At 47.6% G+C, this 57,671-nt stretch carries 53 protein-coding genes and 9 tRNA genes (2 of these 62 cut by a window edge); 30 read left to right on the forward strand and 32 right to left on the reverse strand.

From position 1 onward, the window contains the following. The 6 genes from dnaE to LG219_RS06530 form a co-directional block, all read left to right on the forward strand. Window positions 1–2,106, forward strand: the 3' portion of a protein-coding gene (dnaE, locus tag LG219_RS06505) for a DNA polymerase III subunit alpha (protein ID WP_226763723.1). 1,338 nt of this gene lie to the left of the window's left edge; the window shows 2,106 of its 3,444 coding nt (coding positions 1,339–3,444); its start codon lies off the left edge, out of view; the stop codon is at window positions 2,104–2,106. 628 nt (window positions 2,107–2,734) lie between these two features. Further along, a complete protein-coding gene (gene pflB, locus LG219_RS06510) occupies window positions 2,735–5,047 on the forward strand; it encodes a formate C-acetyltransferase (RefSeq protein WP_226763724.1) in 2,313 nt (770 codons plus the stop codon). Window positions 5,048–5,226: 179 nt separating this feature from the next. After that, window positions 5,227–5,412, forward strand: a complete 186-nt coding sequence (locus tag LG219_RS06515) for a glycine radical domain-containing protein (RefSeq protein ID WP_250647228.1) — start codon at window positions 5,227–5,229, stop codon at window positions 5,410–5,412. Between the two features lie 102 nt (window positions 5,413–5,514). Then, window positions 5,515–6,315 carry a pyruvate formate-lyase-activating protein gene (gene pflA / locus LG219_RS06520; protein ID WP_226763725.1) on the forward strand — a complete coding sequence of 267 codons (801 nt, stop codon included), beginning with the start codon at window positions 5,515–5,517 and terminating at the stop codon, window positions 6,313–6,315. 122 nt (window positions 6,316–6,437) lie between these two features. After that, entirely contained in the window at window positions 6,438–7,406 is a 969-nt protein-coding gene (locus tag LG219_RS06525) for a DUF808 domain-containing protein (protein WP_226763726.1), read from the forward strand. A gap of 110 nt (window positions 7,407–7,516) precedes the next feature. After that, window positions 7,517–8,014 (forward strand): GNAT family N-acetyltransferase, encoded by a 498-nt coding sequence (locus LG219_RS06530; protein WP_226763727.1) that lies wholly within the window; start codon window positions 7,517–7,519, stop codon window positions 8,012–8,014. Between the two features lie 329 nt (window positions 8,015–8,343). Here LG219_RS06530 and LG219_RS06535 read toward each other — a convergent pair whose 3' ends face one another. From LG219_RS06535 to gyrA, 10 genes are all read right to left on the reverse strand, one after another. Beyond that, window positions 8,344–8,520, reverse strand: a complete 177-nt coding sequence (locus LG219_RS06535; protein ID WP_173531898.1) for a DUF3460 family protein — start codon at window positions 8,518–8,520, stop codon at window positions 8,344–8,346. Window positions 8,521–8,712: 192 nt separating this feature from the next. Next, window positions 8,713–9,807 carry a histidinol-phosphate transaminase gene (hisC, locus tag LG219_RS06540; RefSeq protein ID WP_226763728.1) on the reverse strand — a complete coding sequence of 365 codons (1,095 nt, stop codon included), beginning with the start codon at window positions 9,805–9,807 and terminating at the stop codon, window positions 8,713–8,715. A gap of 8 nt (window positions 9,808–9,815) precedes the next feature. Then, the gene (locus LG219_RS06545) at window positions 9,816–10,466 is read right to left on the reverse strand and encodes a GNAT family N-acetyltransferase (RefSeq protein WP_226763729.1); all 651 of its coding nucleotides are present in this window, start codon (window positions 10,464–10,466) and stop codon (window positions 9,816–9,818) included. Continuing rightward, on the reverse strand, window positions 10,454–11,026 hold the full coding sequence (locus LG219_RS06550; protein WP_226763730.1) for an LOG family protein: 573 nt from the start codon (window positions 11,024–11,026) through the stop codon (window positions 10,454–10,456). Before LG219_RS06550 ends, LG219_RS06545 begins: the two co-directional genes overlap by 13 nt. 59 nt (window positions 11,027–11,085) lie before the next feature. Next, window positions 11,086–12,159 carry a prephenate dehydratase gene (gene pheA, locus LG219_RS06555; protein WP_226763731.1) on the reverse strand — a complete coding sequence of 358 codons (1,074 nt, stop codon included), beginning with the start codon at window positions 12,157–12,159 and terminating at the stop codon, window positions 11,086–11,088. Window positions 12,160–12,167: 8 nt separating this feature from the next. After that, the gene (locus LG219_RS06560; protein ID WP_226763732.1) at window positions 12,168–12,371 is read right to left on the reverse strand and encodes a DUF6677 family protein; all 204 of its coding nucleotides are present in this window, start codon (window positions 12,369–12,371) and stop codon (window positions 12,168–12,170) included. A 3-nt stretch (window positions 12,372–12,374) separates the two neighbouring features. Continuing rightward, on the reverse strand, window positions 12,375–13,460 hold the full coding sequence (serC, locus tag LG219_RS06565; protein ID WP_226763733.1) for a 3-phosphoserine/phosphohydroxythreonine transaminase: 1,086 nt from the start codon (window positions 13,458–13,460) through the stop codon (window positions 12,375–12,377). A gap of 175 nt (window positions 13,461–13,635) precedes the next feature. After that, window positions 13,636–14,052 (reverse strand): PaaI family thioesterase, encoded by a 417-nt coding sequence (locus tag LG219_RS06570; RefSeq protein WP_226763734.1) that lies wholly within the window; start codon window positions 14,050–14,052, stop codon window positions 13,636–13,638. Next, window positions 14,052–14,513: a PaaI family thioesterase gene (locus LG219_RS06575; RefSeq protein ID WP_226763735.1), complete on the reverse strand. Its 462-nt coding sequence runs from the start codon at window positions 14,511–14,513 to the stop codon at window positions 14,052–14,054. The genes LG219_RS06570 and LG219_RS06575 overlap by 1 nt, the downstream gene beginning before the upstream one ends. Before the next feature lie 9 nt (window positions 14,514–14,522). Continuing rightward, complete coding sequence (gene gyrA, locus LG219_RS06580) at window positions 14,523–17,180, reverse strand: DNA gyrase subunit A (protein ID WP_226763736.1); 2,658 nt, start codon at window positions 17,178–17,180, stop codon at window positions 14,523–14,525. Window positions 17,181–17,546: 366 nt separating this feature from the next. Here gyrA and LG219_RS15400 point away from each other — a divergent pair, with 366 nt between their 5' ends. The 8 genes from LG219_RS15400 to LG219_RS06620 all read left to right on the forward strand — a co-directional run bounded on the left by LG219_RS15400 (window position 17,547) and on the right by LG219_RS06620 (window position 25,046). Beyond that, window positions 17,547–18,218: an OmpA family protein gene (locus LG219_RS15400; protein ID WP_284691617.1), complete on the forward strand. Its 672-nt coding sequence runs from the start codon at window positions 17,547–17,549 to the stop codon at window positions 18,216–18,218. 72 nt (window positions 18,219–18,290) lie between these two features. Next, the gene (gene lolA / locus LG219_RS06590) at window positions 18,291–18,914 is read left to right on the forward strand and encodes an outer membrane lipoprotein periplasmic chaperone LolA (RefSeq protein WP_226763737.1); all 624 of its coding nucleotides are present in this window, start codon (window positions 18,291–18,293) and stop codon (window positions 18,912–18,914) included. Beyond that, window positions 18,907–20,235 carry a replication-associated recombination protein A gene (locus tag LG219_RS06595; protein WP_226763738.1) on the forward strand — a complete coding sequence of 443 codons (1,329 nt, stop codon included), beginning with the start codon at window positions 18,907–18,909 and terminating at the stop codon, window positions 20,233–20,235. Before lolA ends, LG219_RS06595 begins: the two co-directional genes overlap by 8 nt. A gap of 319 nt (window positions 20,236–20,554) precedes the next feature. Next, window positions 20,555–21,076, forward strand: coding sequence for a Dps family protein (locus LG219_RS06600; protein WP_226763739.1), 522 nt, complete (start codon window positions 20,555–20,557; stop codon window positions 21,074–21,076). Window positions 21,077–21,287: 211 nt separating this feature from the next. Continuing rightward, window positions 21,288–22,577 (forward strand): serine--tRNA ligase, encoded by a 1,290-nt coding sequence (gene serS, locus LG219_RS06605; protein ID WP_226763740.1) that lies wholly within the window; start codon window positions 21,288–21,290, stop codon window positions 22,575–22,577. A 103-nt stretch (window positions 22,578–22,680) separates the two neighbouring features. Continuing rightward, window positions 22,681–23,106, forward strand: a complete 426-nt coding sequence (locus tag LG219_RS06610; protein WP_226763741.1) for an NfeD family protein — start codon at window positions 22,681–22,683, stop codon at window positions 23,104–23,106. 18 nt (window positions 23,107–23,124) lie between these two features. Next, on the forward strand, window positions 23,125–24,084 hold the full coding sequence (locus LG219_RS06615) for an SPFH domain-containing protein (protein ID WP_226763742.1): 960 nt from the start codon (window positions 23,125–23,127) through the stop codon (window positions 24,082–24,084). Window positions 24,085–24,113: 29 nt separating this feature from the next. After that, window positions 24,114–25,046, forward strand: a complete 933-nt coding sequence (locus tag LG219_RS06620; protein ID WP_226763743.1) for an exopolyphosphatase — start codon at window positions 24,114–24,116, stop codon at window positions 25,044–25,046. Window positions 25,047–25,121: 75 nt separating this feature from the next. Here LG219_RS06620 and LG219_RS06625 read toward each other — a convergent pair whose 3' ends face one another. Both LG219_RS06625 and LG219_RS06630 read right to left on the reverse strand, forming a co-directional pair. Next, window positions 25,122–26,009 (reverse strand): polysaccharide deacetylase family protein, encoded by an 888-nt coding sequence (locus LG219_RS06625; protein WP_226763744.1) that lies wholly within the window; start codon window positions 26,007–26,009, stop codon window positions 25,122–25,124. Window positions 26,010–26,154: 145 nt separating this feature from the next. Further along, window positions 26,155–26,472 (reverse strand): PilZ domain-containing protein, encoded by a 318-nt coding sequence (locus LG219_RS06630; RefSeq protein ID WP_226763745.1) that lies wholly within the window; start codon window positions 26,470–26,472, stop codon window positions 26,155–26,157. A 382-nt stretch (window positions 26,473–26,854) separates the two neighbouring features. On the opposite strand from LG219_RS06630, the gene LG219_RS06635 reads away from it, so the two are divergent. The 10 genes from LG219_RS06635 to hrpA all read left to right on the forward strand — a co-directional run bounded on the left by LG219_RS06635 (window position 26,855) and on the right by hrpA (window position 33,317). Further along, window positions 26,855–26,930 (forward strand) — tRNA-Val (locus tag LG219_RS06635). A 67-nt stretch (window positions 26,931–26,997) separates the two neighbouring features. After that, a tRNA-Asp gene (locus tag LG219_RS06640) sits at window positions 26,998–27,074 on the forward strand. A gap of 20 nt (window positions 27,075–27,094) precedes the next feature. Then, window positions 27,095–27,170 (forward strand) — tRNA-Val (locus LG219_RS06645). A 128-nt stretch (window positions 27,171–27,298) separates the two neighbouring features. Next, a tRNA-Asp gene (locus LG219_RS06650) sits at window positions 27,299–27,375 on the forward strand. A 13-nt stretch (window positions 27,376–27,388) separates the two neighbouring features. Next, window positions 27,389–27,464: transfer RNA gene (locus LG219_RS06655), tRNA-Val, on the forward strand. 129 nt (window positions 27,465–27,593) lie between these two features. Further along, a tRNA-Asp gene (locus LG219_RS06660) sits at window positions 27,594–27,670 on the forward strand. Window positions 27,671–27,683: 13 nt separating this feature from the next. After that, a tRNA-Val gene (locus tag LG219_RS06665) sits at window positions 27,684–27,759 on the forward strand. A 102-nt stretch (window positions 27,760–27,861) separates the two neighbouring features. Next, window positions 27,862–27,938: transfer RNA gene (locus LG219_RS06670), tRNA-Asp, on the forward strand. 204 nt (window positions 27,939–28,142) lie between these two features. Beyond that, window positions 28,143–29,300 (forward strand): PAS domain-containing protein, encoded by a 1,158-nt coding sequence (locus LG219_RS06675; RefSeq protein ID WP_226763746.1) that lies wholly within the window; start codon window positions 28,143–28,145, stop codon window positions 29,298–29,300. 69 nt (window positions 29,301–29,369) lie between these two features. Then, window positions 29,370–33,317, forward strand: a complete 3,948-nt coding sequence (hrpA, locus tag LG219_RS06680) for an ATP-dependent RNA helicase HrpA (RefSeq protein ID WP_226763747.1) — start codon at window positions 29,370–29,372, stop codon at window positions 33,315–33,317. A gap of 92 nt (window positions 33,318–33,409) precedes the next feature. Here the strand turns inward: hrpA and LG219_RS06685 are convergent, their stop codons facing one another. Beyond that, a complete protein-coding gene (locus tag LG219_RS06685) occupies window positions 33,410–33,553 on the reverse strand; it encodes a hypothetical protein (RefSeq protein WP_226763748.1) in 144 nt (47 codons plus the stop codon). Window positions 33,554–33,856: 303 nt separating this feature from the next. On the opposite strand from LG219_RS06685, the gene LG219_RS06690 reads away from it, so the two are divergent. Beyond that, a complete protein-coding gene (locus tag LG219_RS06690; protein WP_226763749.1) occupies window positions 33,857–35,170 on the forward strand; it encodes an anaerobic C4-dicarboxylate transporter family protein in 1,314 nt (437 codons plus the stop codon). A gap of 293 nt (window positions 35,171–35,463) precedes the next feature. On the opposite strand, the gene LG219_RS06695 is transcribed toward LG219_RS06690, so the two are convergent. Together LG219_RS06695 and LG219_RS06700 are read right to left on the reverse strand one after the other, a co-directional pair. Then, the gene (locus tag LG219_RS06695) at window positions 35,464–35,670 is read right to left on the reverse strand and encodes a YbdD/YjiX family protein (RefSeq protein ID WP_226763750.1); all 207 of its coding nucleotides are present in this window, start codon (window positions 35,668–35,670) and stop codon (window positions 35,464–35,466) included. Beyond that, a complete protein-coding gene (locus LG219_RS06700; protein WP_226763751.1) occupies window positions 35,663–37,735 on the reverse strand; it encodes a carbon starvation CstA family protein in 2,073 nt (690 codons plus the stop codon). The genes LG219_RS06695 and LG219_RS06700 overlap by 8 nt, the downstream gene beginning before the upstream one ends. Window positions 37,736–38,089: 354 nt before the next feature. Between LG219_RS06700 and LG219_RS06705 the strand changes: the two genes are divergently transcribed. Next, window positions 38,090–39,439, forward strand: coding sequence for a lytic polysaccharide monooxygenase (locus LG219_RS06705; protein WP_226763752.1), 1,350 nt, complete (start codon window positions 38,090–38,092; stop codon window positions 39,437–39,439). 53 nt (window positions 39,440–39,492) lie between these two features. On the opposite strand, the gene hisN is transcribed toward LG219_RS06705, so the two are convergent. Continuing rightward, complete coding sequence (gene hisN, locus LG219_RS06710; protein WP_226763753.1) at window positions 39,493–40,275, reverse strand: histidinol-phosphatase; 783 nt, start codon at window positions 40,273–40,275, stop codon at window positions 39,493–39,495. 350 nt (window positions 40,276–40,625) lie between these two features. Here hisN and bfr (LG219_RS06715) point away from each other — a divergent pair, with 350 nt between their 5' ends. Together bfr (LG219_RS06715) and bfr (LG219_RS06720) are read left to right on the forward strand one after the other, a co-directional pair. Beyond that, window positions 40,626–41,099 (forward strand): bacterioferritin, encoded by a 474-nt coding sequence (bfr, locus tag LG219_RS06715; protein ID WP_226763754.1) that lies wholly within the window; start codon window positions 40,626–40,628, stop codon window positions 41,097–41,099. 11 nt (window positions 41,100–41,110) lie between these two features. Beyond that, on the forward strand, window positions 41,111–41,578 hold the full coding sequence (gene bfr / locus LG219_RS06720; RefSeq protein WP_226763755.1) for a bacterioferritin: 468 nt from the start codon (window positions 41,111–41,113) through the stop codon (window positions 41,576–41,578). A gap of 75 nt (window positions 41,579–41,653) precedes the next feature. On the opposite strand, the gene LG219_RS15405 is transcribed toward bfr (LG219_RS06720), so the two are convergent. After that, the gene (locus LG219_RS15405; RefSeq protein ID WP_284691618.1) at window positions 41,654–41,776 is read right to left on the reverse strand and encodes a hypothetical protein; all 123 of its coding nucleotides are present in this window, start codon (window positions 41,774–41,776) and stop codon (window positions 41,654–41,656) included. Window positions 41,777–41,806: 30 nt separating this feature from the next. Between LG219_RS15405 and LG219_RS06725 the strand changes: the two genes are divergently transcribed. Further along, a complete protein-coding gene (locus LG219_RS06725; protein ID WP_226763756.1) occupies window positions 41,807–42,556 on the forward strand; it encodes a YdcF family protein in 750 nt (249 codons plus the stop codon). A gap of 192 nt (window positions 42,557–42,748) precedes the next feature. Here the strand turns inward: LG219_RS06725 and LG219_RS06730 are convergent, their stop codons facing one another. From LG219_RS06730 to LG219_RS15570, 7 genes are all read right to left on the reverse strand, one after another. Further along, window positions 42,749–43,147 (reverse strand): VOC family protein, encoded by a 399-nt coding sequence (locus LG219_RS06730; protein ID WP_226763757.1) that lies wholly within the window; start codon window positions 43,145–43,147, stop codon window positions 42,749–42,751. After that, entirely contained in the window at window positions 43,148–43,981 is an 834-nt protein-coding gene (locus LG219_RS06735) for a CheR family methyltransferase (protein WP_226763758.1), read from the reverse strand. A 49-nt stretch (window positions 43,982–44,030) separates the two neighbouring features. Further along, window positions 44,031–45,557 (reverse strand): 4-hydroxy-3-polyprenylbenzoate decarboxylase, encoded by a 1,527-nt coding sequence (ubiD, locus tag LG219_RS06740; RefSeq protein WP_226763759.1) that lies wholly within the window; start codon window positions 45,555–45,557, stop codon window positions 44,031–44,033. 62 nt (window positions 45,558–45,619) lie between these two features. After that, window positions 45,620–46,510: a D-hexose-6-phosphate mutarotase gene (locus tag LG219_RS06745; RefSeq protein ID WP_226763760.1), complete on the reverse strand. Its 891-nt coding sequence runs from the start codon at window positions 46,508–46,510 to the stop codon at window positions 45,620–45,622. A gap of 58 nt (window positions 46,511–46,568) precedes the next feature. Then, complete coding sequence (locus tag LG219_RS06750) at window positions 46,569–46,985, reverse strand: MaoC family dehydratase (RefSeq protein ID WP_226763761.1); 417 nt, start codon at window positions 46,983–46,985, stop codon at window positions 46,569–46,571. 94 nt (window positions 46,986–47,079) lie between these two features. Then, window positions 47,080–47,904: a dienelactone hydrolase family protein gene (locus LG219_RS06755; RefSeq protein WP_226763762.1), complete on the reverse strand. Its 825-nt coding sequence runs from the start codon at window positions 47,902–47,904 to the stop codon at window positions 47,080–47,082. Further along, entirely contained in the window at window positions 47,905–48,108 is a 204-nt protein-coding gene (locus LG219_RS15570; protein WP_226763995.1) for a magnetosome magnetite crystal formation protein family, read from the reverse strand. 347 nt (window positions 48,109–48,455) lie between these two features. On the opposite strand from LG219_RS15570, the gene LG219_RS06765 reads away from it, so the two are divergent. Then, the gene (locus tag LG219_RS06765; protein ID WP_226763763.1) at window positions 48,456–49,259 is read left to right on the forward strand and encodes an enoyl-CoA hydratase-related protein; all 804 of its coding nucleotides are present in this window, start codon (window positions 48,456–48,458) and stop codon (window positions 49,257–49,259) included. Here LG219_RS06765 and LG219_RS06770 read toward each other — a convergent pair. The 8 genes from LG219_RS06770 to tig all read right to left on the reverse strand — a co-directional run. Continuing rightward, entirely contained in the window at window positions 49,246–49,428 is a 183-nt protein-coding gene (locus LG219_RS06770) for a hypothetical protein (RefSeq protein WP_226763764.1), read from the reverse strand. The genes LG219_RS06765 and LG219_RS06770 overlap by 14 nt on opposite strands. A 151-nt stretch (window positions 49,429–49,579) precedes the next feature. Then, window positions 49,580–51,415 carry a peptidylprolyl isomerase gene (locus LG219_RS06775; RefSeq protein WP_226763765.1) on the reverse strand — a complete coding sequence of 612 codons (1,836 nt, stop codon included), beginning with the start codon at window positions 51,413–51,415 and terminating at the stop codon, window positions 49,580–49,582. Between the two features lie 127 nt (window positions 51,416–51,542). Continuing rightward, window positions 51,543–51,619: transfer RNA gene (locus tag LG219_RS06780), tRNA-Asp, on the reverse strand. A gap of 70 nt (window positions 51,620–51,689) precedes the next feature. Further along, window positions 51,690–51,962, reverse strand: coding sequence for an HU family DNA-binding protein (locus tag LG219_RS06785; protein WP_173531936.1), 273 nt, complete (start codon window positions 51,960–51,962; stop codon window positions 51,690–51,692). A 152-nt stretch (window positions 51,963–52,114) separates the two neighbouring features. Further along, window positions 52,115–54,523, reverse strand: coding sequence for an endopeptidase La (gene lon, locus LG219_RS06790; RefSeq protein WP_226763766.1), 2,409 nt, complete (start codon window positions 54,521–54,523; stop codon window positions 52,115–52,117). A 134-nt stretch (window positions 54,524–54,657) separates the two neighbouring features. Continuing rightward, entirely contained in the window at window positions 54,658–55,926 is a 1,269-nt protein-coding gene (clpX, locus tag LG219_RS06795) for an ATP-dependent Clp protease ATP-binding subunit ClpX (protein WP_226763767.1), read from the reverse strand. An 81-nt stretch (window positions 55,927–56,007) separates the two neighbouring features. Continuing rightward, window positions 56,008–56,637, reverse strand: coding sequence for an ATP-dependent Clp endopeptidase proteolytic subunit ClpP (gene clpP, locus LG219_RS06800; protein ID WP_373314847.1), 630 nt, complete (start codon window positions 56,635–56,637; stop codon window positions 56,008–56,010). Between the two features lie 19 nt (window positions 56,638–56,656). Then, a protein-coding gene (gene tig, locus LG219_RS06805; RefSeq protein WP_226763769.1) for a trigger factor crosses the window boundary here: on the reverse strand, window positions 56,657–57,671 show its 3' portion. The gene runs 296 nt beyond the window's last position; the window shows 1,015 of its 1,311 coding nt (coding positions 297–1,311); its start codon lies beyond the right edge, outside the window; its stop codon occupies window positions 56,657–56,659.

A 57,671-nucleotide genomic window follows, 5' to 3' on the forward strand; every position in this document is an offset into this window, starting at 1 on the left:
GTCGGCCGTGTGCTCGATTTGCCGTATATGTTTTGTGACGGCATCTCCAAACTCATCCCTGCTGCGCCCGGTAAACAATATAGCCTGGACGATGCACTAGAAATGGTGCCAGAGCTGGCTGAGCGCGTTGAGCGCGAAGAAGAACTCAAAGAACTCTGGGTGCTGGCCAAAAAACTCGAAGGCTTAACGCGCAATATCGGCATGCATGCCGGTGGCGTATTGATTGCACCGAATAAAATCACTGATTTTTGCCCGGTGTATCAAGCCTCTGGCGACGATGCGTCGCCGGTGTCGATGCTGGATAAAGACGACGTTGAAGCCGTTGGCTTGGTGAAGTTTGACTTTTTGGGTTTGCGAAATCTAACGATTATCGAACTCGCGCTGCAATACATCAAAACGCAAACCGGCGAATATCTGGACTTAATGAGTCTGGGCTTTAACGATCAAGCCGCGTATCAAGTGTTCCGCGATGCCAATACCACCGGCGTGTTTCAGGTCGAGTCGGACGGTATGAAACGCTTGCTCGAAAAGCTCGCGCCCGATCGTTTTGAGGACATTATTGCGGTATTGGCGCTGTATCGTCCGGGGCCACTTGGCTCAGGGATGGTCGACACCTTTATTAATCGTAAAAAAGGGCTTGAAGCGCCCGATTACTTCCATCCTGATCTTGAAAAATGCTTGGAGCCGACTTACGGCGTTATCGTGTATCAAGAGCAGGTGATGCAGATTTCGCAAATTATCGGCGGCTACACCCTCGGTGGCGCCGATATGCTGCGCCGGGCGATGGGGAAGAAAAAGCCCGAAGAAATGGCCAAGCATAGGGAAACCATTGCCGAAGGGGCCGCCAAGCAAGGCTACGATCCAAAGCTCGCCGAAACCTTGTTTGACTTGATGACCAAGTTTGCCGAGTACGGCTTTAATAAATCGCATACCGCAGCGTACGCGGTGGTGTCGTACCACACCGCTTGGCTAAAAGCGCATCACTCTGCGGCCTTTATGGCGGCAACGATGTCGTCCGAGTTGGACAATACTGACCAGCTCAAAGTGTTTTACGATGATTGCTTAAACAAAAAAAACAAGCTTGAAATCTTGCCGCCCGATATCAACGAAAGTTTTTATCGCTTTGTGCCGGTAGGTAAAAAACAAATTCGTTATGCCTTAGGGGCGATTAAAGGCGTTGGCGAAAGTGCGGTGAATATGATTGTCGCTGAGCGCACTGCCAACGGGCCATTTAAAGATATTTACGATTTATGCAGCCGAACCGACAAAAAAGAAGTCAATAAACGCGTGCTCGATGCCTTAATTCGTGGCGGCGCGTTTGATGCGCTTGAGCCAAATCGCGCGCGCATTATGGCCAATGTCGAGCAAGCGATGGCCGTGGCCGAAGCAGAAATCGCCAACGCCAACCAAATTAGTTTGTTCGATATGCTGGAACCCGCTGCCGCGCCACAAATTGAGCATCTTGATGCGCCGCTATGGGATGACAAAATCAAACTGGCCGAAGAAAAATCCGCACTCGGATTTTATCTTTCTGGCCACCCATTTGACGCCCACGCCAGACAGATTAAAGGCTTGATTCGCACCCGACTTGATCGACTCAACAACCAACGCGAGCCGCAATTTATTGCCGGGATTGTGGCTGGCATGCGAATTAAAAATGGCGAGCGGGGTAGGATGTGCTTTTTACAGCTCGATGATGGCCATGCCAAAGTAGAGCTCACACTGTATTCCGAGTCGTTTGAAGCCAATCGCACCAAGCTCAAAGAAGACACTTTATTAGTCATCGAAGCGAAGGTCTCGGAAGATCGTTTTTCTGGCGGACAACGCATTATTGCCGATCGGGTATTTGATTTAGCGGAAGCACGCAGCCACTTTGCGCGGGCACTCAAAATCAATTTGGGTCAGCAAGGCGACGCAGAAAAGCTCAAGCAAATTTTGCAACCGCATGCAACCGAGCAAGGTTGTGCAGTCGAGGTTGACTACCAAAATAGCAACGCGCAATGCCAAATGACCTTAGGTCATGCTTGGCGAGTCATCTTGCGCGATGAACTGCTCTCAGACCTACGCAGCTGGCTAGGCCCGCAATCGGCAGAGCCTCGCTTTTAAGGTCTGAAAACGCAGGATTTCCCGCCGTATGGCGCGATTGTCGCGGTCAACCAAAACGTAGTCGTGTAGCATCGTCCTGCGCTGTGAATTGACTACAAAGCGAAGTTGCAGCGAACAGCACCAACCCGCAGGTTTGCGGTAGATGATAGCGCAAAAATCAACAGGCCTAGGTATAGGGCGCCAAACCATAATACGTAAGGGGCAATTTCATATACCCCACAAGCAATATCAGGCGGATCGCATATCAAATGCATCCGCCTTTTTCTTTGCGTCCAATTTTTGATCTTTATCAATTTTTTACAGCGCCCATCAGGCCATTTTGCCAATTTTTACATTCCATTCACCGATGCAAAGGCATAAGATATTGTCATGAAAACGCGAATTAAATCGCTGATTGATTTGCACTGCAGCAATCATGCAGATGTGATATGTAGTTGAAATTATTCAATAACATATTTTCAAAACTGATCTAAATCAACTTTTGAAATCGCATTATTGTTACGATGCCTTAATAAAAACTTGCTGCTGTTTGCCCTACCTGGCAACGGCAACATCCTTTTCAGTTAGCAACTGAAAATCCGGCTTAAAGATGGTCCAACAGACATCGCCACAAAGGAGTCTCACCCAAATGAATGCACCTCAAGACAACTTGCAATTGACAGCTTGGCGCGGTTTTAGCGCTGGCGAATGGCAGAATAAAGTATTGGTTCGTGAATTTATCCAAGCGAACTACACACCATACGTGGGTGATGATTCTTTCCTAGCCGGCCCGACTGAACGCACCACGCAATTGTGGACTGAATTGTCAGTCTTGCTCAAAGAAGAACGCAAGCGCGGTGTGCTTGAAGTTTCTGCCCAATTTGGTTCAACCATCACCGCTCACGGCGCTGGCTACATCAATAAAGATTTAGAAACCATCGTTGGTTTGCAAACAGACGCGCCACTGCGCCGCGCCATCATGCCCAATGGCGGCTTGAAAATGGTTGAAAACGGCCTTAAGGCTTACCATTTTGAAATGAACCCAGAAATCAAAGAGATCTTTACTAAATACCGTAAAGACCACAACAACGCGGTATTTGACGTTTACACCCCAGAAATCATGGCTTGCCGTAGCTCAGGCGTCATCACTGGTTTGCCAGATGCCTATGGCCGTGGCCGTATTATTGGTGACTATCGCCGTGTGGCTTTGTACGGTGTTGATTTCTTGATCGCCGACAAAAAACGCGAAAAAACTGAACTCGATCACGTGCCTTTCACCGAAAGCGTGATTCGCCTACGTGAAGAACTATCAGAACAAATTAAAGCACTGACCGAACTCAAAATCATGGCCAAAAAATATGGCTTTGATATCGCTCGCCCTGCAAATACCGCACAAGAAGCCGTGCAATGGTTGTACTTCGGCTACTTGGCTGCAGTAAAAGAGCAAAATGGCGCAGCCATGTCGATCGGTCGGATCTCGACTTTCCTTGACGTTTACTTCGAGCGTGATATTGCCGAAGGCACTTTGAATGAAGCGCAAGCGCAAGAATTGATCGACCATCTGGTGATGAAATTGCGTATCGTGCGCTTCTTACGCACCCCAGAATACGATGATCTATTCTCAGGCGACCCAACTTGGGTAACTGAATCGATCGGTGGTACTGGTGAAGATGGCCGTACTTTGGTCAGCAAAACCAGCTTCCGTGTCTTGAATACCCTGTACAACCTTGGCCCAGCGCCAGAACCTAACTTGACCGTATTGTGGTCAACGGCCTTCCCACAAGGCTTTAAAGAATTCTGCGCCAAAGTATCGATCGACACCTCGGCGATTCAATACGAAAACGACGATTTGATGAAACCAAAATGGGGCGACGATTATGCGATTGCCTGCTGCGTTTCAGCGATGCGCGTTGGTAAGCAAATGCAATTCTTTGGCGCTCGTGTGAACTTGGCCAAAGCCATGTTGTACGCAATCAACGGCGGCGTGGACGAAAAAACCGGCAAAGTAGTGGCCAAAGGCTTCACCCCGATCATCGGCGACGTGCTTGAATACGACGAGTTGATGAGCAAATACGATGTGATGCTCGACTGGTTGGCAAGAACTTATGTGACTGCGCTCAATTCAATCCATTACATGCACGACAAATATGCTTACGAACGCATTGAAATGGCGCTGCACGATCGTGACATCTTGCGCACGATGGCTTGCGGTATCGCCGGTCTATCGGTAGCAGCAGACTCATTGTCAGCCGTGAAACACGCAAAAGTGCATATCAAACGCAATGAAGCGGGCTTAGCTGTGGATTATGTAATCGAAGGCGAATACCCAGCTTACGGTAACAACGATGATCGCGCTGATGATATCGCGGTTTGGTTGTCGACTGCGTTTATGGAAAAAATCAAAGCGCAACCGGTGTTCTACCGTGACTCAATGCCAACACAATCGGTATTGACCATCACCTCGAACGTGGTTTACGGCAAAAAAACCGGTAATACCCCTGACGGTCGTCGTTCAGGTGCGCCATTCTCTCCAGGTGCAAACCCGATGAATGGTCGTGATACCAATGGCTTTATCGCTGCTGGTTTCTCGGTATCGAAAATTCCATACGAATCAGCACTGGACGGTGTGTCTTGGACTGCCTCAATGACACCAGACGCTTTAGGCCACAACGCAGCAGACCGCGTTAAAACCTTGGCGGCATCGATTGACGGTTTGTTTGGCCCACACGGCGAGGAATGCTCAACGTGCATGACCACCGATGCGATTGATGAAAAAATGGATCAACTCTTCCATTTGAACATGAATGTATTGGATAAAGACACCTTGCTCGATGCGGTAGAACATCCAGAAAACTACCCGCAATTGACGATTCGTGTTTCAGGCTATGCGGTGAACTTTGTTAAATTGACTCGCGAACAGCAAATGGACGTGATCAACCGGACTTTCCACGCGAAGTGCTAAGAATGCGTAGCGCCACCCGCGATCCTGATTTTTGCGGTAGTTAAGATCAAGATCACGAAGCGGCGCTACGGTTCATTCACATTCTTGTAGTGATGAAACATGGCAGTATCCCTCTGGGGTATTACCATACAAGCATCAGCCAATCATAGCTACAAGCACATACCTAAGAGGACGGCACAATGGCACAATTATTTCATTTGAATATGAATATTTTGAACAAAGAAACACTCGAAGACGCAATGGCCAATCCTGATAATTACCCACAATTGACCGTGCGCGTATCAGGTTATGCCGTAAACTTTGTTAAACTGACTCGCGAACAGCAACTAGACGTGATCAATCGCACTTTCCACGAAAAATGTTGATTGGAATCTAGTTCAAACACGGATCGCAAGGCATCGCCTGCGGTCCGTTTTTACATGTAATCGATAAAAACCTTAAAACTAAAAAAATCACTGGAAATCATCATGGCACTCGACAAACCTGCAGGTGAAATCGTCCCTGCTGCCTTTGATGCCGATGGCAATCAATTTGGCTACATTCATTCCATTGAAACCGGCGCTGCTGTTGATGGCCCTGGCATGCGCTTTGCGTTATTTGTTAGCGGCTGCCAATTTCGCTGCTTGTACTGCCACAATCCTGACACTTGGAAGCTGCACAACGGTAAGCAATACACCGTCGACGCTATCGTTGCTGAGATTGCCAAATACGCCAGCTTTTTACGCATTGCGGGCGGGCTGACTATTTCTGGCGGCGAGCCTTTGATGCAAGCTCATTTTGTTGGCGAGATTTTTCGCCGAGTCAAACACGAGCTTAAAGTGCACACCGCACTCGATACCCAAGGCTTTTTGGCAGCGCACTTACCGGATGAATACTTCGACAATATCGACTTAGTGCTGCTCGACATCAAACAATTTGACCCGATTAAATACGAAGCGCTGACCAGCAAACCGCTGCAACCCACGCTAGATTTTGCCGAACGCATGATTCACCTCAAAAAGAAACTGTGGATTCGCTACGTTTTGGTACCCGGCATTAGCGACGACGAGCAAGATGTCGCCGGCCTCGCCAATTACCTCAGCGAGCTCAGTGCTCGAGCACCGAGTTTAATCGAACGCGTGGAAATTTTGCCCTTTCATAAAATGGGCGAAAACAAATGGGTTGATCTGGGGATGAAATACGAACTGACCGACACTCGCCCACCAAGCCAAGAAATGGTCGAGCGCGTTCGTGCTCAATTTAGCGCCAAAGGCTTATTCTGCTGTTAAGCCCATCGCGATCCCATCGCCAGCGTTCGCGCTGGCTTTTTTTTGGCCCAAACCCGCTCAGCAAATCGAGAATTACACCAACTTCGGGTATATTAACGCTCAAATTACAGCAGGATTAAACCATGGCCGGAACCAGCCTTTTAGTATTACTCGATGACATCGCCGCCGTGCTTGACGACGTAGCGCTAATGACCAAAGTTGCCGCAAAAAAAACCGCCGGCGTATTAGGCGATGATTTAGCACTCAATGCCGAGCAAGTCTCCGGTGTGCGCGCCGAGCGCGAACTGCCCGTCGTTTGGGCGGTGGCCAAAGGCTCATTTAAAAACAAACTGATTTTGGTGCCTGCTGCACTACTCATTAGCTTTATCGAAGACCAATTGCGCGCTAACGGCCTGAATGTGCCCTTGATTATGCCGCTGTTAATGTTGGGCGGATTGTATTTATGCTTTGAAGGCTTTGAAAAAATCGCCCATCCCTTTTTGCACTCGCACGCTGAAGACGTCGCCGATCATCAGGCATTGAGCGCTGCTGCCAATAACCCAGCCATCGATTTGGTGGCGTTTGAGAAAGAAAAAATCCAAGGCGCGATTCGCACCGACTTTGTGCTTTCAGCAGAAATCATCGTCATCACCCTTGGCACCGTGGCCGCCGTTAGCTTTAGCAGCAAAGTCGCGGTACTCACCGGCATCGCCATTATCATGACCGTCGGCGTGTACGGTTTGGTCGCCGCCATTGTGAAAATGGACGATGCCGGCCTTTACCTGAGCCAAAAACCCAACGCCAACGCCATTAGCCGCAGCGTCGGTCGCGTATTACTCGCTGGCGCACCAGTTTTAATGCGCGTGTTAGCCGTGGTCGGCACCTTGGCGATGTTTATGGTCGGCGGTGGCATCATCACCCACGGCATCCCCGTCATTCACCACGCTATCGAAGCCGCAGCCCACAGCGCAAATACCCTCCCCGCCATTGGCGGCATACTGGCCGCATTAGCACCGTCATTTTTAAACGCGATTGCCGGCGTCATCGCCGGTGCCGCGACATTACTCGTTGTGACCGTCATTGGGAAAATACTGGGCGCGTTTAAAAAATAAAATCTTTTGGCTATTTCTTATTTAGCGTTGCTTGATGACATTCATTACTGAACAAGGGATAGCCTGCAATTGGCCAGAAGCGGACACAATTTAATTCCAGGTAAATTCCAATGCTCGTTGAATTAATATCAGAAAATCAGTATGAATCTTTGATTGATTTATTGCTGGAGCTTCACTGCTACTACAGCGAAAGTTCCACACCTTATCGCAGTGTCGTCAGAGAGCATCTGCTAAAAAACATTTTGGCCCCCGTGTCACCCCTGCAATTAGTAGTTGCTATCAACGGTGACGGTGTTGTGGTCGGCTTCGCGGCTATTTCATTGACCTACTCACTTGTCGAACCGTCACCGGAAAAAAATCGACAGGTTCAACTAAAAGAAATCTATGTGCTGTCTGCTCAAAGAGGGCACGGTATTGGAAAAGCTATTTTTGCTTGGATTGCTCGATATGCCATGGACAATGGTTGTTGCCGGATTGATTGGCCAGTCAAGTCAACCAATGCCAAGGGCATCTCATTCTATGAAAGTCTTGGCGCTGAACTGGTTGTAGAAAGACTTAGCTATAGGCTTTCTGAAACAAGCTTGAGAGAACTGGCTTATAAACTGTAACTAAGAACGTGCCAACAGAAAGATTGATTGCTTCGGGTCGAGCGCAGCAGCGTAGGTTGGGCTAAATGCAATGCAGCCCAACGTTTACCGCGACAATGGGGCTTCGTAAACAGAGTCTAACCAAGCAATATTTTCTAGCACCGTAGCTCCGATTAGCGCAGCGTAATCGGAGGAATGGCATGCGTACGATTACGCTACGCTAATCGTACCTACCTTATCATTGAGCATCTGCTTCGGGTCGAAAATAGGCTATGACCAAGCTGCTAAGCCTGCCTTACCCAACAAAAAACCGCCTAAATTAGGCGGTTTTGTTATTGCGCTAGAACAATTTATTTATTCACTGTCGATGCATCAATTCGGCTGCGTTCGTCCAAATTGATGGGCTCTTTATCCCACAATAAAGCGCGGCCGTCGATTTGGCCTTGTTTAAGTTCTGGATTTTTTGCCAAAACATCTTCAATAAAATGGGTGTATTCAGAAACGTAGCAATTATCTTTGCCGAACATGGTGCTCTCCCGAGGTAATTTATTTTGCCGCCATTATAACCGAGGCGATGTTCGGTCGGCAGTTTGATTGCAGATCGTCAAACCCATTGCGGCAGTGCCGCGTCAGATAAGGAACTGACTGTGTTGCTTTATACGGACAGTAGGTATTGCCAGCTAGATCATATAAATTGTGCGCTAGCTAGCAATACCCCATCAATCATTCATTGCTTGCTGCAATACCTCAATAAACCGTGCATTTTCCGCCGGCAAACCAATCGACACTCGTAAACTATTCGGCATGCCGTAGCCCGCCAATGGCCGCACAATCACCCCACGCTCGAGCATAAATTGATTAAGCATTTTAGCATCGCCACAGTGGAAAGTCACAAAGTTACCCGCCGACTCAATAAAGCTAATGCCAAGCTGGCGAAATGCAGCGGTGATTTGCTGCATGCCTTCATTATTTATCCGCACTGACTCTTGCAAAAAATCCTCGTCGTCCAGTGCCGCAGTCGCTGCCGCTTGCGCCAAACTATTGACGTTAAACGCTTGGCGAACGCGATTGAGCATATCAATGATTTCAGGGCTGGCTAGCGCAAAACCAACGCGCAAACCCGCTAAACCAAAGGCTTTAGAGAAGGTTCTTACGACGATTAAATTCGGGAATTTTTTTAGCCATTCAATCGAATCGCTGCGTTTGGCGGCAGGTAAAAATTCAGTATACGCTTCGTCGAGCACCACCAGCACATGGCTTGGGCATAACTCTAAAAACTCGATCAAATCGCCCGGGCGCGCCAAGGTACCCGTCGGATTATTTGGATTGGCAATCCAAACGATTTTTGTGCTGGGCAAAATGGCCGCACGCATAGCGTCTAAATCATGGCCGTAATCGAGCGCCTTCACGCACAGCCCTGTCGCGCCCATGGCCTGCGTGGCCAAGGGATAAACGGCAAAGGCGTATTCGGCATACACCGCAGTATCACCCGCTTGCAAAAAAGCATGTGAGATCAGTTCCAGTACGTCGTTTGAGCCATTGCCCAATACGATTTGCTCGCTGGCGACTTGGTATTTTTCGGCAATTTTGGTTTTCAACTCAAAACCATTCCCATCGGGATAGCGCGCTAAGTCAGCAATTGCTTTTTCAACTGCCGCACGGGCTTTGGGGCCCATGCCCAGTGGGTTTTCGTTCGAAGCCAATTTAACGATTGTTGCTGGATCAAGCCCCATTTCACGCGCTAGTTCAGCGACCGGTTTACCGGGTTGATACGGCGCAATCGCGCGGATATATTCGGGGGCAAGCGTCAACATCGTTATCCTTAGTCGTTCAAGCTATCGGCCGTGGCAAGTTCATGGCCGAGGTTTAATTTTTTTGTCATGCGAAAGCTGGCTGGCAGCTTAAACATCGCCAAGCGCTGTACCGTTGATTCAACCAAGACTTCAAAGCCATAGCGCTGATAAAAGCGTACTGCCGCGGTGTTGGCGCTATCGACATCCAGATGCAGGCTAAAATAACCCGCTTGGCGCGCGGCCATGCAAACCTGCGCCAACATCCGCTCGCCTAAATGCTGGCGGCGACAATCCGGATGAACTGCGATGGTACGTAAATACCAAGCATTTTTAGGTACGTGCGGAAATAAAAAATCCAGCTGCGATTGGCGATCTTGCAAAATCTGCAAGTCGAGGGCTAAAGCGCCGATTTCAAATGCATCACTGACTTGCAATTGCGCGCCAAAGCCAGCGGAATAATGAAACACCAAGGCAATCAGCTCATCGTCGCTATTACGCAATACTTGCGCATTGCGATGGCTGTAACTGCCGGTTTCCGCCTGCCAAAGCTGCGCTAAGTTGAGCACCACCAATTCAGGCGGCAAGGCAAACCAATAGTCATAAAAAGGCGCGTCGGACTGATAAATCAGTGCTGCAGCCCGCTTGGCATCACCGGGTAAAGCATGCGTTAAGTTTTCCACCATTCACCTGCGCGACGAGAAGGTTTACTTTGCAATAACTCGATCAGCTCGATGGGATCATTGGCGCACAGCAATTGAGCCGCATCACTGCCACTCACAAAGCCCTCTTCCACCGCTTGCACCACCATCGCTTGCAATGGCGCAAAATAATTTGCGGTATTGAGTAAGCCAACTGGTTTTTCGTGCAGACCGATTTGCCCCCAAGTTAAAATCTCAAATAACTCATCAAACGTACCAAATCCACCCGGCATGGCAATAAAGCCATCAGCCAATTCGGCCATCCGTGCCTTGCGGGTATGCATCGAATCGACGATCTCTAATTGGCTGCACGCGCCATACCCCAGTTCTCGTTCAACCATAAACTGCGGAATCACGCCAATCACTTGGCCACCGGCATCTAAACACGCCTCAGCGACAGCACCCATTAAGCCAATATGACCACCGCCATACACTAAGGTTAAGCCACGTTCGGCCAAGCCGCGACCTAGATGTTGCGCTTGGTGACGATAGACTTCTTTTGTGCCAAAGCGTGCACCACAAAATACCACGACTGATTTCATTGCATGCCTACCTAGCTGATTGAAATTGACGACACTACACTACGACGCCAACATCACCATTAAATGACAGCTTGTGGGTATGAGCCCAAAACTTTCACAAAAGCGGCAACATCTTGCAAATCTTTTAATGCCGCTTGCAGTGGTACATCGTCAATAAAGCCATCTACATCGGCAAAAAACACATACTCCCACAGCCCCGTTCGACTTGGTCGCGATTCAAACTTACTCATCGACACGCCATTTCTGGCTAGTGGCTCCACTAAGGTATGCAAAGCACCAGGGCGATTCGGCGCTGAAATCACCAACGATGTTTTGTCTTTACCCGAACGCGCGGCTTGCTGATAACCCAGCACCAAGAATCGAGTGGTGTTATTCGGTTCGTCTTCAATATTGACCGCAAGTTTATTCAGCGCGAATTTCTCCGCCGCCGAATCACCGGCAATTGCGGCGCTGCTTGGGTCAAGACTGGCTAAACGCGCACCTTCGGCATTGCTGGCCACCGAAATACGCTCAACCTCATCACCCAGATGTTTATTAAGCCATTCATGGCATTGCGCCAAACTTTGGGCGTGCGAATACACCCGCTTAATGCCCGCCATATCGGTGGTTTGTCGCAAGAAATGATGATGAATCCGTAGCACCACTTCACCGCAGATTTGCAGTGGGGTAGTCACCATTAAATCCAACGTGCGGCCGACGGCGCCTTCGGTGGAGTTTTCCACTGGTGCTACCACATAATCCGCACCGCGCGCTTCAACCACGCGAAACGCTTCGTCAATCGAAGCGCATGCCAAAGTGGATGCCGCATGGCCAAAGTGCTTAATCGCCGCCGCTTGAGTAAATGTGCCTTCTGGCCCCAAAAAGGCGATGGTCAATGGGCGCTCAAGCGCCAAGCACGCCGACATGATTTCACGGAATAAGCGCGCGCAGGTTTCACCCGACAACGGCCCCGGATTAGTGTCTTTAATCCGCGTCAGCACTTGTGCTTCGCGCTCTGGGCGATACACCACGCCGCTGCCTTTAATTTCGCCGATCGTACGGGCGTGCTGGGCACGTTGATTAATCAAAGCAAGAATTTGCTGATCAATCGCATCAATTGCATCACGATGCTGTTTTAACAAGTCATCAGACATGAATAAGCTCAAGTATTGGGTTTAAATAAAGCGGCGTCGACAATCGACCACAAATGAATAATCCAGCCCAGCAAAATCCACCATAACACCGCCGCAGCAACAAACATCAGTGCGGCTTTGAGCACGCGCCCTTGGAGTAATTGCCCCAAGCCGGGAATGAAAAAACTCGCCAATGCGGCAATCACATTACCGCCAGAACCTTGACCCGCCATCGTTTAGCCCTTCATCTTGGCAAATTCATGCATATATTCAGCCAACGCTTGGCAACCGGCCAATGGCATCGCGTTATAAATCGAAGCGCGCATCCCGCCCACCGAGCGATGCCCTTTGAGCTGCAATAAATGCCGCGCTTCGGCCCCCGCGAGGAAGGCTTGATCGAGCTGTTGATCGGCCAAAGTAAACGGGATATTCATTCGCGAGCGATCAGCCTGCGCCGTAGGGCAATGGTAAAAACCATTTGAGCCATCAATTGCGGCGTAAATCACATTGGCTTTTTCGATGTTTTTTGCTTCCATCGCTGCCACACCACCCTGCTGCAACACGTGCTTGTAGACCAAGCCCGCCACGTAAATACCAAACGACGGTGGCGTGTTGTACATCGAGCCGTTATCGGCATACGATTTGTAATTGAGCATGGTGGGTGTATCGCTGCGCGCCTTACCCAGTAAGTCGGTCCGAACGATACTCACCGCCACACCCGATGGCCCCATGTTTTTTTGCGCCCCAGCATAAATCATACCGAACTGGCTCACATCGACCGGACGCGATAAAATATTGCTCGACATATCACACATCAGCGGCACGCCATTGGCTTGCGGAATGTGGTTGAACTCAACGCCGCCGATGGTTTCATTGCTGCAGTAATGCAAAAACGCCGCGTCTGGCGTGCGTTGCCAAGACGATTCATCGGGCACATAGCTGAAGTTTTTATCTTCACTGCTGGCGACAATATTCACGTTGGCGTAGCGGCTCACTTCTTTAATCGCCACTTTCGACCAATGCCCCGTATTCACAAAGTCCACCGTACTGCCGACGGGAGCGAAATTGAGTGGCAACATGGCAAATTGCAAATGCGCCCCGCCTTGTAAAAACAGCACTTTGTAGTTTTCAGGAATCGCCATCAGCGTGCGCAAATCGGCTTCAGCTTCAGCCAAAATTTGGCCAAATTCAGGCCCGCGATGGCTCATTTCCATCACGCTCATGCCTGAGCCATGCCAATCGAGCATTTCGGCTTGAACTTGCAGTAATACTTCGTGCGGCAAAACCGCCGGACCAGAGGAAAAATTAAACACTTGAGTCATGAGCATTCTCTTAAAACAGGTAATAAGGCAATGATTGGGGTCAGCAAAAACGCGGCAAAACCCTGTCACTATATTGGAGCTGCGCCGTGGTTTGGTGTTTTGCTGCCAGCCCAAATAAGCACACCGAGATATTTTGCGCTGAATATTGAACTAACGCGTGTGAGGTTTTAGCCGATTAGCTCAACAAGAAATGCGCCCGCGCTGTGGCGACGGGTTTGGATTCATCCTCTTGCCATGCGGTCATTAATACATTGGCCACCCGTTTGCCTTGGCGAACAATCTCGCAACGCGCGTGTAAATCCAAGGCTTTGGCCGAACGCAAATAATCAATCGAAAAGTCAATGACACGGGGAATGCCAGTGCTTTCTTGCGCCCACATTAAATGCAATACAGCGGCGTTTTCTAAAAAGCCACCAATCACACCGCCATGAATGGCAGGCAATAGCACATTGCCGATATTGTGCTCAGCAAAAGGCAGGTAAAACGCTGGTCGACCATTTTGCTCAATGGCTTGAATCCCTAGCAATTTGGCATAGGGTATTTGATCCAAGGCTTCATTCAGATTAGCAAAGCAAGCAATACCCTCAGCCATTATGCAGATTCCTTGGTTGTTGCCATACGCGCAAAAGTAGACACTGAATGCGCAATCGGCTTATCCGGATCGGCCTGATAAGCCGTGGCGCGCATAAATGCAATCGACTCAGTTAAGCGATAACACTCGGCAGTGCAATACAGTGGTAAGTCGGGTTTGGCCGGCCGCAAATAGTCGATCCGGAGATCGAGCGTAGCGGCGGCTTCTGGCTGGTCGAGCAAGGTATACAGCGAAATCCCGCTAGCCGTATCAATCAATGAGGTCACAACGCCACCATGCAAAACGCGAGTTTCGGGGTTGCCGATCAGCGCGTCTTTAAATGGCAATTTGAGCGTTACTTTACCGCGTCCTGCGGTAACCAATTCCAAGCCTAATGTTTTGCAATGCGGTAACGCCATAAACCACGGCGCAACTTGGGCAAAAAACTCAGGTGCTGCAACAGGTAACCACAGTCCGTTCATTGTTGGCCTTTATTCGCTAGGGGTTGCTGGATCAATATCGACCACATCTGATGGTGCCACTACAGCTTCTACAACGTCTGCACCCTCTTCGATCAACTCAGACTCATCGCCTTCAGGTTCGTCCACTTCAGCGACTTTTTCTAAACCGGACAAATGTTCGCCCTCATCCAAATTAATCAAGCGAACACCTTGCGCCGAGCGACCTGTTTCACGAATTTGATTAACCTTAGTGCGAATCAACACGCCACCGGTGGTAATCAACATCACGTCGTCCGATTCTTCGACCAGACTGGCGGCAACCAGTTTTAAACCGGTTTTGTCAGTCAAGTCCATTGCAATCACGCCTTGCGTACCTCGGCTGGTATGGCGGAAGTCGCCCACCGGAGTGCGTTTACCGTAACCACCATCGCTGGCCGTCAACACCATTTGCTCGTCTGAATTGGCGACCAATAGCGAAATCACTTTTTGCCCTTCGGCCAATCGCATCCCACGTACACCAGCGGCAGTTCGACCCATGGCGCGAACATCCCCTTCGGCAAAGCGCACCGATTTACCGGCATCAGAGAACAGCATCACTTGATCTTCGCCATGCGTCAGCGCCACACCAACCAAGTAGTTACCTTCATCCAAGTTGATGGCAATAATCCCATTGCGTTTCGGACGAGAGAAGTCAGCCAATGAGGTTTTCTTCACCGTACCGTCAGCCGTGGCCATAAAGATATATTGATCTTCTACGAATTCTTTAACTGGCAAGATGGCGTTGATTTTTTCGCCTTCTTCCAGCGGCAACAAGTTCACAATCGGCTTGCCACGACTGGTTCGGCCGCCTTGTGGCAATTCATAAACTTTGAGCCAATACACGCGACCGCGTGAGCTAAAGCACAAGATATAATCGTGCGTATTAGCCACAAACAGACTGTCAATAAAATCATCGTCTTTGGTTGCCGCCGCTTGCTTGCCACGACCACCGCGTTTTTGTGAGCGATATTCGTCCACCGCAGTGGCTTTCATATAGCCGCCATGCGTCAGCGTTACGACCATGTCTTGTGGCGTAATTAAGTCTTCGAGACAGATATCTTCGCCATGCGCGATAATTTCAGAGCGACGGGCATCGCCATAATTGGTTTTCACTTCCAGCATTTCATTGCGAATGATTTCAGTGACCCGTTCAGGACGCGCCAAAATATCAAGTAAATCGAGGATTTTTTCGACGACTTCTTTGTATTCAGCAATAATTTTGTCTTGTTCAAGCCCAGTTAAACGCTGCAAACGCAGTTCCAAAATCGCTTGAGCTTGCACGTCTGAAAGGCGGTAGCCTTCATCCGATAAACCGAAGCAATCGAGTAAGCCTTCTGGACGTGACGCATTGGCATCAGCGCGAGCGAGCATTTCACCGACTAAGCCTGATTTCCAAACGCGGCTCATTAAGCCGGTTTTGGCATCGCTTGGCGTTGGTGCCGCTTTAATCATCGCGATGATTTCGTCGACATTCGACAACGCAACCGCCAAACCTTCAAGCACATGACCACGATCACGCGCTTTACGCAGCTCATACACCGTACGACGGGTAACGACTTCACGGCGATGCTTTAGGAAGCACTCTAAAACTTGCTTTAAGTTCAATAAACGCGGTTGACCATCAACCAGCGCCACCATATTGATACCAAAGCTGTCTTGCAGCTGAGTGTGCTTGTAGAGATTATTGAGCACCACATCAGCCATTTCACCGCGTTTGAGCTCAATCGCTACTCGCATACCCGATTTGTCTGATTCGTCACGCAGATCAGAAATACCTTCGATGGTTTTTTCGCGAACCAATTCGGCGATGCGTTCTAATAGACGCGCTTTATTGACTTGGTACGGTAGCTCATCCACGATGATCGCTTGTCGATCACCATTTTTACCGCATTCTTCAAAATGGGTCCGCGCACGCATCACAACGCGGCCACGACCAGTGCGATAGCCTTCACGAACGCCGTGAATGCCGTAAATAATACCGGCGGTTGGAAAGTCTGGCGCAGGAATGTAATCAATCAACTCATCAATCGTAAGCTCGCTATTGTCGAGCAAGGCCAGACTGGCATCGATCACTTCATTGATATTGTGCGGCGGAATATTGGTCGCCATCCCCACGGCAATCCCTGAAGAGCCATTGACTAATAAATTAGGAATACGGGTAGGAAGGACGGTTGGTTCAAGTTCTTTTTCATCATAATTGGGCGTGAAATCGACGGTTTCTTTGTCGATATCGGCCAAAAGTTCACTCGATATTTTTTGCAAACGACACTCGGTATAACGATAGGCCGCCGCGCGGTCTCCATCAATCGAGCCGAAATTACCCTGACCATCAATCAAGGTGTAGCGCAAAGAGAAGCCTTGCGCCATCCGCACCAATGCCTCATAGGCAGCAAAATCGCCGTGTGGGTGATATTTACCCAACACATCACCAATCACGCGAGCACATTTGACGTAAGGACGATTCCATACATTACTACTTTCGTGCATCGCAAATAAAATACGACGGTGAACGGGTTTTAAACCATCGCGTACATCAGGCAACGCTCGTCCCACGATCACGCTCATGGCGTAATCGAGGTAGGAATGGCGCATTTCCTCTTCGAGGCTGACGGGGATCGTTTCTTTGGCAAAGCTGAATTGTTCGTGCATTGATAAGGCCGGTTAGTGAAAAACGTAGGGACTATCAAAGCCAACACTCAATTTAAATTCAGTGTGGCGAAATTTTTAACTGTCTTTTGGAAACTTTGTTACAAATAAACACTGACTAGTCTCGTTTAACTATTCTATAGTTAACATCAAGTTTACCACGTGGATGCCTCTGATCCAATTTTTGCGTAAATGGTGCTGTATTGCATTGTGCAATGTTACAAATTCTTTAAGGTTGCGCCAAGTGCAAGCTTTTTATTTGCGTCAAATTTACCTAAGACAGTAGAATGGGTACTGGTACAGTATTATCGTTTACTATAACGAATAGTAAGTTACATTCATTTATTGATTTATAAACGGGGAATCCACATGCTGACAATCAAGCAAACTCTGACATCATTCGCTATCGTTGCTGCATTTGCTGCCGCTGGCGCTCAAGCAGCGACTGAAATCTACGTAACAAACAGCACCAATGTTTCTGAAGCTAATCCAGAAGGCGCTGTAAAGATTTCTGACGGTACTTGTGTACAAACAGGTTCTTGGACTGCTGAAGCGGCAAAAAGTGTTAAAGGTTGCCAAGGTTATGTTGCGCCAGTTGCACCAGTAAAAGCCGCTGTTGCACCAGTTGTTCCGGCACCAGTTAAAACAACTAAAACATTCGAATTGAAAGCGGATTACTTGTTTGATTTCAACAAATCTACGTTGAAACCAGCGGGTAAAGATGCGTTGGATGCGTTGTTTACTGAAGTTCAAGCAATGGATCCTAAAGATGGTACTGCCGCTGTAGTTGGTTACACTGACCGCATCGGTTCAGACAAATACAATATGGTTCTATCTGAAAAACGTGCCAATACTGTACGTGACTATCTGTTGAGCAAAGGCGCTCCAGCAGACAAAGTAACTGCAGTCGGTAAAGGTAAAGCAGATCCAGTGACTGGCGATACTTGCCAACAAAAAAATCGCGCTAAATTGATCGAGTGCTTGGCACCAGATCGTCGCGTTGTTGTTGAAATCACCGGCACTCAAGTTGTTGTTAAGTAATTAGCATTCAATAATACGAAGCCCCGCCTCGGCGGGGCTTTTTTATTATTCAAATGGATAAGCGACTCGATAATGAACAAACTACTTCAGCTAGTTTTAGTGGGAACAACCACACTAATACTTACAATTAAGCCTGCGTTTGCTGATAACGTGTCAAAAATACAACAATACCTCAGTGGTACAATGTCACTAAATGCCCGCTTTACTCAAGACGTAACAGCTAAAAATAATAAAACTCAAACTTCAACCGGACAACTTAGCTTACTTCGTCCTGGCAAGTTTCGCTGGACCTACGAAAAACCCTACCCACAAGAAATCATCAGCGATGGCAAACAAGTTTGGCTTTACGACGCCGACTTGGCGCAGGTAACCATCAAACCGGTCGGCAAAGCGCTCGAGGCAAGTCCTGCAGCAATACTGGCAGGAGACAACAAACTGGAAACCAATTTCAACATCACAAATTTGCCTAGTCGTGCGGGGCGCGACTGGATTGAATTAATTCCCAAGCAAAATGACAGTAGTTTTGCTCGAATTCGGATCGGCTTTAGCGACAATAATTTAAATCTCTTAGAATTAGATGACCATTTTGGGCAAACGACTAAAATACAACTCAAACAGATCACTCGAAACCAAGCTATAGACAGCAAACAGTTTAATTTCATCCCCCCAAACGGGAGCGATATCATTCGTGAGTGATCTTTTTACCCGCAAACCCATACAACCGCTTGCTGAAGTATTGCGGCCCAAATCAATTGACGCCATTGTTGGGCAGCAGCACTTACTTGCATCGGGTAAACCCCTTGCGCTCGCGCTTGCGGGAGGGAAAGCGCACTCAATGATTTTCTGGGGGCCGCCTGGGGTCGGAAAAACAACACTCGCCCGCCTACTGGCCGACGCCTTCGATTGCGAACTGATTGCACTCTCGGCTGTTTTTTCAGGCGTAAAAGACATCCGATTGGCAATGGATGAAGCCGAGCGGAACCAGAAAATCAACCGTCAAACTATTTTGTTTGTTGATGAAGTCCATCGCTTTAATAAGTCGCAGCAAGATGCATTTTTACCCTTTGTAGAGTCAGGGCTAATTACTTTCATTGGTGCCACAACTGAAAACCCCTCATTTGAAGTCAATGCCGCATTACTTTCTCGTGCCCAAGTCTATGTTTTAAATCCGCTTAATGAACATGAACTCACACAACTGATAGAAAGAGCCCAAGCGTACATCACCCCCACACTCACACTCTGCGCAGATGCGATTCCGGTTTTAGTTGATCTTGCTGATGGCGATGGACGACGCCTACTCAATTTATTTGAACAAGCCAGCCAAGCAGCACAAACAAGCAATAGAACGGATATAAACGCAGCATTTTTAAGCGAAGCCCTCAGCATAGGCAGCCGTCGTTTCGATAAAAATGGTGATCATTTTTATGATCAGATCTCAGCCTTACATAAGTCAGTACGAGGCTCAAGCCCTGATGGTGCGCTCTACTGGCTAAGCCGAATGCTCGATGGCGGTGCCGATGCGCGATATTTAGCACGCCGAATTGTTCGTATGGCCTGGGAAGACATCGGGCTTGCCGATCCTCGTGCAATGCAAATTGCCAACGATGCAGCTACGACCTATGAAAGACTGGGTTCGCCAGAAGGCGACTTGGCTCTCGCTCAGGCGGTTATATATTTAGCTGTTGCACCAAAGTCCAATGCCGGTTATCTCGCTTACAAAGCAGCAAAATCACTCGTCAAGCAGGACAAATCTCGCGCAGTACCTTTGCATTTACGTAATGCACCAACCCCATTAATGGCCGAACTGGGGCACGGCCACGAATATCGCTACGCGCACGATGAAGATGAAGCCTATGCCGCCGGCGAAACCTACCTACCTGACGGTCTCGATAAAATTCAATTTTATCAAGCAAGTTCACGAGGACTAGAACAAAAAATAAGCACCAAAATGGCACACTTGGCTGAGCTTGATGCAATCTGGCTCGAAAAAAAACACCCCAAAAAAAAAGCCATTTAGTAAGTAGATTTATCCATTGATTCACTTATAACTTGCATAAATTGGATCCACTACTATATTTCTTAGCACATAACATTCTAGGAATAGCACGAAAGCAGAACATCAAACATGCAACAACAAAACAAAAAAATGCAAAAAATCAAGTTGACTACCTTGTTAATTATTACTTATAATTAACAAGGCATAACTATAAAATTAAAAAATCGGTAAGAAACATAATCCACTATCGATTATTTTGGCGTTTTATCTCCTTTGTGCAGGTCTAGTCCTCATTTTAGCGCCAGCACATTTCTACCCATGAAAGCGAAAGGTAAATATTATGACCACAGTTGAACGCAATGGTGAACGCGCACTGACAGCACCACTATCCACACCAACCGACCTTGGCGCAGATGCCACACGTGATATTACGGCCGCTATGAACTTAATTTTGGCTGATGTTTTTGCGCTTTATCTAAAAACCAAAAATTTTCACTGGCACGTGAGTGGCTCACACTTTCGTGACTATCATCTGATGCTCGATGAACAAGGTGACGAACTCTATGCAATGACCGATCCGATTGCTGAGCGCGTACGGAAAGTGGGCGGCCGAACTCTTACCTCGATTGGACATATTGCACGTACTCAGCGTGTTTTAGATAATGATGCGGAATATGTACAGCCCTTGGATATGCTGGCTGAGCTATGTGACGATAGCAAAAATCTTGTTGCTCGTTTGCGTGAAGCGCACAACGTTTGCGATGAATACCACGACACAGCTACAGCAAGCCTGCTGGAAGAATGGATTGACCAAGCAGAACGTCGTACTTGGTTTCTATTTGAATCAAGTCGCCGAGGCTAATGGGTCTCACGCTTCGTTTTATGCTATGCAATAAAAATGCGGTATCAGCAATAAACTGATACCGCATTTTTATTTCAACTAAAAAAACAATCATTTTTTACAAGGCACAAAAACAGCCCAGCGCCGTAATACTAGCAAAATCACGCAATAGGCTTCGAGCCAAGCATGCCTTGGTGTAAAATCAGCCAACCCTATTTCAGTGATGAATAAAATGCTCGACATCCAACTTTTACGTAACGACCTTGCTGTAGTAACTGCTCGTTTAGCCGAGCGAAAGTTTGTGCTTGATGCACTCACATTCCAAAAATTAGAAGATGAACGTAAAATTTTGCAAACGCAAATGCAAGACTTACAAGCCAAACGCAATACCTCATCCAAGCAAATTGGTGCAGCAAAAGCCAAAGGCGAAGACGTAAGTATCATCATGGCAGAAGTCGCTAGCCTTGGTGACGAGCTAAAAGCAGCAGAGCTGGCTTTCGCCCAACTCGCCGAACAACTCAATGCATTACTACAGTTGATGCCAAACTTGCCCGATGAGTCGGTTCCCACAGGCAAAGACGAAACCGACAATATTGAAGTCAGTCGCTGGGGAACACCACGCGCATTTAATTTCGAGATTAAAGACCACGTTGATTTAGGCGCTCCACTCGGTCTGGACTTTGAAACCGGCGCAAAACTTTCTGGCAGTCGCTTTAGTTTGCTTCGTGGCTCTGTTGCTAAATTGCATCGCGCCCTCGCACAATTTATGCTCAATACACACAGCAATGAGCATGGCTATGAAGAAATGTACACGCCCTACATCGTCAACGACTCGGCACTCTTTGGCACCGGCCAACTCCCCAAGTTTGCCGAAGACATGTTCAAAGTCACGCGAGGTGGTGACGAGGAAGGTCATGTAGATCAATATCTGATTTCAACTTCCGAAATCACCCTCACCAATACCGTCGCTGGCGATCTGCTTAAATCTGAGCAACTGCCAATTAGGCTGACCGCCCACTCACCTTGTTTTCGCTCTGAAGCCGGTTCTTACGGTCGTGACGTACGTGGCTTGATTCGTCAACACCAATTTGACAAAGTTGAAATGGTACAAATTGTTCATCCAGAGCAGTCCGATAACGCACTTGAAGAGCTTGTTGGTCACGCAGAAAAAATCTTGCAGCTATTAGAGCTACCTTACCGAAAAGTATTACTGTGCACCGGAGATATGGGGTTTAGCAGCCAAAAAACCTATGATTTAGAAGTGTGGTTACCCGCACAGAATACCTTTAGAGAAATTTCAAGCTGTTCAAACATGGGGGCATTTCAAGCACGTCGGATGCAAACACGCTTTAAAAACGAGCAAGGTAAAAATGAACTGGTGCATACATTAAATGGCTCGGGCCTTGCTGTTGGTCGTACTTTAGTCGCAGTACTTGAAAACTACCAAAATGCCGACGGCTCAATTACGGTGCCTGCTGTTCTGCGTCCCTATCTTGGTGGTAGAGAACGACTGAGCGCCTGATTTTAACCAATGCCACAAAAGCGCACGCCTACGTGCGCTTTTTTTGCACCACGCACCAAGGTCCGCTACTCTGTAGACTCAATCACCCTATCTGGCACTGTTTATGAACGCGACCAGCATATGGCTTACGCTCGCTGTTGTTCTGTGTATTCTTGAAATATTCTCAAGCACATTTTATATGATCGCCATTGCCATTGGTTTTCTGGCTGGCGCAGCAGCTGCTGCTTTCAAACTCAGTTTGTCATTTCAAATTGGCATGAGTGCACTCTTTGCACTAATTAGCGCTTTTATGATTCGACACTGGAAACTGACCCACTTACAAAACAAAGCCAGTGACATCGACAATGAAATTGGCCAGCGCGTCAGTATTGAAGTTTGGCAAGATGAGAATCATGCCCGTGTTCGCTACCGAGGCAGCCAATGGAATGCCGTTCTCGCCCATGATTGTCAGCGCAGTGATGAGGGTCATTGGCACATCAGCGCCCAACACGGCGCCACGCTAGAAATATCAAACAAACAGCCACTTTAATCACTCAAGGGAAACGTTATGCCATTTGAATTCACCTTAATACTTCTCATTGCAGTCATCATCTTTATCGCAAAAACATTCAAAATCGTCCCACAACAAAGCGCACTCATTATCGAACGATTAGGTCGATTTCATGCCGTGCTCGCACCTGGATTAAATTTTGTCATTCCTTTTGTAGATCGTGTGGCCTACAAACATTCGCTCAAAGAAATCCCACTCGACATTCCTAGCCAGGTTTGTATCACCCGGGACAATACACAACTACAAGTTGATGGTATTTTATACTTTCAAGTGGTTGACCCCAAAATGGCGTCCTACGGCACGTCAGACTTTGTAATGGCCATCAGCCAACTGGCACAAACCACTTTACGCTCGGTCATCGGTAAGCTTGAAATGGATAAAACCTTTGAAGAGCGTGATGATATTAATCGCACTGTTGTCGCGGCACTCGATGAAGCCGCCACCAGTTGGGGAGTCAAAGTACTACGGTACGAGATCAAAGACCTTACACCGCCACAAGCTATTTTGCACTCAATGCAACAGCAAATCACCGCAGAACGTGAGAAACGCGCCCGCATTGCCCAATCAGAGGGTGTTAAGCAAGAACAAATCAATTTAGCTACAGGACAAAGAGAAGCTGCAATTCAAAAATCACAAGGTGACATGCAAGCCGACATTAACCAATCAGAAGGTGAACGCCAAGCTCAAATCAATCGCGCGACAGGTGAAGCAGAGGCACTACGCTTAGTGGCACATGCAACCGCAGAAGCCGTTGCTGTCGTCGCGAAAGCCATCGAGTCACCCGGCGGACTCGAAGCGATTAATTTAAAAGTTGCTGAACAATACGTCTCTGCGTTTGGCAATATCGCCAAAACCAGTAATACGATGCTTCTCCCGAGTAATGCCGCCGATGTTGCAGGAATGGTTGCTACCGCGATGAGTATCGTGAAAGCAGCAAACAAAGAAAAAACAAACTAAAGTAAATGCACCAACGCAGGAGCTTACTCATGGCTGATGAAAAATTTCGTTTAGTAACCCGTAGTGACTTTGATGGTCTAGTTTGTGCTGTACTACTCAATGAACTTGAGATGATTGACGATATTTTGTTTGTTCATCCTAAAGACATGCAAGATGGCAAAGTCCCCATCACCAGTCGGGACATCACCACCAACCTGCCCTATGTGGCTGCGGCGCATTTAGCTTTTGATCATCATTTCTCAGAAACCATTCGCAATGATGCTCAGCTTAAAAATCACATTATTGATGCCAAAGCACCATCAGCAGCGCGAGTGGTATTTGATTATTACGGAGGTAACACTCGATTTGCTGGCATTAGTGATGAAATGATGCAAGCGGTTGATAAAGCCGATTCTGCTGAATTTAGTCGTGATGAAATTTTAAATCCAAAAAATTGGGTGCTGCTCAATTATTTAATGGACGCTCGAACGGGGTTGGGGCGTTTTAAAAGCTTTCGGATTTCCAACTACCAGCTCATGATGGATCTCATCAAGTACTGCCGTCATCATGGTATTTCAGACATTCTTACACTGCCCGATGTCGTCGAACGGGTTGAGTTGTATATGGAGCACGCCCCGCTGGCTAAAGAGCAAATTCAACGCTGTAGCCGAATTTATGACAATTTAGTGGTGCTTGATTTACGCGAAGAAGAGACGATTTATGCCACAAATCGCTTTATGATCTATGCGCTTTACCCGCAATGCAATGTTTCTATTCATGTCATGTGGGGCCTGCAAAAACAAAACACCGTTTTTGCCACCGGCAAGTCGATTATCAACCGTTCCTCACAAACCAATATTGGCGAACTGATGCTGGAATACGGCGGCGGCGGCCATGAAAATGCCGGCACCTGCCAAATAGAGAATAATAAAGTCGATGAAGCATTGCGTGAATTGGCGTTAAAAATCACTGCCGATGGCTAGGGTCTGTTGACGTTTGGTTTCCCATCGCTGCTTACGCGCTTCTCTCCACCCAATAATGCCGCTCTGCGGCATTATTTATTTTGGATATCTCACGCCTTGCGTCGCAAGTAACCCATAACGCCCCGTACAAGACTGGTAAACCACTTCATGATAAGGAATCAAGGCTCGATCAAGCTGCTGGTATAGTTCACCCAACGCCACCACTTGATAACCTTGTTCAATCCAACCCTTTAGCAAACGAATAAAATCATCCGCAGCCTGAATCCCATCAAAATCTGCCGCCGCGTTATACACATGCCCCCAAGGACTTTCTTTTTGGGTTTGTGCCAAAATCGACTCAACCCGCCCATGGCTTGGCAGTTCTTCTAACATCGGCAAAGTCACTGGCAACTGTACGCAGCGCGATGTTTCAGCATTAACAACAGGCCAAAATGGATGACTTCCACGGGTATCGCTCGCAAAGCGCCAGCCCATCATCTGTTCAAGGCGATACACCGCCTTATTGCCCTGCCAGCCCTTAGCTGAAAACGCGACCGGCTCACCCTTCATATTCTGAGTAAACGCTACATAGGCCCGCTTTAAACATTCGGCAGTCATTGTTGCAGAATATGAGCTGATGTCATTTTGCCAGGCATCATTACGCGCCGGTCGCAAAGCATGTTCAAACGAATCTAAGTCTTGTCGCGCCAACATCGCCGTTGTCATAAGCGTCGGCGCTGGCCATAAAGCGCCTCGACATAAAGCTTTAACACCAAAGCGTTTTTTTAACGTCAGCAAACTTGAGCCAGAGACTCGTCTTAGGCGACTACCAGGGAGTAAAAAACGACCATTTTTTTCTATCCCTAAAGACCAAAAAAAAGTCGCACCACACGCATGCTCAGTTAAAATTTGCTGCAGTCGCGGCAAACCTCGTTCCATGGCCGATAAATTATCGACATCAATCTTTAAGGCAATCAGTTTCATTTGAGATTCGAGAAAAAACAAGGGCAACAAAGCGTAAGTAGCACGCCTGACAGGCTGCTAGTGTACTACGAGAAACAGTAAGACTGCTGAAATTGAATCGCCATTCAAATCAAATGAGTTGCAACAAGATCAAGACAAAAGCACCCTATTGATAAACTTGAATAATCTCCAAGCCCAATTCATATAATTGCAACCCTGCAATACGATGGCTGCGCTTGACACGAACTCGAGCAGAAAATGGCTCATTGCGTAAATTAAAAGCCTGTACCGGCATAATAAAAATATCAAATTCCTCATCTGGCCGCGGCACATACATCGTTTGTATCGTCATCCCAGTCACACTCAAATCAATACACTCACCATAAAAAGGCAAACCCAGACCCAAAGGACGAATTTTAACTTTACAGCACACTTGCATTCGCAAAGCAACGCGCTGATCTTGCTCACGCAGGCCAATTCTCATATTTACGCTCTTATTATCAAACGGCAGCTAAAGTCACAATTGCAGCTTAAAGCCAGCACCATCAAATGCAAAGTACCGAGCATCAGGCAAAGACAAAAAGTCGACACTGACCTCTCCGTGCAAATCAACCGTCAATAAATCACGACAAACCCCGCTTGCGCCAGCATTCAAACGAGCAAACGGCCCATACCCGCGTCATTTTTCTAGATTAAAGACATTTATTTGATATTTTTTAAATTTTTGAAATGCTATTTAATTAACTGATTCATAAACACTTTCTAGCTAAACAGCCATTAAATCGCGTTAAGCTGTCGATTTTTAATTACAAAAGTGGTTGACGACCCAATCTGAAAATGATTTAATTCGGCCTCTCTCGAACGAGGGGTCGTTAGCTCAGTTGGTAGAGCGCCTGCCTTACAAGCAGGATGTCGGCGGTTCGACCCCGTCACGACCCACCACTTTTTAGTAAGTGCGTTGGAAAGAATGCTTGATGTTGACACATGAAGCAGGTAGCAAATGTTTGTTGGAGTGGTAGTTCAGTTGGTTAGAATACCGGCCTGTCACGCCGGGGGTCGCGGGTTCGAGTCCCGTCCACTCCGCCAACAAAACAATGTAATACAATGGGTCGTTAGCTCAGTTGGTAGAGCGCCTGCCTTACAAGCAGGATGTCGGCGGTTCGACCCCGTCACGACCCACCAGTTTTCTAGTTTTTGCTTTTAAAGCTAAAAACTTTTGTAGTGCAATACCACTGCAGATAGTCAGTTCAAGCAGCGTAGATTAGCTCATTGAATGATGTTGATGCAGCGTAGTTATTTAATACCACTGCGGAGTGGTAGTTCAGTTGGTTAGAATACCGGCCTGTCACGCCGGGGGTCGCGGGTTCGAGTCCCGTCCACTCCGCCATTAGTTTTAAAATGGGTCGTTAGCTCAGTTGGTAGAGCGCCTGCCTTACAAGCAGGATGTCGGCGGTTCGACCCCGTCACGACCCACCAATTTTATGATTTTTGCTTTTATTAGCAAAAATTATTGTAAGACAAATAGTATCGCAACGCCTGACTTCAAGTAGCGTAGTTTAGTCTCTGGCTTACTGGCAATGCGGCATTATTTATATATACCACTGCGGAGTGGTAGTTCAGTTGGTTAGAATACCGGCCTGTCACGCCGGGGGTCGCGGGTTCGAGTCCCGTCCACTCCGCCACTAGTTTCAAAATGGGTCGTTAGCTCAGTTGGTAGAGCGCCTGCCTTACAAGCAGGATGTCGGCGGTTCGACCCCGTCACGACCCACCATTTTCTTGAAGTAAATTTACACCACTGCAAATTAAATAGTTCACAGCGCTTAAGCCAGCAATTTGAAATTTTCATGTGATGTAAAGTTATCAATACCGCTGCGGAGTGGTAGTTCAGTTGGTTAGAATACCGGCCTGTCACGCCGGGGGTCGCGGGTTCGAGTCCCGTCCACTCCGCCACATCCCAAGCATATCTTGTTGTTTCTCTTTATATTTACTTAAAATTTCATATTCAAGACATAGCAATCACGTTAAGATTGCAGCCATTCTATCTATTCAAATGGCATGTACTCATTGCTTATGATCCCAAATCCGTCTACGTCAAAAATCAAAGCACGCAGTCAAATTGGGCCAGCTCGTTTGCTCATTTACATCGCCATTAGCATGAGTCTGTTTATTTTGATGATGACTTTTGCGGCCCAAAGCCAAATCACTTCATCAAGCCAAGTCTTAATTGGCATTAATCTAGTCTTGATTTTAGTTGCACTCATTGCTGCTCTAATTATTTCCAAACCTAAGCCAAAGCTCATTCCACAAGCCAGTCAACACAGCACGATTGTTCCTCCTGCCCAAGCCACCGATACACTCGCGGCTTTGCCTGACTTAATCTGGACCATTGACTATGCCAGTCGCCGCGTGACCGCACAAAATCAAGCCCTCAACGCCAATCATCCCGATGGGATTGCACAAAGCAAGCTCGCAACATTGTTTCCTGCGCGGGTATCACGGCAGTTTTTAGAATGCTTGATCAAAATCCAAAATACCCAAACCGCACAACGTTTTGAATATCAATTAGACAACACCGAAATCACGTTTGAAGCGCGTCTAGCCCCACTCACCTCGCGCAGCTGTGTGGTGATTATTCGCGATATTTCTAGTACCAAAGCCATTGAAGCCGCACTTTTTCAGCAACAACGTTTTACCCAGCAAATTTTAGACGCCAATCCCAGCCTCATTTTTGTCCGTGATAAACACCATCGTTTTCTACTGGTGAATCAAGCAACGCAATCATTACTGGGGCATGAGCTGCTAGTCCAATCCCATATGGGCCTAGATGAAGATACCTCGATTTTAACCGCTGGCGACGATGAGGTATTGCAATATGGCAATACCGTTCGCCTCGAAGATTGCTGCAGTCTACACAACGGCCGAACACACTGGTTTGACCTCACCAAAATCCCACTGGAGCGTGAAGGACAAATTTATATTTTGACCATTGCCATCGACATCACGCACCTTAAAGAATCCGAACAAGCCCAAGTCGGCACTAGCCATCTGGTTCGCGCCATGGCCGATGTGTTGCCACAGCCGTTCTTATTGGTTGAGAACGAAATCATTCAATTTGCCAATGTGGCCGCTTGCACGCGTCTTGGCCTAAGCGCAGACAAAATCATTGGTGAGTGCATTAGCCAGCTGGCCATGGGTGACAATAAATACGCCAATCTAACGCACCTAAAGACCCCGCAAGGCGAAGCCATCCATTGCGAGCTCTATAAAGTCGATCGTGGCAATCAAAATACCCACTTAATTACGCTGCATTAAGCCTTCTACCTAGAATCAGCGAGCAACATGCTAAAATTAGCGCTTTAGTGCCTTTTAAGCCTCGCCGCAATGAATCTGGATTTTCGCGCTCTACGCGCACACATCGCTGACTGTCTATCCAATGACTACCCCACGCTTTCTCGCCAACTCCAGCAATGCAGTGATCGGCAGAAAAAGCAGCAAGATTTCGCGCCGCAACTCGCAGAGCTGACCGCCGGAATCGAAAAGTCATTCGCCAAAGCCCAGCTTCGCCGCGACAATCTGCCCAAACCTCAATACGACGATAGCCTGCCAGTCAATCAGCGGCGCGATGAGATCAAAGCGGCGATTGCCAAGCATCAAGTGGTGATTATTTGCGGCGAAACCGGCTCGGGTAAAACCACGCAATTGCCAAAAATCTGCCTCGAACTCGGGCGTGGTGTCCGTGGGCTGATTGGCCATACTCAGCCACGCCGCCTTGCTGCCCGCTCGGTGGCCAGCCGTATCGCGCAAGAGCTCAATAGCGAAACCGGTAGCATCGTCGGCTATAAAGTCCGATTTACCGACAAAAGCTCACCATCGTCATACATCAAATTGATGACTGACGGGATTTTGCTCGCCGAAACACTGTCTGATCGCTACCTCAATCAATACGACACCATCATCATCGACGAGGCGCACGAGCGCAGCTTAAATATTGATTTTTTGCTCGGCTACCTCAAACAATTACTCCCGCGCCGCCCCGACCTCAAAGTCATCGTCACCTCGGCGACCATTGATTCGGATCGTTTCAGCCAGCATTTTAATAATGCCCCGGTACTTGAAGTCTCTGGTCGCACCTTCCCGGTCGAAGTGCGCTACAAAGCACTCGCCAGCAAGGATGAAGACGATCAAGAAATCGAAATGGAAGAAGCCATCGCCCAAGCGGTAGATGAGTTATGGCGCAAAGACGGTAGCGGTGATGTGCTGGTGTTTTTGCCTGGCGAGCGCGAAATCCGCGAAACCGCCGAAGAATTACGCAAAGCCAAGTTACGTGACGCTGAAATTTTGCCGCTATTTGCCCGATTATCCAACGAAGACCAACAGCGGATCTTTCGCCCGAGCAGCACTGGTCGACGTATCGTGCTGGCGACCAATGTGGCCGAGACGTCCCTCACAGTACCCGGTATCCGCTACGTGATCGACAGCGGCCAAGCGCGAATTAACCGCTACAGCCCACGCGCCAAAGTCGAGCAATTGCTAATCGAAAAAATATCGCAAGCGTCAGCACGCCAGCGCGCAGGGCGCTGCGGGCGCGTTGCCAGCGGCATTTGCGTGCGCTTGTATTCTGAGCAAGATTTTTTGCTGCGTTCGGAATTTACCGACCCAGAAATCACGCGCTCCAGCTTGGCCGGCGTGATTTTGCGCATGGCCGCGCTTAAACTCGGCAATGTCGATCAGTTTCCATTTTTAGAAGCACCATCGAGTAAACTCATTTCGGATGGGTATCAACAGCTACGCGAATTAGGTGCTGTGACCGAGAGCGATACCCTCACTGATATCGGCCGGCAATTATCCCGCTTACCGGTAGACCCACGCGTTGGCCGCATGCTGCTGGCTGGGCGTGATGAGGGTTGCCTGAAAGAAATGCTGATTATTACCTCAGGTCTGTCGCTACAAGATCCACGCGAGCGTCCGTATGATGCGCGCGCTGCAGCCGATCAAGCGCACGCCAAGTTTAATGAAGAAAAATCCGACTTTTTATCCTATTTGCGTTTGTGGGATTTCTTTGAAAAACTGCTGGCCGACAAAACCACCAACCGCCAGCTAGTCCAAGATTGTCACCGGTCGTTCTTGTCCTACTTACGCTTACGCGAATGGCGCGAGCTACACAAACAGTTGTCCGATATGGTAATTAGCGATGAAGCTAGCGATTCGCGCAGCCGCAGCGCACCGTTTCGCCTAAACGAAAAGCCCGCGACATTTGAGCAAATTCACAAAGCCTTGATGACCGGCTTGCTGGGCAATTTGGGGTTTAAACAACCAGAAAACGACGAATACCTTGGCGCTCGCGGCCTTAAATTTAATGTGTTTCCTGGCTCTAGCCTGAAAAAAGCCCGCCCCAAATGGATTGTTGCCGCAGAATTGGTGGAAACCAGCAAGCTGTACGCCCGCTGCGTTGCGGTGATTGAGCCAGAATGGGTGGAAAAGCTCGCGCCGCATCTCATCAAAAAACAATATTTTGATCCGCACTGGAGCAAAGACAGCGCGCAAGTGAATGCATCACTACGTATTACGCTGTATGGCTTACCGATTGTCGCCCGCAGGCAAGTACACTATGGGAGTATCAACCCCACTGAGGCGCGCGAGATGTTTATTCGCGAAGCCTTAGTGCGCTTTAATTACAATTGCAAAGCCAAGTTCTTTGAGCATAACTTTGCCATGCTGCTCGACGTTGAAGAGCTCGAACACAAAGCGCGTCGCCAAGACGTCTTGGTCGATGAAAATGCCTTATTTGCTTTTTTTGACACTCGCATTCCGCAAGATATTGTCAATGGCGCCGGTTTTGAAGCTTGGCGTAAAGGCGCAGAAAAACTCAATCCACAACTGCTGTATCTGCAAAAAGACGATTTAATGCAGCACAGCGCGGCAGCGGTGACTGAGGAGCAATACCCCGAGTTTTTCCGACTGCATGATGTCAAACTGCCTCTGGGGTATCGCTTTGAACCCGGCCATACCCTTGATGGTGTGACCATTACCCTGCCCTTGCATCTACTGAATCGCGTCAATCACGCTACGTTTGATTGGCTGGTACCGGGGCTGATTCGCGAAAAAATCACCTTATTGATTAAGTCGCTCCCCAAATCGATTCGCCGTCTGTGCGTGCCGGTGCCGGAATTTGCCACCAAAATGCTCACCGCACTCGAAACGGCCAGCCGCGAAGAACCATTATTACCGCAACTGGCGCAATGCATTACCCGTGGCGTGGGGCAGCCCGTGAGCGCTGACGAGCTCAACCCCAATGATTTGCCACTGCATTTGCGAATGAACTTCCGGGTGATCGACGATGCGGGGCAAGAACTCGCCCAAGGCCGCGACTTGATTGCGATTCGCGCCCAATTGGGCGAGGCAGCCCAACTCACCTTTCGCGATACGGCCGATGAAACCACCGGCATTGAAAAATCAGGCATCACCAAATGGGATTTTGGTGACCTCCCCAATAAACTGAGCTTTAAGCGCCATGGTAAAGCCATGACCGGCTACCCCGGACTCGTGCCCGATGAAGAAGTCGCCGCCGATGGTAGCCGAAAAGACTGCGTCGCCATCCGCTTATTTGATACTGAACATGCCGCCGATGAAGCGCATCGCGCCGGCGTGATTCGGTTATTGCAATTTGAACTGAAAGATCACCTCAAACAACTACCAAAAAGCCTGCCCAATTTTAATCAACTGGCGATTCATTTTCGCAGCCTTGGCAATAGCGATGAGCTAATGACCGACGTGATTGGCTGTATTTGCAACCGCGCTTTTCTTGGTGACGATGAAGCACCGCGTAAAATGAAGGCATTTAACGAGCAAAAAAGCCGTGCTCGGGTGCGTCTTCCTTCGGTGCGGGATGGCGTATTGCGGATTTTAAATGAGATTGCCCCCGACTTTGTTGCCCTCAGCGGCTTATTGGCCAAAGGTGGCAATATTCAAAATGAACTTAAAACCCAATTGGCCACGCTGATTTATCCGGGATTTTTAAGTGCAACCCCGTGGGAGCAAATGCCGCGTTTACCGCTGTATATCAAGGCGATGAAAATACGCTTAGAAAAACGCGCGCAAAACCCATCGCGAGACGGTCAACGGGGTGCCGAGGTCAATGAGCTAATGGCAAGGTATATCGCTGAAATCGGCAAGTGGCAAAAAGAAGGTCGTGATACGGCTAAATTACTGCCGTTTAGATGGATGATTGAAGAATTACGCATTGGCCTCTTTGCGCAAGAACTAAAAACGCCGTATCCGGTTTCACTCAAGCGTTTAAATAAAGTCTGGGATGAACTGACCAAGCGTTAAGCTGAACATTGTTAATTGAAAGTGGGTATTGCTAGCTAGCACTTTATTTAAAGCGCATGGATAGCAATACCCACTTATTGGCAGAGCTGCATTCAGTTCACGCGCTGCTGAGTATCGGCATCCAATGTTGCAGAGCGAGGAGGAAATACGCTTTTTTTATGTGGTAGCAGCCACGCCAAAATCGGGAAAAAAGTCGCCGCAAACAAGACCAGCATAAACAAAATCTCATCGGACATGATGGCCTCCAACAGTGAAAATCACGTTTTAATATTAAGTGACACACCTAATTTTTGTTATAAAAAAGTCAGCCTGCCGTCTAAAAAACACATAAAACAGACATAAAACAGACATCTTTGGCTCAGCTAAGTCGATAAAAAAGTAAGCTGATGTTGGCTGAATCGATCGATCAGCACTAAGCTAAAGCGTGAAAGCACCGGTCAGCGTAAATATTACCCTTACCCACCAAATAGTCGACTCGGACAAAGCAAGGCATTGGCTTTTATGGCAGCATTGCGCCCCTTCTGATTGAGGATAACGTTTTGATTGCTCTTGAATTATTAGTCGTCTTATCGGCGATCTTACTGGGTGCACGACTATCAGGAATTGGCCTGGGTGTCATGGGTGGCTTAGGCTTAACCATCTTGGTGTTTGGTTTTGGTTTACAACCGACCTCAGCCCCGATCGATGTCATGCTGATGATTATTGCGGTCATCACCACGGCAGGCTGTTTACAAGCAGCAGGGGGTATGGACTTTCTGGTGCGCATTGCCGAAAAAATCCTACGCCGTAATCCCAAGCGAATTACTTTTTTCGCGCCTTTAGTCACCTACTGCTTCACTTTATTTGCCGGTACCGGCCATGTGGCGTATGCGGTTTTGCCGGTGATTGCCGAAGTCGCGCATGAATCGGGCGTTCGCCCTGAGCGGCCATTATCGATTGCGGTAATTGCATCGCAAGCGGCGATTACCGCCAGTCCAATTTCAGCGGCGACCGTGGCCTTATTGGCTTTGTTGTCGCCAGCGGGTATTCATTTAGGCGACATTTTACAAATCGCCATTCCGGCCACCTTAATCGGCACCATGGCCGGCGCTTTAATGGCCAGCCGCCAAGGTTGCGAATTGCATCTGGATCCGGTATACCGCGAACGCCTGGAACGTGGCGATTTTGCGCAAGAAAAAAATCGTGAGCAAAAGACGCTTCCCCAAGGCGCTCGCCGTTCAGTCGGGCTGTTTTTTGTGGCCGTGGTCAGCGTGGTGTTACTGGGTACTTTCCCCGAGCTGCGTCCATCGTGGGTGGTTGATGGCGCAACGATCAAGCTCAATATGTCGCAAGCCATTGAGATGGTGATGCTCTCTGCAGCTGCATTGATTTTAATCAGCAGTAAAGTGAACCCAGAAGCAGTCATTAAAGGCTCAGTATTTCGCGCCGGCTCTGCGGCCGTGATTGGGATTTTTGGTGTGGCTTGGATGGGAGACACCTTTATTCAAGGCAATTTGGCGTTCTTCTCCGGCTCGATTAAAGACATTGTGACCGCGCAGCCTTGGCTATTTGCCGTGGCGCTATTTGGGATGTCGATTTTATTGTATTCGCAAGCGGCAACGATTCGCGCCATGCTGCCACTCGGGATTGCTTTAGGGCTTCCAACACCGGCCTTGATTGCGATGTTCCCGAGTGTGAATGGTTATTTCTTTATTCCCAACTACCCCACCGTCATCGCTGCGATCAATTTTGACCGCACCGGAACGACGAAAATTGGTAAATACCTGCTCAATCACAGCTTTATGCTGCCCGGTTTGGTGTGCTCAATTACGTCGGTCGCCAGTGGCTTTGTTTTAATTAAGTTTTTGTTTTAAGCCCTAGGCTCTGTTGACGTTCGGTTTTCCGTAGCGGGTAAACCCAACGTCAACAGAGCCTCGTTCACGCCAAAGACCGCGATCTACTGATCGCCTGCTGGCGTAATCGACATCGCGCTGACTACCCCATCGTTCTACACCGAAATTTCATTGGGTATTAGTCCACAAGCCTTATAAAATATACTACATACGCCAATACCCAATATAAACCTGCAAGTACCCGCTCAGAATTTAATCATTCCCCCCATAAAAAAACCGCCTAATTTCAGGCGGTTTTGCGGATCAACGTCAATTTAGCAGGGGCATTTACTCAGCTTGCCGCTTTTGCCCGGATAGCGCGCATCAATCGCGGCCCGATAAAATGCTTTTTTATCCATTGGTGTTAATTCCGGATGCTTTGCCGCCATATGCGCCAAATAGTGCGCGTAATCTTGCACCCCGACCATCAAACGAAAAGTCTGCTGAATGCGTGCCAGCAGCAACAACGGCGATTTAGGCATTGGCCGGTGCCTCATCGCCACGCAGCTGCGGCTCAGCTTCTTGTACCGTTGAGTGCTCGGCCTGCCAAGCTTGATGGATCACCCGCAGCGCCGCCAACAGCATGGTGATGACAATCGCCATAAAAATAGCGCACAGACTGGCATTGACATAATCATTGACGATAATTTGCTGCATTTGCACGGCAGTTTTGGCTGGAGCGAGTAATTCACCTTGTGCCAGTGCCGCTTTGAATTTATCAGCATGCGCCAAAAAGCCGATTTTCGGACTGGCATTAAATAATTTATGCCAACCTGCCGTCATCGTGATCACCAAAATCCACAAGGTCGGTAACAAAGTCACCCAGATATAACGCTGCTTTTTCATTTTTACCAACACCGTGGTCGCCAAAATCAGCGCAATCCCCGCCAGCATTTGATTGGCAATGCCAAACAATGGCCACAAGGTATTAATCCCGCCGAGCGGATCAATTACGCCTTGGTACAAAAAGTAGCCCCAGCCCGACACCGCCAGCGTGGTGGCAATCAAGTTTGCCGGCCAGCTTTGCGTATTGCCTAACGCCGGAATAAACGTGCCGAGTAAATCCTGAATCATAAATCGGCAAACACGGGTACCGGCATCGATAGTGGTTAAAATAAACAGCGCTTCAAACAAAATGGCAAAGTGATACCAAAAAGCCATCGCTGTAGGGCCACCAAAGACTTGGCTTAAGATATGCGCCATGCCAACGGCCAATGTTGGTGCGCCACCGGCACGGCTCAAGATCGTCGTTTCACCGACATCTTTGGCCATTTGCGTCAGCATTTCGGGAGTAATGATATAGCCCCAGCTCGAAATCACCGTGGCGGCTTCTGCTGCAGTTTTGCCGATCAGCGCGGCAGGCGCATTCATCGCAAAATAAATCCCCGGCTCAAGCACGCAAGCGGCAATCAAAGCCATCACCGCGACAAATGATTCCATCAACATCGCGCCATAACCAATCGGACGAATATGGCTTTCGCGCTCGATCATTTTTGGCGTGGTGCCTGACGCTACCAGCGCATGAAATCCCGATACGGCACCACAGGCAATAGTGATAAACAAAAACGGAAAAACACTGCCGGCAAACACCGGGCCAGAACCATCAATAAACTGCGTCACACTGGGCATTTTTAAAGTCGGTGCCACGTAGATAATCCCAATGGCCAAACCCATAATGGTGCCGATTTTTAGAAAAGTCGACAAATAATCCCGTGGGGCAAGCAACAGCCAAACCGGCAACACCGAAGCGACAAAGCCATAAATAATCAGCGACCAAGCCAAGGTTTCGCCCTTGAGCGTAAACATCGCCGCCATCGTTGGGTTTTGCGCCACATCGCCGCCGTAAACAATCGCCAGCATCAACAACACAAAACCAATGATCGAAATTTCTCCGATTTGTCCGGGCCGGATATAGCGCATATAAATGCCCATAAAAAAGGCAATGGGAATGGTCGCCGCAATGGTAAACGTGCCCCAAGGACTGCCCACCAGCGCCTTCACCACCACCAAGGCCAACACTGCGAGCAAAATCACCATAATCAGCAAAATACCAATCATCGCAATCACGCCGGCCACCGAGCCTAATTCGGCCTTAATCATTTCCCCCAAGGACTTACCATCGCGTCGGGTGGAGATAAATAAAATAATCATGTCCTGCACCGCACCAGCGAGCATCACCCCCGCCAGCAGCCATAAAGTGCCGGGCAAATAGCCCATTTGCGCCGCAAGCACCGGCCCCACCAAAGGCCCTGCCCCTGCAATCGCGGCAAAATGATGACCAAACAAAACCCATTTATTGGTCGGCACATAATCCAAACCATCGCTGTGCTTTTCTGCCGGAGTGAGACGTTGATCGTTGAGCTCTAAGACTTTCTCCGCAATAAAGCGGCTATAAAAGCGATAAGCAATCGCATAGCACGACATCGCCGCCACAATCAGCCACACCGCGTTAATCGATTCGCCTCGATTGAGCGCAATGGTGCCAAAGGCGGCCGCGCCCATTAAAGCAATAAAAAGCCAGATGGCTTTTTCCTTGATGCTGTGCATTTTTCAATTCTCCTGAGACTCAAATAAAAACGCTTGTGCCTGCGTCATTACTGTGGTTTTCCCATTAACTTACCGATCAGGTCAATAAAAAGCAGCTTCACTGTAGCTTTAGCATCGTAGCGATTTTTAATTATTGCTTACAAATCGGGATAAAAACCAACGCTCAAGTCATTCTTTACAACAACAAAAAGTGGTTTCGCGCCGTGAGCAAAGCACAATGCAACACCCTGTAAGAAACAGTTGTTATGCCCTTAGCCTAATGCTAAATTAGCGCGACTTAGCTGAGTTATTCAATATTATCAAAAGCTTAAATAACTCAGACTAAGAATAAAAAATAACGATTGGAGAAGACGAATGAATAAAAAACAACTTTCTGGCTTACTCGCCAGCAGCTTTTTAGTCTCAAGCGGCGCACTACTCATGCCGCAAATGGTTTCAGCCCACGGCTCAATGGAAGTGCCGGTGAGCCGCGGCCTAAGCTGTTTTAATGAAGGACCAGAAACACTCAAATCGGCCGCCTGCCAAGCGGCAGCAGCCACTTCAGGCAAACAAATGCTTTACGATTGGCCCGGTGTGAGCCAATTGCCCAACGGCAATCACCAAGCTTTTGTGCCAGATGGTCAGCTGTGCAGTGGTGGTCGTAGTGATTATGCGGGTTTAAATTTAGCGCGCACCGACTGGGCGACAACGCCTATCGCCCCTGATGCCAACGGTAATTTTGAGTTTGTTTTCAATGGCACTGCACCACATCAAACCCGCGACTGGCAGTTGTTTGTCACACGGGATGGCTGGAATCCCAATACCGCGTTGAAATGGGCTGACTTAGAGAAATTTTGCACTTTGGGCAATCTGCCCGTCGACAGCAATAAACGCTATAAATTGCAATGCAAATTACCGGCCAAAAAAGGCCCGCATATTATCTATTTGGCGTGGCAGCGTAGCGACAGCACTGAAGCATTTTATTCTTGCTCTGATGTCAACTTCACCGGTGGCGTTTCGACCTTTAAAGAGCTCGGTCAAATTCGTTCGGCACAAGACTTAAGCGCGAACACCAAGGTGACTTTCCGTTTATTTGATCAAGATGGGCGCGACCTAGAAAGCACCAGTACGACTTTGGGCTTTGATGCTTTTAGCGGTTTGGAAACCAATCTCGCGGCAAACTGGCCTTTTGCCTTGGCCCAACAAGTCAATAGCGTCTCCAAGTATGTCAGCATTGGTGTATTGCAAAGCAATAACACCATTAATCCAGTAAAAAGCACGCAAGATAACCGCGTTTATAATCGCAGTGGCTTAACTGTAAGCTATCAAATTGACATCGCCGCGCCGGGTGGCGTCACGCCAACCCCAGTACCGACTGCGACACCGACCGCCAAGCCAAGCACCAGTCCAACACCAACTGCAACCCCAACGGCCATACCCAGCACGAGCCCAACCCCCACTGCAACCCCAACGGCCAAGCCAAGCACTAGCCCAACTGCAACTGCAACACCAACTGCAACACCAACGGCAACGCCAGTGACACCAACAACTAGCCCTGCAGCGACTTGTGCTCCGGCTTGGAATGCGGCGACCACCTATGCCGCCCCCAATACCACAGTGAGCTATAACGGCCGCCTGTATAGCAATAAATGGTGGACTGCCGGTGAAGTACCAACGGCTTCTGGCCAATGGGGCGTTTGGAAAGACCTCGGTATTTGCAAATAAACCACGCTTGAACTAGACCCAAAAATAGCCCGTTAAAAAAACGGGCTATTTTTTTAAGCGTTGTGCATCGCCGCTAAAGCCAATTGATGCAGCACAGGGCCATTACTTGCAATCACCTGCCCAACTGAATTCTTGACCAAAGCTTGGCCTTGCCAATCAGTCATCATGCCGCCAGCGGCAATCACCACCGGCGCAACCGCGGCAAAATCATGCAGTTTTAAGCCTTCTTCAATCACCACATCCAAGCCGCCCGTTGCGACCAAAGCATATTGGTAGCCGTCGCCGCCATACACAGTAAAGCGGCCCTGTGCTTGAAATGGATTAAATAAAGACCAGCTGCGCGCAGAAAAATATTGCGGACCTGTGGTTCCTACCCGTGCGCGGGCTAAATCATTAATTTGGCTCACGGTGATCGCTTCACCATTAAGCGTACAACCTTGGCCAATCACACCGAGCCAGCGCTCTTTAGCAATCGGTTGATTAATCAAGCCCAGCACTGGCTGGCCTTGGTAGAGTAATCCGATCAAAGTGACAAATAACGGTCGCCCAGTGATAAAAGCCTTAGTGCCATCAATTGGATCGAGCACCCACACCCAATCGGCGTTTTCTCGTTCGGCACCAAACTCTTCGCCAATAATCCCCTCATCGGGCCGTTCCGCCTGAATTAAAGCGCGCATCACTTGCTCTGCCTCGCGATCGGCCTGAGTCACCGGGCTATCATCGAGCTTATCGTCAATCGCCAAACCTGTACGGTAGTAGCGGGCAATCACCGCAGCGCTGGCATCAGCCAGCTTTTGGGCAAAAGCAATGTGTTCTGGGCTTGCAATCACAGCCATCTCCAACAGTCAAAATGAGGTAATTTTACGGTGATTTGATGACAGACAGTATGCGCATAGCAGTAAATTCAATTTAATTTATCGCGACAGCCACTCAATACATGCCAAGATAGGTTCAGATCATCAGCCCATCAGCACAAATCACAAAGCATTGAAATTCCCGACTAAAAGAGTACACTTTTACAAACGCAGCAAGCCGCTGCCAACTTGACGCCGCAGTGGCTTATCATCCATCAGGCGTTTCAATTGAATGCCGCACGCGGGTCATCATGGCGTGATCCACTGAGTGACGATATGATTTAAAAAATAATCACTCAGCTAAGCCATCCCTTTAGCCTCTGGAGCGAACAATGCAAGGCGATAAAAAAATACTCAAAATGCTCAATAGTGTGCTGGGCAATGAATTAATAGCCATTAATCAAACCTTTTTGCACGCCCGAATTTATAAAAACTGGGGCTATCAACACCTCAATAGCAAGGTCTACCATCAATCGATTGAGGCGATGAAACAAGCCGACAAACTCATTGAACGGATTTTGTTCTTAGAGGGGCTGCCCAATCTGCAAGAACTAGGCAAGCTACTCATCGGCGAAGACGTAGCGGAAATGTTAGCCTGTGATTTAAAGCTCTATAGCGGCATGCTCGATACGCTGCGCGAGGCGATTAAGGCGTGTGAGCACGCGCAAGATTATGTCAGCCGTGATCTTTTAGCCCATCTATTAGAAGAGGAAGAAGAGTACGTCGACTGGCTAGAAACTCAACAAACCCTCATCAAAGACATGAGTTTGGCCAACTATCTTCAATCACAAGCGTTTGGCGAATAAGGAAATACACCATGCAAGGTCATCCTGCCGTTATACAAGCACTCAATAGTTTGCTTGCCGCTGAGCTGAGCTCAATTGATCAATATTTTATCCATAGCCAGATGTATCACAACTGGGGCTATGACAAACTGTTTACCCGCATCGATCATGAACGCCAAGATGAAATTGGCCACGCCACACTCCTGATCAAGCGCATTTTATTTTTAGACGGCACGCCCAATATGGCGGAACGCACACCATTACGCATTGGCCAAAATGTCGCGCAAATGTTGCAGCTTGATTTAGACACCGAATATGACGTGGCTAGCGCGCTCAAACAATCGATCGCCATCTGCGAAAAAGAACACGATTATGTGACGCGCGAAATATTGCTCACCTTACTTGAAGATACCGAGCAAGATCACGCGCATTGGTTAGAACAGCAATTATTGCTGATTCGTCAAATCAGTTTGGAAAACTATCTGCAATCGCAGATGTAAGCAAACGCAGCCAGTCTGCGCCGGCTCGATCTATAGCCTTAGATCAAGCCGGTTTTTTTATGACTGTATGTCCCTCTAAAGCAGACTAGATGCCACGTACAACAAGATACCCAACTCAATCACGGCAAACCACCACCACGCATTGAGCGTCAGCGCACGACCATCTCGAAGCACTTTTACGCTGATGGCTTTTGCCATTAAACTACATCCTTTTGCCTTGAGTCAGCGATGGCATACAGCGTCTTACTAAAAACCATCATTAGCAGTTTTTTGCTACCGCCGGGCGGTTTGATTCTCTTGCTGACCGTGGCTTTTTTATTGCGTCATCGGGCTCCCAAATGGAGTTCGGGCTTATTTTTGGGCGCGGTATTGGCTCTGTATTTACTCAGCACCCCTTTAGTGAGTCATATACTGGCCAGTCAGGTTGAACTGCAAGCAACGCGCCAATTCAATCCGCAGGCCAGCGCGATGGTTGTACTCGGTGGTGGCAAGCGGTTTGGCGCTCAGGATGTCGCCGAAGGCGAAAGCATTAATAATGTGACCCTTTCTCGCTTACGCTACGCCGCAAAAATTCATCGGATCACGCATTTGCCCATCTTAGTCAGCGGCGGCTCGCCGCAAGGCGGTATCAGCGAAGCCCAGCTGATGCAGCAAAGCTTACTCGACGATTTTAACGTGACCAGCCAATGGGTTGAATCCGCCTCAAACGATAGCGCAGACAATGCAACTCAAAGCGCGAAATTATTACTTCCGCAGCACCCAAATATACTGCTAGTGAGCTCAGCCGATCATTTGCCGCGCGCGACGCGTAGCTTTGAAAAAGCGGGGTTTACTGTTTATCCAGTACCGACCGATTATCACCATCACGAAGCATTGAGCCCAGTCAGCTTTGTGCCAAGCGCCAAGCATTTAGCCACCAGTAGCAATGCTTTGCGCGAGTTACTCGGGCAAATTTGGTACCAGCTGAGAAAAATATAAGCGGCAACTCAGTTTGACCGTCGGCAGTGCGTTGAGCTTAGCAATCAAAATCCACGCACGCATAAGCCCACCCATGCAGACATCTCAATCATTGACGAAATAACAATTTCACAAAAAATAGAGGTATTGCCAGCAAAGCAATATCTAAATTGAGTTACAAGGCAATACCTAAGAGATCGAAACGATTATTTTCTAAGAATACGCAAAATCAGGATGCCAGACGACTTCCCAAAGATGGCCATCCGGGTCGGCAAAAAAGGCGCAATAAGCGCCCCATTTCGCCCAGTGCGCAGCCTTGAGTAAGACCGCGCCACCTTGCAAAGCTTGTTGCAGCAATTGATCCACCTCGATCGCAGCGGCGACATTATGCGCCAAAGCAGTACGCCCTAAGCCGGCACAAGGCAAACTCACGCCTAGATCCATCGCCAATGCATCCATTGAATACAAAGCCAATTGCAACGTTGAGAAATCAAAAAAAACCACGTGCTCTGTGACTTTACGCGGCATTAATCCCAAAGCATCGCGATAAAAAATCAATGCGCGATTTAAATCGGCAACCACTAAGGTAATAAAACTAATTCGCGCTTGCATTTATCGAATCGGATGACTGATTTGAGCTAATTCATAAACAGTTTTACCCTGCAATTTAAAATATTCCGCCGCATGATATAAATTTTCTGAGTGCCCAACAAACAATAAACCGGCGGGTTTCATTAACGGCGCAAAACGTTGTAATATTTTAAGTTGTGTCGGCTTATCAAAATAAATCATTACGTTGCGACAAAATATGGCATCAAATTGTCCACGAATCATCCAATTGCTTTCAATTAAATTGAGTTTACGAAATACGATCATATCGCGTAGCTCTTGCTTTAATTGATAGCGGCCATCGGCTTGTTGATTAAAAAATCGGCTCACTCGTTGCGGGCCTAATTTTTGCACTTCTTCCGCGGGATAAATCCCCAAACGCGCCACATCGAGCACATTGGTATCTAAATCGGTGGCCAAGACTTTCACTGGCGGACGCAAACTATCAAAGGCTTCACACGCGGTAATTGCAATTGAATATGGCTCTTCGCCGGTGCTTGACGCTGAGCACCAAATATTAATCACGCCTACGGTACGTAGCGTTTTTAATTGCTGATTAAGAATATCAAAATGATGCGCTTCACGAAAAAACGAGGTGAGATTGGTCGTTAATGAATTGGTAAATAATTCAAATTCCTTCGGGTCTCCTCGCTCCAAAACGTGCAAATAGTCATTAAATGATTTTAAATTTAATGCGCGCAAGCGTTTTGCCAATCGGCCATAAACCATATCTTGTTTTGAACTCGCCAGCGCAATGCCGGCGTAGTTGTAAATCAAGGTGCGTACTTTTTCAAAGTCCGCCTCAGTAAATTGAAACTCACGATGACTAGATAACATATTGCGATTTCCAGAAATAAGCACTGAGTATTAAGCTATACAGCATATTTCATTTCAACCCTAGTTCATTCCAAATTGCATCAATTCTTGCTACAGCGCCAGCATCACGCTCAATGACTCGGCCCCATTCCCGACTGGTTTCACCGGGCATTTTATTGGTGGCATCCAAACCCATTTTGCCACCTAAACCCGAAATCGGGCTAGCAAAGTCTAGATAATCAATCGGCGTATGCTCAACCAGCGTGGTATCACGAACCGGATCCATTCGGGTGGTAATGGCCCAAATGACTTCTTTCCAGTCGCGGCAATCGACATCATCATCAACAATAATGATGTATTTAGTGTACATAAACTGACGCAAATAGGACCAAACGCCAAACATAATGCGTTTAGCATGGCCTGGATATTGCTTTTTGATCGATACAATCGCCATCCGATAACTGCAGCCTTCGGGAGGCAGATAAAAATCGACGATTTCTGGAAATTGTTTTTGCAAAATAGGTACAAACACCTCATTGAGCGCAACCCCCAAGATGGCGGGCTCATCGGGCGGTTTGCCAGTGTAGGTGCTGTGATAAATCGGATCTGGTCGGCTGGTGATTCGCTCAACTTCAAACACCGGAAACCAATCTTGCTCATTGTAATAACCCGTGTGATCGCCATACGGGCCTTCTAAGGCATGCAAGAAGCCATTTACTTCTTTGAGTGCTATGCCGTGTTCAGAAAAACCAGTAAAGCCCGTTTCGCACGCTTTGAGCACGCCTTCTAAAATGATTTCTGCGCTGGCCGGCACTTGTAAATCAGAACCGATGCATTTGACCAACTCGGTTTTGCTGCCGCGCAACAGTCCGGCAAATTGATATTCGCTGAGTGAATCCGGTACCGGCGTTACCGCGCCAAGAATGGTGGCTGGATCGCAGCCCAGTACCACGGCGACGGGATAGTCCACGCCGGGATTTTGCTTGGCATGCTCACGAAAGTCGAGTGCGCCGCCACGATGAGCCAGCCAGCGCATAATTAATTGGTTTTTAGCAATTAGCTGCTGGCGATAAATCCCCAGATTTTGCCGCTTTTTATTCGGCCCACGGGTGACCACCAAGCCCCAAGTAATCAGCGGCGCAACATCGCCCGGCCAGCAATGTTGAATCGGCAGTTGCGTCAGATCAACGTCAGTGCCGGCAACAACATTTTCTTGGCAAAGGCCTTTGCGTACTTCTTTGGGTGCCATATTGAGGACTTGCTTTAAAAGCGGCAGCTTCTCCCACGCGTCTTTCAAGCCCTTTGGCGGCTCAGGTTCTTTTAGATAAGCCAAAGTATGGCCGATGTCTCTGAGCGCCGAAACGTCTTTCGCCCCCATCCCCAGCGCGACACGTTGCGGCGTACCAAATAAATTGGCCAACACCGGCATGGTATGGCCGGTGACGTTTTCAAATAGAACGGCCGGGCCTTGGGCACGTAAAATACGATCACACAGTTCGGTCATTTCCAACCGTGGCGAAACCGGAATCTGAATCCGCTTTAATTCACCTTGCACTTCCAGTTGCGCCATAAAGTCGCGTAAATCATGATATTTCATACTCTAGCCACCCAAAAAAATGCCCGGTGCTGACCGGGCGTAGTCGTCATCGATGACTTGATTTAAACCGATAAGCGCATTGTCGCGGTATGTGTGTCACCGGCAGCCAGCACGAGCGCATTATCAAATACATCCCCGCGTTCAACGCAGACAAATGTTTGATTCACCCCAGCACCAAGATCGCCAATATTGGCAGCATGTGCCCCCGGATTCCAGACTACCGCACTGCGTGTATCACTCTCAATCTGAATTTGTCGCTGTGCATCAACAATTTTTTGTATGCTTGGCACGTTTAAATACACGCGATCGGTCGTGCCGGAAAAAGTCATCTCACCCGTTTGCAATAACCGTAAATGCTCGCCCACGGTATCAATATATTCACAGTCGGCCAAGCCTTGAACGACAACCTGGGTATAGTTCTGAACAGCAAAGTAGCTATGGAATGCGTAGCTATACGGTAGGGATGTATCGCTTCGATTTTCAATTTTTAAACTTAAATCCAAGCAACGGCCAACTCGAACAGTCATTTCAAATTCAAATGCATGTGGCCAAATCGCCAACGTTTGTTGATTGTCTTGCAAGCATAAAACCAGCTCGGTGCTGCCATCGGCTAAATTTTGCGCAGAGCGCAACTGCCAATCCATTGCACGCGCAAAGCCATGCGAAGGTAAACCATCAGGATGACCACCAAACCATGGCATGCACAGCGGAATGCCGCCGCGAATCGCTTTGGCTGGCTTAAAAATGGCATTGGGTGACAACCAAAGCAAATCTTGGCCTTGCGCAGGAATGTATGAAATCAAGTGCGCGCCTTGCAGCGCCAACACGGCCGAGCCCAAGGTATTTTCGACCACCAATAGGGCTAAGCCGTCACCCTCGGCTTGATAATATGCACTCGACGTTGTCAGGCGGACACCATTGACTTGCGCTAACACTGCTTCGATTTGCTTCATTTGCAAAAACTCCATCGCCATGCGGCTTATTTTAATTTACAGCCGCACTCAAGCGGCATTACTTTTGTTCAGGCACCCAGACCAAAGCATCGCCAGTCAGAACGACTTCACCCTTAACCCAGCATTCGGTCAATAATTTTACTCTTTGCTTTTCGAGCTGTATCTCAAGCACCGTGACCCGCGCCGTCACCGTATCGCCAATCCGTACTGGTTTCACAAAGCGCAAATTTTGCCCCATATAAATACAGCCTGGACCGGGCAATTTGGTGCCAATCACGGTTGAAATCAAACTGGCGGTTAACATGCCATGCGCAATTCGTCCTGCAAACTGAGTTTGACTGGCAAACTCTTCATCAATATGCATCGGATTATTGTCGCCGCTAAGGCCAGCAAATAAAACCACATCCGTTTCTGTTAGTGTTTTACGAAATTCATCCGAATCACCAACGACGATTTGATTCAAAAATCGAGTCATTGCAAACCCCTTATGCAGATTGATTAAACCTCAATCAGCTACATTAACCATGGTACAAGGGATGAGCAATGGTTTTATTAATTCAGCGCAAAAATTAAGGCAAAGAGCTCGGTGGGATACCCTGAATACTGCGCTCGGGATCAAACCAGCGTGAAATCCATTTAAACGAGCGTCGCCAAGCATCTTGCGCGGCCACTGAATTGGGGTTGGCGCGTTTATCACTGAATTTATTCATTTGCAGTTTGCTTTTGTAGACCTCAGCATCGGCAAAATCATGCTCGGCATCGGGATAGCTCACTTGGTGAAAGAGGTCTTGCCCTGATTTTTCACCTAAGCGCCGACAAGACTCGGCGGTGCTCTTTTTGCCTTCTTCGCCGACCAGCAATAAGGTAGGCGCTGCGACCCGATAAGGTGAGCGACCTAAAAACATTTGGCAATTTGGATAAAATGCAACGGCCGATTTAACGCCGGGCTCTTGTCGATTCATTAAAGCCAACACGGTGCTGGCCCCATCAGACCAACCAATCACCGCAATGCGGCTAGCATCGACTTCGTTTCTTGCTTTAAGCCAAGCAATGGCAATCTGTGCATCATTGGCCCTTAAGCCGGTGTTTTTCCGTTTATTGCGATTTGATAAACAACCTTGGCGTTTTCCTTTGGGCCCATTTTCGTCGAGCATCAAGATACCAAAATTCATTTCTTGCAATAACGAGGCCATTTTCATCAAGCGTTCATGATTAGAAGCTTGATTCTGCTCCAATCGATTACAGCCATGCAACAACAAAACGGCGGGCCCCATAGGCTTGGGTGGCGCAAGGAAAACGCCTGATAGACTCACCTTGCCAGAATTAATCACCACCTCTTCGGCCATGGCGGAGGTAGAAACGAGCAATAATAAAAAACTCAGAACAATTTTCATTTAAGCAATCAAACGTAGTGCAAAAGGAAATCGGTAGAGCCATCCTTTTCTTGCATTAATGGCTCCAAAAATACAACAAATAACGTGAATACAATACAGCAACCCCGCTAGCAGCCAACCAAGAAACGGAATCAACCCCAAAACCAAGCCACAAAGTAGCAAAGTAATCGACCAATTAAGCGCTTCTTTGCCGCTTCTGAGCACAAAAGCATCATCACAAAAAAACAACGGCGGCTAAGCCTAGAGTGACGCTAAAAAACAATGTAAGAGATAAACCAAGAACGCTACATTTTTACTGTACTGAGAAATTGAAGTTTGCGGCAAAAAAGAAGGCTGCATCAATAAAGGCTTAGAAGACAAAACGAGGTGTGCGACTTTACCACAGCGAGCAAGATGAACAAAGCCAATACGCGCAATGGCGTGGTCAATCCATACGTTCATCGGCATCAATCTTTGAAATAAAAATTTCCTAGCGCCTGACGTATTTCTACGCTAAACCACCTAGGAACTTCCTATTTGGGAAGTGCAAAACGACGTCGAGGTGTTCAAAAATGGATCAAACAATCTATTGCAATATCGATCAACGCGGTATTGCAACAGTGACCCTAAACCGCCCCGCCACCCGAAATGCCATCGATGAAGTCATGATTAGCGAACTCACAGCGCATTTAATTGCTTTGCAGCAAAACCCACAAATCAGAGCACTCATTCTTCAAGCCACGGGTCACTGTTTTTGCAGTGGCGCAGACTTAAATTGGATGAAGCGAGGCGCATCAGCCGATCCCGACCTTAATTTTGAAGACGCCATCCAGTTAGCCACTTTATTGCGCACACTCGATCGTCTTCCGGTACCCACCATCGCTCGAGTTCATGGCCCAGCCTTAGGTATTGGTCTCGGCATTATTTCGTGCTGTGATTTAGCGATTTGTAGCCAAGAAGCATGGTTTATGATTCCAGAAACACGACTCGGCCTCATTCCTGCCATTGTTGGGCCCTATATTATCAACCGCATTGGCAGTAACGCAGCGCGGCGCTATTTTCTAACCGCAGAAAAATTCAATAGCGTCGTTGCCCAGCAAATCGGATTAATGAATGAGCAGCATCAAGATATTGAACACATGGATGCACATATTGAGCATTGGTTAAGTGAAATTGGCCAAAATAGTCCGCATGCCCTAGGGGCAACCAAACGATTAATTACGTCGGTGAATCATCGTGCGATTGATGATGCAATGATTTCAGACACCGCACATCGAATTGCGCATATTCGAACTCATGAAGAGGCGCAAGAAGGACTCAATGCCTATTTAGAGCAAAGAGCCCCATATTGGCAAGCTCAGATTAATTCGCAGTAAGCCAAGGCCGAGGTCGAGGAATGGGTTGTTTTTCTTCTGACTCCGCAACAGAAAGCAAACGCAAAGCCAGTTGTTGTGCATTGCTTTGTTCATCCAGCATCAGTTTAGATTTTGCGTCACGGCTTACGCTAAGTGCTTGGCCAGTGGCCATATCCAAAATAGTCGTCATGGTGTGCTCCTCCATCAGGGTATTACGCATTGAGGAACGATAAAAACTCGTCTTACGTTTTAATATATCGACTTGATTACTTAAAAATGCAATTTTAATTCAAAAAAAAAACGGCAGCTTCACGCTGCCGTTTTGACATCCATCGCTCACCTTATTCTGCTTTAGGCTTTAATTGATACTTCACTTTGACATCTTTACGAATCGCATCAATAAAAGCTGCCATTTCAACTTGGCCATACATCTTGGCTAAATTCTCTTGCATACGGAACTGATCTTCAGTCGATAAGGCCGGTGCTTCAATGGCTTTAATCACTTTATACATCACATAGCCACGACCTGGTACTGCGCCGCCGACATAGGCCGGTAATTTACTGGTATTGGCTTTGAAAATCGCTTTCAAATTCGCATCCGAAACCCCTTCAACAGCGATCCGCGTAAAGGCCTGCGGCTGTCCCCAAGCTAGATTTTCAACTTGTCCGGCTTGCAACGCGGCTAATTTTTTAGCACCATCAGCCATCGCCAAAGCTAGCGCTTTTTCTTGCTTTAGCTTTGCCGTAATTACTGGCGTGACTTCCAACAGGGTTTGAGTACTCGCCGGTTTATATTCTAAAACACGTGCCGAAATCCACTGACCCGGTGACACCTCTAAGGCCTCAGAATTATGTTTGGCTTTCAACACATCATCGGAGTAAATCGCCTCAAGCATTTTCGGATTGCCCAGCAAAGGATCTGCAGCGTTTGAACGCGTCAACCAATCACTTTGTTTTACTGATAATTTCAATGCATCAGCAGTTGGTTTTAAGCTATTTGATTGCTGATATACCAACTCAGTGAATTTCTCTACTTGAGTAGGAAATTGACTTTGTGTTTTTTGTTGTTTTAACTTTTCAACCACACTCGGTTTTACATCTGCCAACGACGCCGACTTCATCGCATTGAGTTGAATAATGTGAAAACCAAAATCTGTTTCAACCAAATTACTGATTTCGCCTTTATTTAATTTAAACGCGACCTCATCAAATGGTTTAACCATCATCCCTTTGGCAAAAAAGCCAAGATCACCACCATTCACAGCGGAGCCTGGATCTTGAGATTTTTGCTTGGCCAATTCAGCAAAGCGAGCCGGATTAGCTTTCACTTGCGCTAAAATTTCTTCGGCTTGTTTACGAGCCGCCGTTTTGTCAGCGGCTTTCGCACTCTTATCCACTGCAATCAATATATGGCTAGCCCGGCGCTCTTCCTTAGCGAGCTCTTGCTGGTGCTCTGCAAAGTATTTTTCAACTTCAGCGTCATTCACCGTTTGCGCTGCCGCTAAATCACTTTGTGACAACAACAAATACTCAACTTTGACCATTTCTGGCTTTTTGTAGTCGGCTTGGTGAGCATCGAAATACTTTTTAACTTCCGCATCAGAAACCGTCACTTGTGGCAAATATTGCTCGGCAGAGATCGTTGCAGTAGCGACTTCACGCTTTTCAGCCATCAATTGATTAAGCTGCTGCATTGCCGCATTGGATACAAACCCAGTTTGCACAAAGCCATCCATCAACTGACGCATCACAATGTCTTGACGCATTTTTTCTTCAAAAATAGCCGGCGTCATTTGTTGAGAAGCTAAAATTTCCTGATAGCGCTGATCATTAAATTGACCATCAACCTGAAATGCAGGAATCTGCATAATCGCATTACGAACCAATTGATCAGGCGCGGCTAATTTAAGCGCGACTGCCCGATCTTGTAGTAAACGCTGGCGAACCAGCTGCTCAAGTACCATCGGCTTCATATTATCTGGAATCGCCTGATTACCAATCGCTTCGGCAAGGTGCCGATCCGTAATTGTATAGCCACCTACTTTGGCTAAATAAGGCGTGCTTTCATCACTCATTGCGGTGTAACCAGAAAGCCCCAAGCCAACCACTAAACCCAAAGAAACTAGCCCCAGTACCACGGTCACTGCGGTTTTATTCTTATTTACAATATCAAACATACCCAGCTAACTCCTGCTATTCATGCGCGTTATCATGCCATATTGCTGCGGCACTGTCTGTAAGCGAGTGGGATTTGCATCGCAAAATAAAAAAAAGGACAAACTTGCGTTTGCCCTTTTATTCATTTGGCGGAGTGGACGGGACTCGAACCCGCGACCCCCGGCGTGACAGGCCGGTATTCTAACCAACTGAACTACCACTCCATATCAAAAAATCACAACAAACGAGGCATACTCATTGCTGTCATTTCAAATACCATGCAGCAAAAAAAGCTTATTGAACTGCGTCTTTCAATGACTTACCAGCGCGGAATTTAGGCTGTTTTGCCGCTGCAATCGTAATGCTTTCGCCAGTACGTGGATTGCGGCCAGTGCGCTCTTCGCGTTCAGACACATAAAACGAACCGAAGCCAACTAAAGTCACTTCATCGCCACCTTTCAGTGCGCCAGAAATAGCTTCAATAGTTGCATCCAGCGCTTTACCAGCAGCGGCTTTTGATAAGCCAGCAGATTCAGCGATTGCGTCGATGAGTTCAGATTTATTCACTTACATCCCCTTTCAATTTAATTAAATTTAACTGTGATTTCGTTTGCTACAACGGTTATATCAAGCAGTAAAAATACGTGTCAACTACGCCTGATACTTTGTTGGGTAGTTTTAACGTCAACAACTCGCGGCAAAAACCCAAACTCAAACGCTTAATGTTTAATGCTTGGTTGTGGCGCTTCAGTCCCTTCAATCACCGGAACTTCCACAGCAATAACAGCCGCAGCCTCAGGCATACGCTCCAAAGCATGCGCCAATACGTCATCAAACCATTTGACGGAATGAATAGCAAGCCCTCGCTTCACATTGTCGGGAATTTCAGCCAAATCTTTGACATTTCCCTCGGGGATTAAGACTTGTTTAATCCCGCCACGATGCGCTGCGAGTAATTTTTCTTTTAAACCACCAATCGGCAAAACTTCACCACGCAAGGTAATTTCACCGGTCATTGCAACATCGCAACGTACAGGTATACCTGTCAACACCGATGTTAATGCGGTCGCCAAGCCAATACCTGCCGAAGGTCCGTCTTTTGGTGTCGCACCTTCAGGTAAGTGAATATGCATATCATTTTTTTGATAAAACTCAGGATCAATCCCCAAGCTAACCGCACGGCTACGCACAACAGACAACGCCGCCTGTATTGATTCTTGCATCACATCGCCAAGCTGACCCGTTTGAATCATTTTACCTTTACCCGGTAATTTGACCGCTTCAATGGTCAGTAATTCACCGCCCACTTCAGTCCAAGCCAAACCGGTCACTTGCCCAATCTGATTTTTTAATTCAGCAACGCCATATTCAAAACGATGCACACCGAGATATTTATCTAGGTTTTTACTTGCTACCGTGATTTTCTTATCGCTTGGCTTCATTAGCAAAGCTTTAACCACTTTCCGGCAAATTTTAGCAATTTCACGATCCAAACTACGCACACCCGCTTCACGCGTGTAATAACGAATAATGTCACGCACCGCGGTATCTGCAATCAACAGCTCGCCTTCAGCAACGCCATTGTTTTTCATTTGCTTAGGCACGAGATATTTCAACGCAATATTAACTTTCTCGTCCTCGGTGTAACCCGACAAGCGAATAATTTCCATCCGATCTAATAATGGCGCAGGAATATTCAGCGAGTTTGCCGTCGCCACAAACATCACGTCAGATAAATCATAATCAACTTCAAGATAATGATCGCTAAATGAGTGATTTTGCTCTGGATCCAATACTTCTAACAAAGCAGAGGATGGATCACCCCGCATATCACTGCCAATTTTATCCACTTCATCGAGTAAGAACAGCGGGTTTTTTACGCCCACCTTCGTCATACTTTGTAAAATTTTACCCGGCATTGAGCCAATATAAGTGCGGCGATGACCACGGATTTCAGCCTCATCACGAACACCACCCAAAGCCATACGGACAAACTTGCGATTGGTTGCTCGTGCAATACTTTCACCCAAGCTGGTTTTACCCACGCCTGGCGGGCCAACTAAGCACAAAATCGGCGCTTTTAATTTTTCAACCCGTGTTTGCACCGCCAAATACTCGACAATACGTTCTTTGACTTTATCCAAACCATAGTGATCGGCATCTAGCACCAGCTCTGCAGCGGCCAAATCTTTACTAATTTTGGTTTTCTTTTTCCACGGCAAAGCCAGCATCGTATCCACATAATTGCGAACAACGGTCGCTTCAGCGGACATCGGCGACATCATGCGGAGTTTTTTGAGTTCGGCTTCGGTTTTATCCTTCGCTTCTTTACTCATTCCCGCATTTTTGATTTTCTTTTCTAACTCGTCCAAGTCAGCACTTTCATCAAGCTCACCGAGCTCTTTTTGAATCGCTTTAACTTGTTCATTTAAATAATATTCGCGCTGGCTTTTTTCCATTTGCCGTTTCACACGGCCACGGATACGCTTTTCGACCTGCAAAATATCTAGTTCAGACTCAAGCTGCTTGAGCAAATGATCCATCCGTGTTGCCACGTCGTCCATTTCCAGCACCGCTTGTTTTTGCTCGAGTTTGAGCGGCAAATGCGCCGCAACGGTATCGGCTAAACGCCCCGCCGTTTCAATACCCGCCAATGAAGTTAAAATTTCTGGTGGGATTTTTTTATTTAATTTAACGTATTGATCAAATTGCGTCAGCAAAGCACGCCGCATGCCTTCGGCTTCATGATTGCTTTCATCAGCCAATAACTGCGGGGTAGCTACCGCTTGATAAAAGCCATCTTGATCTTCTAAAGATTCAACTACCGCGCGCTGCAGGCCTTCGACCAAAACTTTAACCGTGCCATCGGGCAATTTTAATAATTGCAAAACAGTAGCTACAGTACCAATCGGGTACAAATCGGCCATCGATGGTTCGTCTTTCGCGGCATTTTTTTGTGCCACTAATAAAACATGCTTATTGCCTTCCATTGCCGCTTCAAGTGCTTTGATCGACTTAGGACGACCCACAAACAACGGAATAACCATATGTGGGAATACCACGACGTCACGCAATGGCAACATTGGGAACGAAGTAGATTCAACCGGTAGTAATTGATGCTCAGACATATTGGGATGACCTGATCGAGAGTATGTTCACAATATGTGGTCACTGCGCTTAAATTCAATTGCAGAGCCATAAACAATAACGCCCGCATTCAGCTCCAAAACGAGGAAACCGCAGCGGGCGAGAAAAAAACGACTTATTTGCTAGCGATATCTGTTGGCGTTGTAACCGTAATAAACTCAGGTTTTGCTGCCGCAGTAATGACTTCTTTATTCACAAGTACTTTAGCAACGCCTTCCATCACAGGCAGTTCAAACATGGTGTCTAGTAGTGTTTGCTCTACGATAGAGCGTAAACCACGCGCACCTGTTTTGCGCTCCATGGCTTTATGGGCAATCGCAGCTAAGGCTTCAGTGTCAATTTCTAACTCAACATTTTCCATTTCAAACAATTTTTGATATTGCTTGATTAAGGCATTTTTAGGTTCAGTTAAAATCGTCACCAACGCTGCTTCATCGAGCTCGGCCAAAGTAGCTACCACGGGCAAGCGCCCTACAAACTCAGGAATCAAACCAAAACGAATCAAATCATCAGGCTCAACTTCATGCAGCAATTCACCGATGTTTTTGCGTTCATCTTTGCTTTTTACTTCAGCGCCAAAACCAATACCACCCTTAACTGAACGGTTACGGATAATTTTATCCAAACCTTCAAACGCGCCACCACAAATAAATAAAATATTGGTGGTATCAACTTTAGGTAAATCTTGATTTGGATGCTTACGACCGCCACTCGGTGGTACAGAAGCCACCGTGCCTTCAATGAGTTTTAACAACGCTTGCTGAACGCCCTCACCCGAGACATCACGAGTGATCGATGGATTTTCAGATTTACGTGCAATTTTATCCACCTCATCGAGGTAAACAATGCCGCGCTGTGCCTTCTCGACGTCGTTATCGCACTGCGCTAATAGCTTGGCGATAATATGCTCAACGTCTTCACCAACGTAACCCGCTTCAGTCAGCGTCGTTGCATCCGCAATCACAAATGGCACATCGAGCAATTTAGCCATGGTTTGTGCCAGCAAGGTTTTACCTGAGCCAGTTGGACCAATGAGCAAAATATTTGATTTGGCCAACTCAACGTCATTACCCGCGCGACCCTTAGTCGACAAGCGTTTGTAATGATTGTAAACCGCAACCGATAAAATCTTTTTAGCCCGCTCTTGACCCACAACATATTGATTGAGTTCATCGCGAATTTCTGTTGGTTTAGGTAAACGCTTACCCTCACCAGTGGTAATTGAATCCGTCGTTAAATCAGTCACTTCTTCTTCAATGACGTCATTACACAAATCAATACATTCATTACAAATAAAGACTTGCGGACCTGCAATCAATTTTTTTACTTCATGCTGACTTTTGCCGCAGAAGGAACAATACAATAATTTTTCTTTATCAGACATGAACAGCCATTCCGAATATAACTCACCGAGGAAAGAAAAGCCGCCAGACTCGCTGGCGGCTACTTAGAGATCGGCTTGAGGTTAACCTGCCAAAGTCGCCCGAGAAACCAAGACTTCATCCACCAAACCATAAGCTTTCGCTTCGTCGGCATTCATGAAATTATCACGATCAGTATCGCGCTCAACCGTTTCAATGTCTTGTCCGCTGTGCTTGGCTAACAATTCATTCAAAGTGCGTTTTGTCTTGATCAATTCTCGCGCATGAATTTCAATATCCGAAGCTTGGCCTTGCAAACCGCCAATCAAAGGCTGATGAATCATAATCCGCGAATTTGGCAATGAAAAACGCTTGCCTTTCGCCCCGCCAGACAACAAGAATGCCCCCATTGAAGCCGCCATACCAATACATAAAGTAGAGACATCGGGCTTAATAAATTGCATCGTATCGTAAATCGCCATCCCAGCAGTCACCGAACCACCAGGAGAATTGATATAGAGCGAAATATCTTTATCTGGATTTTCCGACTCTAAAAACAATAACTGAGCGACCACAAGATTGGCCATTTGATCATTCACTGGACCGACCAGGAAAATGACCCGTTCTTTCAGCAAGCGTGAATAAATATCATACGCACGTTCACCGCGGCCGCTTTGCTCAACGACCATAGGCACTAGACCGATATTTTGCGGATCAAATTCCATTCTGGACATTCCAACCTCTCAGTTTAAATTATTGACCTTGTTGGCCCATCAATTCATCAAAGCCAATCGCTTGTTCAGTTACTTTAGCTTTTGACAATACAAACTCAACCACATTGTCTTCCAAAGCCATATTGGTAGGACCAGACAAACGATCAGGGCTTTCGTAGTACCAAGCGAGGACTTCGCTTGGATCTTCGTAATTTTGAGCCAAATCTTCGATAATGGCTTTGATTTGTTCTGGCTGAGTTGAAAGTTTTTCGATTTCAACCAATTCAGACAAAGCCAAACCAAGATGAACGCGGCGTTTAGCTTGCGCTTCAAACATCGCAGGTGAAAACGGCACTGTCGCTGGATCGATACCACGGTTTTGCAAATCGCCCTTCGCACCTTCAACCAAACGGCCAATTTCAAGCGCGATCAAGTTGCGTGGTAAATCCATTGGTGTTGCTTCAATCACCGCAGTCATCGCGCTTTCTTTAATGCGTGATTTAAGGCGGAAACGCACTTCGCGCTCCAAATTACCTTTCACTTCTGCACGCATTTTTTCCACGTCGCCGTCTTCGATGCCCAAGCTTTTTGCAAAGTCGGCATCCACTACAGGCAAGTTTGCAGCGGCAACATTTTTCACGGTGATTGCAAATACGGCAGTTTTACCTGCAACATCTTTACCGTGGTAATCGACTGGGAAAGCCACGCTAACGTCTTTGCTTTCGTCTTCTTTCATGCCAATCACGCCAGCTTCAAACTCAGGCAACATTTGGCCTTTGCCGATCAAGAAAGCGTAGTTGTCTGATGAACCACCGGCAAAAGCCACGCCATCGATCGAGCCTTTAAAGTCGATGATCACGCGATCACCGGTCTCTGCAGCACGCTCAACACGTTCAAAACGAGTGCGTTGGCTACGTAAGATATCGATGGTTTTGTTCACTTCTTCGTCGCCAACCACTAAAGTTGGTTTTTGCACTTCAATACCGCTCAAATCACCCACTTTAACTTCTGGGTAAACTTCAAACGTTGCTAAAAATTCGAAATCACCTTCGGCA

This window comes from Deefgea salmonis (genome assembly GCF_020531905.1).
GTDB lineage: Bacteria > Pseudomonadota > Gammaproteobacteria > Burkholderiales > Chitinibacteraceae > Deefgea > Deefgea salmonis.

Bases quoted from the DNA above. Each gene is read 5' to 3' on its own strand.
- LG219_RS06745 (WP_226763760.1), bottom strand. From the start codon at position 46,510: ATGAAGCAAATCGAAGCAGTGTTAGCGCAAGTCAATGGTGTCCGCCTG.
- LG219_RS15405 (WP_284691618.1), bottom strand. From the start codon at position 41,776: ATGGCAAAAGCCATCAGCGTAAAAGTGCTTCGAGATGGTCGTGCGCTG.
- LG219_RS06560 (WP_226763732.1), bottom strand. From the start codon at position 12,371: ATGGCGGGTCAAGGTTCTGGCGGTAATGTGATTGCCGCATTGGCGAGT.
- LG219_RS06530 (WP_226763727.1), top strand. From the start codon at position 7,517: ATGCTCGTTGAATTAATATCAGAAAATCAGTATGAATCTTTGATTGAT.
- bfr (WP_226763755.1), top strand. From the start codon at position 41,111: ATGCAAGGTCATCCTGCCGTTATACAAGCACTCAATAGTTTGCTTGCC.
- LG219_RS06705 (WP_226763752.1), top strand. From the start codon at position 38,090: ATGAATAAAAAACAACTTTCTGGCTTACTCGCCAGCAGCTTTTTAGTC.
- LG219_RS06535 (WP_173531898.1), bottom strand. From the start codon at position 8,520: ATGTTCGGCAAAGATAATTGCTACGTTTCTGAATACACCCATTTTATT.
- LG219_RS06675 (WP_226763746.1), top strand. From the start codon at position 28,143: ATGAGTCTGTTTATTTTGATGATGACTTTTGCGGCCCAAAGCCAAATC.
- bfr (WP_226763754.1), top strand. From the start codon at position 40,626: ATGCAAGGCGATAAAAAAATACTCAAAATGCTCAATAGTGTGCTGGGC.
- LG219_RS06625 (WP_226763744.1), bottom strand. From the start codon at position 26,009: ATGAAACTGATTGCCTTAAAGATTGATGTCGATAATTTATCGGCCATG.
- LG219_RS06575 (WP_226763735.1), bottom strand. From the start codon at position 14,513: ATGAACGGACTGTGGTTACCTGTTGCAGCACCTGAGTTTTTTGCCCAA.
- pheA (WP_226763731.1), bottom strand. From the start codon at position 12,159: ATGTCTGATGACTTGTTAAAACAGCATCGTGATGCAATTGATGCGATT.
- pflA (WP_226763725.1), top strand. From the start codon at position 5,515: ATGGCACTCGACAAACCTGCAGGTGAAATCGTCCCTGCTGCCTTTGAT.
- LG219_RS06570 (WP_226763734.1), bottom strand. From the start codon at position 14,052: ATGGCTGAGGGTATTGCTTGCTTTGCTAATCTGAATGAAGCCTTGGAT.
- LG219_RS06600 (WP_226763739.1), top strand. From the start codon at position 20,555: ATGACCACAGTTGAACGCAATGGTGAACGCGCACTGACAGCACCACTA.
- serC (WP_226763733.1), bottom strand. From the start codon at position 13,460: ATGACTCAAGTGTTTAATTTTTCCTCTGGTCCGGCGGTTTTGCCGCAC.
- hrpA (WP_226763747.1), top strand. From the start codon at position 29,370: ATGAATCTGGATTTTCGCGCTCTACGCGCACACATCGCTGACTGTCTA.
- serS (WP_226763740.1), top strand. From the start codon at position 21,288: ATGCTCGACATCCAACTTTTACGTAACGACCTTGCTGTAGTAACTGCT.
- LG219_RS06770 (WP_226763764.1), bottom strand. From the start codon at position 49,428: ATGACGACTATTTTGGATATGGCCACTGGCCAAGCACTTAGCGTAAGC.
- LG219_RS06610 (WP_226763741.1), top strand. From the start codon at position 22,681: ATGAACGCGACCAGCATATGGCTTACGCTCGCTGTTGTTCTGTGTATT.
- LG219_RS06685 (WP_226763748.1), bottom strand. From the start codon at position 33,553: ATGTCCGATGAGATTTTGTTTATGCTGGTCTTGTTTGCGGCGACTTTT.
- lolA (WP_226763737.1), top strand. From the start codon at position 18,291: ATGAACAAACTACTTCAGCTAGTTTTAGTGGGAACAACCACACTAATA.
- LG219_RS06765 (WP_226763763.1), top strand. From the start codon at position 48,456: ATGGATCAAACAATCTATTGCAATATCGATCAACGCGGTATTGCAACA.
- LG219_RS06695 (WP_226763750.1), bottom strand. From the start codon at position 35,670: ATGCCTAAATCGCCGTTGTTGCTGCTGGCACGCATTCAGCAGACTTTT.
- LG219_RS06700 (WP_226763751.1), bottom strand. From the start codon at position 37,735: ATGCACAGCATCAAGGAAAAAGCCATCTGGCTTTTTATTGCTTTAATG.
- LG219_RS06550 (WP_226763730.1), bottom strand. From the start codon at position 11,026: ATGAAATCAGTCGTGGTATTTTGTGGTGCACGCTTTGGCACAAAAGAA.
- clpP (WP_373314847.1), bottom strand. From the start codon at position 56,637: ATGTCCAGAATGGAATTTGATCCGCAAAATATCGGTCTAGTGCCTATG.
- gyrA (WP_226763736.1), bottom strand. From the start codon at position 17,180: ATGCACGAACAATTCAGCTTTGCCAAAGAAACGATCCCCGTCAGCCTC.
- LG219_RS06735 (WP_226763758.1), bottom strand. From the start codon at position 43,981: ATGTTATCTAGTCATCGTGAGTTTCAATTTACTGAGGCGGACTTTGAA.
- pflB (WP_226763724.1), top strand. From the start codon at position 2,735: ATGAATGCACCTCAAGACAACTTGCAATTGACAGCTTGGCGCGGTTTT.
- ubiD (WP_226763759.1), bottom strand. From the start codon at position 45,557: ATGAAATATCATGATTTACGCGACTTTATGGCGCAACTGGAAGTGCAA.
- LG219_RS06525 (WP_226763726.1), top strand. From the start codon at position 6,438: ATGGCCGGAACCAGCCTTTTAGTATTACTCGATGACATCGCCGCCGTG.
- LG219_RS15400 (WP_284691617.1), top strand. From the start codon at position 17,547: ATGCTGACAATCAAGCAAACTCTGACATCATTCGCTATCGTTGCTGCA.
- lon (WP_226763766.1), bottom strand. From the start codon at position 54,523: ATGTCTGAGCATCAATTACTACCGGTTGAATCTACTTCGTTCCCAATG.
- LG219_RS06630 (WP_226763745.1), bottom strand. From the start codon at position 26,472: ATGAGAATTGGCCTGCGTGAGCAAGATCAGCGCGTTGCTTTGCGAATG.
- clpX (WP_226763767.1), bottom strand. From the start codon at position 55,926: ATGTCTGATAAAGAAAAATTATTGTATTGTTCCTTCTGCGGCAAAAGT.
- LG219_RS06750 (WP_226763761.1), bottom strand. From the start codon at position 46,985: ATGACTCGATTTTTGAATCAAATCGTCGTTGGTGATTCGGATGAATTT.
- hisC (WP_226763728.1), bottom strand. From the start codon at position 9,807: ATGTTGACGCTTGCCCCCGAATATATCCGCGCGATTGCGCCGTATCAA.
- LG219_RS06615 (WP_226763742.1), top strand. From the start codon at position 23,125: ATGCCATTTGAATTCACCTTAATACTTCTCATTGCAGTCATCATCTTT.
- LG219_RS06620 (WP_226763743.1), top strand. From the start codon at position 24,114: ATGGCTGATGAAAAATTTCGTTTAGTAACCCGTAGTGACTTTGATGGT.
- hisN (WP_226763753.1), bottom strand. From the start codon at position 40,275: ATGGCTGTGATTGCAAGCCCAGAACACATTGCTTTTGCCCAAAAGCTG.
- LG219_RS06775 (WP_226763765.1), bottom strand. From the start codon at position 51,415: ATGTTTGATATTGTAAATAAGAATAAAACCGCAGTGACCGTGGTACTG.
- LG219_RS06725 (WP_226763756.1), top strand. From the start codon at position 41,807: ATGGCATACAGCGTCTTACTAAAAACCATCATTAGCAGTTTTTTGCTA.
- LG219_RS06730 (WP_226763757.1), bottom strand. From the start codon at position 43,147: ATGCAAGCGCGAATTAGTTTTATTACCTTAGTGGTTGCCGATTTAAAT.
- LG219_RS06755 (WP_226763762.1), bottom strand. From the start codon at position 47,904: ATGAAAATTGTTCTGAGTTTTTTATTATTGCTCGTTTCTACCTCCGCC.
- LG219_RS06515 (WP_250647228.1), top strand. From the start codon at position 5,227: ATGGCACAATTATTTCATTTGAATATGAATATTTTGAACAAAGAAACA.